This is a genomic window from Anoxybacillus sp. FSL W8-0382 (assembly GCF_038003845.1).
In the GTDB taxonomy this organism is placed as follows: domain Bacteria; phylum Bacillota; class Bacilli; order Bacillales; family Anoxybacillaceae; genus Anoxybacillus; species Anoxybacillus flavithermus_G.
The window spans coordinates 1,025,922-1,083,592 of the sequence record NZ_JBBOPX010000001.1 but is presented as its reverse complement, the minus strand read 5'-3'; the positions used below and the strand labels follow the sequence as shown (position 1 = coordinate 1,083,592).

At 42.4% G+C, this 57,671-nt stretch carries 56 protein-coding genes and 5 pseudogenes (2 of these 61 cut by a window edge); 9 read left to right on the top strand and 52 right to left on the bottom strand.

Going from position 1 to position 57,671, the window contains the following annotated elements; all coding sequences use genetic code 11:
• The 17 genes and pseudogenes from NSS60_RS05715 to NSS60_RS05635 form a co-directional block, all read right to left on the bottom strand.
• Positions 1-1,144 (bottom strand): annotated as a pseudogene (locus tag NSS60_RS05715) (nitrate reductase subunit alpha) (its annotated part extends 1,143 nt beyond the left edge of the window); the annotation flags it as partial.
• A gap of 140 nt (positions 1,145-1,284) precedes the next feature.
• A complete protein-coding gene (locus NSS60_RS05710) occupies positions 1,285-1,812 on the bottom strand; it encodes a hemerythrin domain-containing protein (RefSeq protein ID WP_035018566.1) in 528 nt (175 codons plus the stop codon).
• Positions 1,813-1,927: 115 nt separating this feature from the next.
• Entirely contained in the window at positions 1,928-2,617 is a 690-nt protein-coding gene (locus NSS60_RS05705; RefSeq protein ID WP_340720711.1) for a Crp/Fnr family transcriptional regulator, read from the bottom strand.
• Between the two features lie 16 nt (positions 2,618-2,633).
• Positions 2,634-3,644 (bottom strand): ThiF family adenylyltransferase, encoded by a 1,011-nt coding sequence (locus NSS60_RS05700; RefSeq protein WP_004889675.1) that lies wholly within the window; start codon positions 3,642-3,644, stop codon positions 2,634-2,636.
• A 3-nt stretch (positions 3,645-3,647) separates the two neighbouring features.
• Positions 3,648-4,133 (bottom strand): cyclic pyranopterin monophosphate synthase MoaC, encoded by a 486-nt coding sequence (gene moaC, locus NSS60_RS05695; protein ID WP_035018562.1) that lies wholly within the window; start codon positions 4,131-4,133, stop codon positions 3,648-3,650.
• 3 nt (positions 4,134-4,136) lie between these two features.
• A complete protein-coding gene (gene moaD, locus NSS60_RS05690) occupies positions 4,137-4,370 on the bottom strand; it encodes a molybdopterin converting factor subunit 1 (protein WP_004889671.1) in 234 nt (77 codons plus the stop codon).
• Positions 4,367-4,822, bottom strand: a complete 456-nt coding sequence (locus tag NSS60_RS05685; protein ID WP_064221207.1) for a molybdenum cofactor biosynthesis protein MoaE — start codon at positions 4,820-4,822, stop codon at positions 4,367-4,369. The genes moaD and NSS60_RS05685 overlap by 4 nt, the downstream gene beginning before the upstream one ends.
• Complete coding sequence (gene mobB / locus NSS60_RS05680; RefSeq protein WP_035018559.1) at positions 4,794-5,318, bottom strand: molybdopterin-guanine dinucleotide biosynthesis protein B; 525 nt, start codon at positions 5,316-5,318, stop codon at positions 4,794-4,796. The genes NSS60_RS05685 and mobB overlap by 29 nt, the downstream gene beginning before the upstream one ends.
• Complete coding sequence (locus NSS60_RS05675; RefSeq protein ID WP_340720710.1) at positions 5,309-6,565, bottom strand: molybdopterin molybdotransferase MoeA; 1,257 nt, start codon at positions 6,563-6,565, stop codon at positions 5,309-5,311. Before NSS60_RS05675 ends, mobB begins: the two co-directional genes overlap by 10 nt.
• A 167-nt stretch (positions 6,566-6,732) precedes the next feature.
• A complete protein-coding gene (mobA, locus tag NSS60_RS05670) occupies positions 6,733-7,308 on the bottom strand; it encodes a molybdenum cofactor guanylyltransferase (RefSeq protein WP_035018557.1) in 576 nt (191 codons plus the stop codon).
• The gene (locus NSS60_RS05665) at positions 7,305-7,805 is read right to left on the bottom strand and encodes a MogA/MoaB family molybdenum cofactor biosynthesis protein (RefSeq protein WP_035018556.1); all 501 of its coding nucleotides are present in this window, start codon (positions 7,803-7,805) and stop codon (positions 7,305-7,307) included. The genes mobA and NSS60_RS05665 overlap by 4 nt, the downstream gene beginning before the upstream one ends.
• Before the next feature lie 11 nt (positions 7,806-7,816).
• Positions 7,817-8,818: a GTP 3',8-cyclase MoaA gene (gene moaA / locus NSS60_RS05660; RefSeq protein WP_004889661.1), complete on the bottom strand. Its 1,002-nt coding sequence runs from the start codon at positions 8,816-8,818 to the stop codon at positions 7,817-7,819.
• A 103-nt stretch (positions 8,819-8,921) separates the two neighbouring features.
• On the bottom strand, positions 8,922-9,962 hold the full coding sequence (locus NSS60_RS05655; RefSeq protein ID WP_035018554.1) for a sulfate/molybdate ABC transporter ATP-binding protein: 1,041 nt from the start codon (positions 9,960-9,962) through the stop codon (positions 8,922-8,924).
• A complete protein-coding gene (gene modB / locus NSS60_RS05650; protein WP_035019174.1) occupies positions 9,943-10,644 on the bottom strand; it encodes a molybdate ABC transporter permease subunit in 702 nt (233 codons plus the stop codon). Before modB ends, NSS60_RS05655 begins: the two co-directional genes overlap by 20 nt.
• A 3-nt stretch (positions 10,645-10,647) precedes the next feature.
• A complete protein-coding gene (gene modA / locus NSS60_RS05645) occupies positions 10,648-11,409 on the bottom strand; it encodes a molybdate ABC transporter substrate-binding protein (RefSeq protein WP_004889656.1) in 762 nt (253 codons plus the stop codon).
• Positions 11,410-11,470: 61 nt separating this feature from the next.
• On the bottom strand, positions 11,471-12,802 hold the full coding sequence (locus NSS60_RS05640) for a NarK family nitrate/nitrite MFS transporter (protein ID WP_004889655.1): 1,332 nt from the start codon (positions 12,800-12,802) through the stop codon (positions 11,471-11,473).
• A 385-nt stretch (positions 12,803-13,187) separates the two neighbouring features.
• A complete protein-coding gene (locus NSS60_RS05635; RefSeq protein ID WP_088223214.1) occupies positions 13,188-14,354 on the bottom strand; it encodes an IS256 family transposase in 1,167 nt (388 codons plus the stop codon).
• Between the two features lie 91 nt (positions 14,355-14,445).
• Here NSS60_RS05635 and NSS60_RS05630 point away from each other — a divergent pair, with 91 nt between their 5' ends.
• Complete coding sequence (locus NSS60_RS05630; protein ID WP_329403897.1) at positions 14,446-14,646, top strand: DUF6803 family protein; 201 nt, start codon at positions 14,446-14,448, stop codon at positions 14,644-14,646.
• 11 nt (positions 14,647-14,657) lie between these two features.
• Here the strand turns inward: NSS60_RS05630 and NSS60_RS05625 are convergent, their stop codons facing one another.
• Positions 14,658-15,773: a TIGR04053 family radical SAM/SPASM domain-containing protein gene (locus NSS60_RS05625; RefSeq protein ID WP_004889653.1), complete on the bottom strand. Its 1,116-nt coding sequence runs from the start codon at positions 15,771-15,773 to the stop codon at positions 14,658-14,660.
• Between the two features lie 186 nt (positions 15,774-15,959).
• Between NSS60_RS05625 and NSS60_RS05620 the strand changes: the two genes are divergently transcribed.
• Positions 15,960-16,166 carry a CDGSH iron-sulfur domain-containing protein gene (locus NSS60_RS05620; RefSeq protein WP_192953594.1) on the top strand — a complete coding sequence of 69 codons (207 nt, stop codon included), beginning with the start codon at positions 15,960-15,962 and terminating at the stop codon, positions 16,164-16,166.
• A 31-nt stretch (positions 16,167-16,197) separates the two neighbouring features.
• Here the strand turns inward: NSS60_RS05620 and NSS60_RS05615 are convergent, their stop codons facing one another.
• The 3 genes and pseudogenes from NSS60_RS05615 to NSS60_RS05605 form a co-directional block, all read right to left on the bottom strand.
• A complete protein-coding gene (locus NSS60_RS05615) occupies positions 16,198-16,515 on the bottom strand; it encodes an iron-sulfur cluster biosynthesis family protein (RefSeq protein WP_004889650.1) in 318 nt (105 codons plus the stop codon).
• Between the two features lie 11 nt (positions 16,516-16,526).
• Positions 16,527-17,312, bottom strand: coding sequence for an SDR family NAD(P)-dependent oxidoreductase (locus tag NSS60_RS05610; RefSeq protein ID WP_004889649.1), 786 nt, complete (start codon positions 17,310-17,312; stop codon positions 16,527-16,529).
• Positions 17,309-18,255: pseudogene (locus tag NSS60_RS05605) on the bottom strand (MBL fold metallo-hydrolase). Before NSS60_RS05605 ends, NSS60_RS05610 begins: the two are co-directional and overlap by 4 nt.
• Positions 18,256-18,691: 436 nt before the next feature.
• Here NSS60_RS05605 and proI point away from each other — a divergent pair.
• Together proI and NSS60_RS05595 are read left to right on the top strand one after the other, a co-directional pair.
• Positions 18,692-19,513, top strand: coding sequence for a pyrroline-5-carboxylate reductase ProI (gene proI, locus NSS60_RS05600; protein WP_004889647.1), 822 nt, complete (start codon positions 18,692-18,694; stop codon positions 19,511-19,513).
• A 71-nt stretch (positions 19,514-19,584) separates the two neighbouring features.
• Positions 19,585-20,186, top strand: a pseudogene (locus tag NSS60_RS05595) (oxidoreductase).
• A 36-nt stretch (positions 20,187-20,222) separates the two neighbouring features.
• On the opposite strand, the gene NSS60_RS05590 reads toward NSS60_RS05595, so the two are convergent.
• The 3 genes from NSS60_RS05590 to rnz all read right to left on the bottom strand — a co-directional run bounded on the left by NSS60_RS05590 (position 20,223) and on the right by rnz (position 23,048).
• Positions 20,223-20,495, bottom strand: coding sequence for a CHY zinc finger protein (locus NSS60_RS05590; protein WP_064220480.1), 273 nt, complete (start codon positions 20,493-20,495; stop codon positions 20,223-20,225).
• 38 nt (positions 20,496-20,533) lie between these two features.
• Complete coding sequence (iscB, locus tag NSS60_RS05585) at positions 20,534-21,814, bottom strand: RNA-guided endonuclease IscB (RefSeq protein ID WP_340720709.1); 1,281 nt, start codon at positions 21,812-21,814, stop codon at positions 20,534-20,536.
• Between the two features lie 295 nt (positions 21,815-22,109).
• Complete coding sequence (gene rnz, locus NSS60_RS05580) at positions 22,110-23,048, bottom strand: ribonuclease Z (RefSeq protein ID WP_004889645.1); 939 nt, start codon at positions 23,046-23,048, stop codon at positions 22,110-22,112.
• 119 nt (positions 23,049-23,167) lie between these two features.
• Between rnz and zwf the strand changes: the two genes are divergently transcribed.
• Together zwf and NSS60_RS05570 are read left to right on the top strand one after the other, a co-directional pair.
• Complete coding sequence (zwf, locus tag NSS60_RS05575) at positions 23,168-24,655, top strand: glucose-6-phosphate dehydrogenase (RefSeq protein ID WP_340720708.1); 1,488 nt, start codon at positions 23,168-23,170, stop codon at positions 24,653-24,655.
• Positions 24,656-24,668: 13 nt separating this feature from the next.
• Positions 24,669-25,280: a cyclase family protein gene (locus tag NSS60_RS05570; protein ID WP_340720707.1), complete on the top strand. Its 612-nt coding sequence runs from the start codon at positions 24,669-24,671 to the stop codon at positions 25,278-25,280.
• A 37-nt stretch (positions 25,281-25,317) separates the two neighbouring features.
• Here the strand turns inward: NSS60_RS05570 and gndA are convergent, their stop codons facing one another.
• The 5 genes from gndA to mce all read right to left on the bottom strand — a co-directional run bounded on the left by gndA (position 25,318) and on the right by mce (position 30,466).
• Complete coding sequence (gene gndA / locus NSS60_RS05565) at positions 25,318-26,727, bottom strand: NADP-dependent phosphogluconate dehydrogenase (protein ID WP_340720706.1); 1,410 nt, start codon at positions 26,725-26,727, stop codon at positions 25,318-25,320.
• A gap of 64 nt (positions 26,728-26,791) precedes the next feature.
• Positions 26,792-27,259 carry a chemotaxis protein CheW gene (locus NSS60_RS05560; RefSeq protein WP_340720705.1) on the bottom strand — a complete coding sequence of 156 codons (468 nt, stop codon included), beginning with the start codon at positions 27,257-27,259 and terminating at the stop codon, positions 26,792-26,794.
• Positions 27,260-27,263: 4 nt separating this feature from the next.
• A complete protein-coding gene (locus NSS60_RS05555; RefSeq protein ID WP_340720704.1) occupies positions 27,264-28,388 on the bottom strand; it encodes a M20/M25/M40 family metallo-hydrolase in 1,125 nt (374 codons plus the stop codon).
• Positions 28,389-28,505: 117 nt separating this feature from the next.
• Positions 28,506-30,056, bottom strand: coding sequence for an acyl-CoA carboxylase subunit beta (locus NSS60_RS05550; RefSeq protein ID WP_340720950.1), 1,551 nt, complete (start codon positions 30,054-30,056; stop codon positions 28,506-28,508).
• Complete coding sequence (gene mce / locus NSS60_RS05545) at positions 30,053-30,466, bottom strand: methylmalonyl-CoA epimerase (protein WP_339173619.1); 414 nt, start codon at positions 30,464-30,466, stop codon at positions 30,053-30,055. The genes NSS60_RS05550 and mce overlap by 4 nt, the downstream gene beginning before the upstream one ends.
• A 142-nt stretch (positions 30,467-30,608) precedes the next feature.
• Here mce and prli42 point away from each other — a divergent pair, with 142 nt between their 5' ends.
• A complete protein-coding gene (gene prli42, locus NSS60_RS05540; RefSeq protein ID WP_009373849.1) occupies positions 30,609-30,704 on the top strand; it encodes a stressosome-associated protein Prli42 in 96 nt (31 codons plus the stop codon).
• Positions 30,705-30,734: 30 nt separating this feature from the next.
• On the opposite strand, the pseudogene NSS60_RS05535 reads toward prli42, so the two are convergent.
• The 13 genes and pseudogenes from NSS60_RS05535 to NSS60_RS05475 all read right to left on the bottom strand — a co-directional run bounded on the left by NSS60_RS05535 (position 30,735) and on the right by NSS60_RS05475 (position 48,290).
• Positions 30,735-31,237: pseudogene (locus tag NSS60_RS05535) on the bottom strand (L,D-transpeptidase).
• A gap of 451 nt (positions 31,238-31,688) precedes the next feature.
• On the bottom strand, positions 31,689-32,627 hold the full coding sequence (locus tag NSS60_RS05530; protein WP_004889630.1) for an aromatic acid exporter family protein: 939 nt from the start codon (positions 32,625-32,627) through the stop codon (positions 31,689-31,691).
• A 64-nt stretch (positions 32,628-32,691) separates the two neighbouring features.
• Positions 32,692-33,792, bottom strand: coding sequence for a methylmalonyl Co-A mutase-associated GTPase MeaB (meaB, locus tag NSS60_RS05525; RefSeq protein WP_340720703.1), 1,101 nt, complete (start codon positions 33,790-33,792; stop codon positions 32,692-32,694).
• The gene (gene scpA / locus NSS60_RS05520; protein WP_004889627.1) at positions 33,789-35,984 is read right to left on the bottom strand and encodes a methylmalonyl-CoA mutase; all 2,196 of its coding nucleotides are present in this window, start codon (positions 35,982-35,984) and stop codon (positions 33,789-33,791) included. The genes meaB and scpA overlap by 4 nt, the downstream gene beginning before the upstream one ends.
• Positions 35,968-37,998 carry a methylmalonyl-CoA mutase family protein gene (locus NSS60_RS05515; protein ID WP_004889626.1) on the bottom strand — a complete coding sequence of 677 codons (2,031 nt, stop codon included), beginning with the start codon at positions 37,996-37,998 and terminating at the stop codon, positions 35,968-35,970. Before NSS60_RS05515 ends, scpA begins: the two co-directional genes overlap by 17 nt.
• 163 nt (positions 37,999-38,161) lie before the next feature.
• Complete coding sequence (locus NSS60_RS05510) at positions 38,162-39,460, bottom strand: dihydrolipoamide acetyltransferase family protein (protein ID WP_340720702.1); 1,299 nt, start codon at positions 39,458-39,460, stop codon at positions 38,162-38,164.
• 12 nt (positions 39,461-39,472) lie between these two features.
• Positions 39,473-40,456: an alpha-ketoacid dehydrogenase subunit beta gene (locus NSS60_RS05505; RefSeq protein WP_003394199.1), complete on the bottom strand. Its 984-nt coding sequence runs from the start codon at positions 40,454-40,456 to the stop codon at positions 39,473-39,475.
• Between the two features lie 2 nt (positions 40,457-40,458).
• Positions 40,459-41,457, bottom strand: a complete 999-nt coding sequence (locus tag NSS60_RS05500; protein ID WP_004889623.1) for a thiamine pyrophosphate-dependent dehydrogenase E1 component subunit alpha — start codon at positions 41,455-41,457, stop codon at positions 40,459-40,461.
• Between the two features lie 14 nt (positions 41,458-41,471).
• Positions 41,472-42,893: a dihydrolipoyl dehydrogenase gene (gene lpdA, locus NSS60_RS05495; RefSeq protein ID WP_004889622.1), complete on the bottom strand. Its 1,422-nt coding sequence runs from the start codon at positions 42,891-42,893 to the stop codon at positions 41,472-41,474.
• Positions 42,894-42,905: 12 nt separating this feature from the next.
• Positions 42,906-44,006: a butyrate kinase gene (gene buk, locus NSS60_RS05490; protein ID WP_340720701.1), complete on the bottom strand. Its 1,101-nt coding sequence runs from the start codon at positions 44,004-44,006 to the stop codon at positions 42,906-42,908.
• Positions 44,007-44,071: 65 nt separating this feature from the next.
• Complete coding sequence (gene bcd, locus NSS60_RS05485) at positions 44,072-45,175, bottom strand: branched-chain amino acid dehydrogenase (protein WP_340720700.1); 1,104 nt, start codon at positions 45,173-45,175, stop codon at positions 44,072-44,074.
• Between the two features lie 17 nt (positions 45,176-45,192).
• Positions 45,193-46,095: a phosphate butyryltransferase gene (yqiS, locus tag NSS60_RS05480; RefSeq protein WP_004889618.1), complete on the bottom strand. Its 903-nt coding sequence runs from the start codon at positions 46,093-46,095 to the stop codon at positions 45,193-45,195.
• A 128-nt stretch (positions 46,096-46,223) separates the two neighbouring features.
• Positions 46,224-48,290 carry a sigma 54-interacting transcriptional regulator gene (locus NSS60_RS05475; RefSeq protein WP_064220649.1) on the bottom strand — a complete coding sequence of 689 codons (2,067 nt, stop codon included), beginning with the start codon at positions 48,288-48,290 and terminating at the stop codon, positions 46,224-46,226.
• A gap of 123 nt (positions 48,291-48,413) precedes the next feature.
• Between NSS60_RS05475 and NSS60_RS05470 the strand changes: the two genes are divergently transcribed.
• Positions 48,414-48,668 (top strand): DUF2627 domain-containing protein, encoded by a 255-nt coding sequence (locus NSS60_RS05470; RefSeq protein ID WP_004889615.1) that lies wholly within the window; start codon positions 48,414-48,416, stop codon positions 48,666-48,668.
• Here NSS60_RS05470 and NSS60_RS05465 read toward each other — a convergent pair.
• Complete coding sequence (locus tag NSS60_RS05465) at positions 48,660-49,394, bottom strand: glycerophosphodiester phosphodiesterase (protein WP_064214094.1); 735 nt, start codon at positions 49,392-49,394, stop codon at positions 48,660-48,662. The genes NSS60_RS05470 and NSS60_RS05465 overlap by 9 nt on opposite strands.
• 55 nt (positions 49,395-49,449) lie before the next feature.
• On the opposite strand from NSS60_RS05465, the gene NSS60_RS05460 reads away from it, so the two are divergent.
• Positions 49,450-49,596, top strand: coding sequence for a YycC family protein (locus tag NSS60_RS05460; protein ID WP_064498956.1), 147 nt, complete (start codon positions 49,450-49,452; stop codon positions 49,594-49,596).
• A 22-nt stretch (positions 49,597-49,618) separates the two neighbouring features.
• Here the strand turns inward: NSS60_RS05460 and NSS60_RS05455 are convergent.
• From NSS60_RS05455 to recN, 9 genes and pseudogenes are all read right to left on the bottom strand, one after another.
• Positions 49,619-49,711 (bottom strand): annotated as a pseudogene (locus NSS60_RS05455) (sporulation transcription factor Spo0A); the annotation flags it as partial.
• A 438-nt stretch (positions 49,712-50,149) separates the two neighbouring features.
• Entirely contained in the window at positions 50,150-50,704 is a 555-nt protein-coding gene (locus NSS60_RS05450; protein WP_340720699.1) for a recombinase family protein, read from the bottom strand.
• Between the two features lie 841 nt (positions 50,705-51,545).
• A complete protein-coding gene (locus tag NSS60_RS05445; protein ID WP_192950895.1) occupies positions 51,546-52,235 on the bottom strand; it encodes a hypothetical protein in 690 nt (229 codons plus the stop codon).
• A gap of 309 nt (positions 52,236-52,544) precedes the next feature.
• The gene (locus tag NSS60_RS05440) at positions 52,545-53,429 is read right to left on the bottom strand and encodes a hypothetical protein (protein ID WP_340720698.1); all 885 of its coding nucleotides are present in this window, start codon (positions 53,427-53,429) and stop codon (positions 52,545-52,547) included.
• Between the two features lie 363 nt (positions 53,430-53,792).
• Entirely contained in the window at positions 53,793-53,990 is a 198-nt protein-coding gene (locus tag NSS60_RS05435) for a hypothetical protein (protein WP_129000519.1), read from the bottom strand.
• A 12-nt stretch (positions 53,991-54,002) separates the two neighbouring features.
• Positions 54,003-54,941: a tyrosine-type recombinase/integrase gene (locus NSS60_RS05430; RefSeq protein ID WP_340720949.1), complete on the bottom strand. Its 939-nt coding sequence runs from the start codon at positions 54,939-54,941 to the stop codon at positions 54,003-54,005.
• A 220-nt stretch (positions 54,942-55,161) separates the two neighbouring features.
• Positions 55,162-55,941 carry a sporulation transcription factor Spo0A gene (spo0A, locus tag NSS60_RS05425; RefSeq protein ID WP_064214093.1) on the bottom strand — a complete coding sequence of 260 codons (780 nt, stop codon included), beginning with the start codon at positions 55,939-55,941 and terminating at the stop codon, positions 55,162-55,164.
• Positions 55,942-56,158: 217 nt separating this feature from the next.
• Positions 56,159-57,436, bottom strand: a complete 1,278-nt coding sequence (gene spoIVB / locus NSS60_RS05420; RefSeq protein WP_004889610.1) for a SpoIVB peptidase — start codon at positions 57,434-57,436, stop codon at positions 56,159-56,161.
• 114 nt (positions 57,437-57,550) lie between these two features.
• Positions 57,551-57,671, bottom strand: partial view of a DNA repair protein RecN gene (recN, locus tag NSS60_RS05415; RefSeq protein WP_004889609.1) — the final stretch only. Its footprint extends 1,610 nt past the window's final position; 121 of the gene's 1,731 nt are visible here — the last part of the coding sequence; its start codon lies beyond the right edge, outside the window; it ends in the stop codon at positions 57,551-57,553.

Genomic DNA, 57,671 nt, shown 5'->3' with positions numbered 1-57,671 from the left:
TTCGTTCATTCCAAAGCGCTGGTTTCCATTCCCCATTTGTCGTGTTCCGTCCAATATCAGACGCGTGTAGGAAACGATCAGCAACAAATTGCCCATCTTCTTTCTTTTTCAACGTAACTAAAAATGGAAAATCGGTGTATGTTTTCGCGTAGTTTGTAAAGTATTGTACTTGTCTATCTACATAAAACTCTTTTAAAATAACGTGCCCCATCGCCATCGCTAAAGCGCCGTCTGTCCCTTGTTTAACGCTCAACCATTCATCCGCGAACTTCGTCGATTCAGCAAAGTCTGGACTAATCGAGACGACTTTTGTTCCTTTGTATCGAACTTCTGCTAAAAAGTGAGCGTCTGGAGTACGCGTCATTGGAACGTTTGATCCCCATGTCATAATGTAACCAGCGTTATACCAGTCGCTACTTTCTGGAACGTCCGTTTGATCTCCCCAAATTTGTGGTGAAGCTGGTGGCAAGTCAGCGTACCAATCATAAAAGCTTAAAATCGGGCCACCCATTAATGACATAAAGCGTGCACCTGCTGCATGGCTAACCATCGACATTGCGGGAATTGGAGAAAAACCAACGTTTCGATCTGGACCATATTTCATGACTGTATAAAGTAAAGAGGTGGCAACAAGTTTTAATACTTCATCCCACTCCGCACGAACAAATCCACCTTTTCCACGCGCCTGCTTATAACGCTTTGCTTTCTCCGGGTTTTCAACGATGCTTTTCCAAGCATCAATCGGATTTTTATGTTGCTGCAATGCTTCACGCCACATATTTAACAACACGCCACGAACGTACGGGTACTTCACGCGAAGCGGGCTATAAATATACCAAGAAAAACTTGCCCCACGCGGACAGCCCCGCGGTTCAAAATCGGGCATATCCGGTCCTGTTGTTGGATAGTCGAGTTTTTGACCTTCCCATGTGACGATACCGTCTTTCACATAAATATCCCAACTACATGAACCTGTACAGTTTACGCCATGTGTTGAGCGTACGACCTTGTCATGTTGCCATCTTCTACGATATATTTGCTCCCAATCGCGATCTTGATATGTGACTTCACTATGCGCATCTGCATGACGTTCAATCGGTTTCACGTAGTTCAATCGTTTGAACAACGGTGACTTCTTTTTCACATCGCTCACTCCTCTTCGTATGAAATCCTTCTATCTCCACTATAAACGGGAACATCACAAATAAATGTGAGGTACCTCACATGTTTTTTAATTGTCACAAATATGTCGAAATATATAAAAAAGGCCGACTAAATCATTAGTCAGCCTTCTATTTCGTTTATTTTTTTCGCAAGTTCTTCTTTTTCTTCAGATGATAATAGCTTTTCTGCCATCGGGAAAAGAACGCATTCTTCTTTCGTAAAATGATCGGTTAAAATCATATAAGCGTTCATCACATAGGAAGCGAGTTCTCTCGCCTCATGGATGTCAATCGTTTCCGTTTTCTTTAAGAACGTCGAGATGTTTTCTTTCGCTTCATGATGTTCATATTCCATCACCGCAATCGGTCCAGATTCTCTGCCGATGTATCGAACCATCATAGGGAAAAGAACATCTTCTTCGCGACGAGAATGAGGATCGAGCTCTTGTAAAAATTGCTGCACATTTTCGCGTAAACGAACGAGCGCTTCGAGCACATTTTCTTCTTCCCCGTTATAAATTTTTTGTGCGGCAACAAATAGCGCGTATTTTTTTTCATTTAACGGCCCGTGTTCTTCTTTTAACCGTTGTAAAGGCGGACATAATTCAACTTCTCCGTCTCCAATGATGCTGCATGGTGAAAATTCCATCGTTTCTCCCTCTTTCCTTTTACTATTTACATGTTTATTGTACAAGAGAATGCGCGCGGGCTTGTGTGATGCGCATCACATCATTCAATCAAAAAATGAATATCGATTGACATTTTCACTCGATGTTACAGTATGACGAAGGACAGTTTTCACAATTAATTTGCCGCTTTAAATAATCTAAACTATGAATAATAATTTTCCGCCCTTTAAAGGAAACGATCCCTTTACTTTTCAATGCGTTCAATTCACGATTCACACTTTCACGCGATGTCGAACTGAAATGCGCTAAATCTTGGTGAGTAATCGGAACATCTAACAAAATACCATCGCTCGTTTGCACGCCATAACTATTGGCCATGCGGATAAGAGTAGAGTAAAGCGCCCCTTTTTTTCCATACAGTACGAGATCGCGAAATTTCGTATGTTGTTTTCGAAAATGATCGGTCATCATTTTTAAAAATTCCACCGCAAATTCCGGATTCGCGAGCAGCTCTTTTTCAATCGACTCGTTTTTAATGATGGGCACTTCGCTATCTTCCAATGCTCGAGCGTTAAATAAATATCGTCCGTTATCGGAGAAAATCATCAATTCCCCAATGACCGCATTCGGTCCGCACAACCGTAAACAAAGCTCTTTTCCGTCACCGGAAAATTTGCTGATTTGAAATTTTCCAGACAGCACAACAAAAAAGTTCTCGCCCACTTGCCCTTCTTGAAATAAAAACATTCCTTTTTTTACTTTGGCAGTCTTATACGCTAAGTTTTTTAATTGTTCGAAGTGTTTTTTGCTTAATATATTCGACATCATGCTGCCTCCTTCCTTAAGCAAAATATTTTTGATACAAGGAGCGTGCATCCATTAAATCTTTTGTGCCATGAATGAGCATTCTTCCGTCCGCAAACAAAACCGTGCGATGCCCTTCTAATTCGGTGATCATTAAATAATCATTGTATTGTACTTTTTGTCCGCTTGCTTTGATTTGTTGCGCCATTTCCTTTAAATCAAACGAATGAGGATGGCGAATTTGCACCGTTTCTCTTCCACATAAAACGGCCATTTTTGCTTTTGGTTCTTGAAGCGATGGATACGATCGATGCTCTCCGCAAGAAGGGCATTGCTTATTTTTTAATTTGTTCACTTTCAGAAAACGATGTTCATTTTTCCATAAATCAAACACAACGAGAGAATCCCGAATCGCTCGTTCATCTTCAACTAAAATTTTGAGCGCTTCTGCTGTTTGATAAGAAGCGACCATCTGAACCGTCGGTGCAATAATGCCAATGTTGTCACATGTCATATGATAAGAAGGCAAATGATGAACCAAGCAGCGAAAACAAGGCGTTTTTCCAGGGATCATCGCAAACGATAAGCCGTAACTTCCGACGCAAGCTCCATAAATCCAAGGAACGTTATATTTTTGAGCTAAATCATTGATTAGAAACCGCGTTTCAAAGTTATCGGTTCCATCGATCACGACATCGACACCTTGTTCAAAGATCGAAACGAATGGTTCATCATCGGCATCCATGACAAACGCACGTATTTCCACATCATGATTGATCGCTTCTAATCGCTGTTTTGCTGCAATCGCTTTTGGCAATCCGCTTTCGGCATCTTGTTCGCAGTATAGCGTTTGTCTTTGCAAATTTGTCCAATCCACATAGTCGCGATCAACAATCGTTAATTTTCCGACCCCTGCCCGCGTCAACAATTCGGCAGTTGCAGACCCAAGCGCGCCAACTCCGACAATGAGCACATGTTTGCTGCGAATTTTTTTCTGTCCTTCTTCGCCAATCGGCGAAAAAAGAATTTGTCGTGAATATCGCTCCATTGGTTACACCTCTTGGCGCTTAAAATTCCCGCTTTTTCCGCCTGTTTTTTCTACTAAATACGTTGGTCCGATGATAATCCCTTTATCAATCGCTTTGCACATATCGTAAATCGTTAACGCACAAATCGAAGCGGCGGTTAGCGCTTCCATCTCCACTCCTGTGCTCCCTTTCGTTTTTACAAACGTATCGATCATTAATTCATAGCGCTCTTCCTGACATCGCCATTGAAATTGAATATCTACACCTGTTAAAGAAATGGGATGGCACATCGGAATCAAATCGGCGGTTCGTTTCGCCGCCATAATGCCAGCCACTTGTGCAACCGCTAAAACATCGCCTTTTTCGATTTGCGCGTTTGTTATTTTTTCATACACTTCTTTAGAAACAATGACGCTTGAGACCGCATGTGCGGTACGAACCGTTTCGCTTTTATCGGAAATATCGACCATCTTCGCTCGTCCTTGCTCGTTTAAATGGGTTAATTTCATTTTTCATCCTCCACTCACCGGGGGGATCAGAGCGACGACATCCCCTTCCCGAATGATTTCTTCATCAGTTGCAAATTCTTCGTTCACCGCAATCATGATCGAAGAAACGGATGAGAGCGAATAGTTTTTTTCCAGTTCTTCGCGCAGTTGACGAACGGTTATTTCTTGGTGAGGAAAAATGAGTTCCTGACGATTGAATTGTTCTTTTAAATGGGCAAATAGTAAAACACGAATCATTCCTCTCTCTCCTTCGGGAAACCGTTTTCGTATTTGATCGTTCCTTGTTGATTGCCGATCCACATTTCGCCATCTTCCCAATGTTCTTTTTTCCAAATTGGCACCATTTCTTTAATGCGCTCAATCGCATACCGATTCGCTTCATACGCATCGGCGCGATGAGGGGTCGAGACAGCGATCGCAACCGCTACATCCATAATTTCTAGACGGCCAATGCGATGGACAATCGCCACCTTCGCTTCCGGGAAGCGCTCCATAATTTCCGCACCGATTTGTTCAAGCTTTTTTTTGGCCATCGATTCATATGCTTCATATTCTAAATACAGCGTTTTTTTTCCGTTCGTTAATTCTCTTACCGTACCGATGAACGTGACAATCGCCCCCGCATTTCGATCCACAACCGCTTGAATGACACGCGAAACGTCAATCGGTTCTTTCACAATCGCAAACATGCTTTTCCCCCTTAACATAGTTCATGATCCATTGCATATACTTGTTTTCTTCTTGAATGAAAAACGAATTTCCTTGTTTTAACGGCATCCAGCTAATCGAAGCAACCACATTGGGCAGTTGTAATAAATATACATCGCTTTCATCGCGAAGACAAACGATTTTTGGATAAGGAGAATGTTTAAATCCTTCGATGAGCAATAGATCGATTGCAAAATGGCGGTATAATTCGATTAGCTCCGAGAGATTCCAACCGTTTTTAGCTGTTGCCGTCAAAAGCAGCGTGCCGTCTCCTTCAACAGCGGAAACAACCGCTCCCGCTTCCCAATGACGCGTCGAATCTTTTTCCTTTGGAAGCGCCGGCTTCCCACCATGTCCATGGTGTTTTAATGTCCCCACTTTATATCCTTGTTTCGTTAACTCTTTTACACACTTTTCAATCAGCGTCGTTTTTCCGCTATTTTGATATCCTACAACTTGTAAAATGATCATGACCATTTCGGCGCTCCTTCTTCATCTTCAAGCAGCAGAACATCGACTTTCGTTCCCGCTTTAAAACCTCGCGATCCACCTGGTAAAACAAGCAAACTATTGGCTTGTACTAACGAAGAAACGATATTTGATTTATCTTTTCCAGCTGGTTCCACGTGTAACATTCCATCATTGTATGAAAGTTTGGCACGCACGAACCGAGTAAACGGATTCGTCTTTAAAAAATCCTCTTTTAAGATCGCTTGAACTTTCTTTAAATAGCAATTTTTTTGTCCGAGCATCGCTTTCAAAAACGGACGAACAAAAAGCTCAAAACCAACATAACATGCCGAAGGGTTTCCCGATAGTCCAAACAATACTTTTTTGTCGGCAACCGCAGCGGAGGTGACGCTTCCTGGACGCATGCCTACTTTATTGAACAATAATTGCGCTCCCAGTTTCTCGTACACGTTCGGAATATAGTCGAAATCACCAACCGATACGCCGCCCGTTGTCACGACGATATCCGCTTCTTGCATCGCTTTGGTTACCGCTTCGAATGTAGCCTCAAATGTATCTTTCACCTTTCCGTACACAATCGGTTCGCCGCCTGCTCGCCGTACTTGTGCTTTTAGCATATAGGCATTGCTGTTGCGAATTTTCCCTTTTTCAAGCGGTTCGTAAACTTCAAGCAATTCACTTCCTGTCGCAATGATCGCGACTTTTGGTCTTTTCATCACCGGTACGCGATAATAACCAAACGTGGCAAGAACCGCCACGACTCCCGGATTGATCACGGTTCCTTTTTCAACGAGTAAACAGCCTTCTTGCATATCTTCGCCGATTCGCGAAATATTTTCTCCTTCTGCAACTCTTCGTTTGATTTGCACAAACGTCTTCCCGTCTTTGATCACTTCTTGCGTTAATTCCACCATAATGACGGCATTTGCACCATCTGGAATCGCGGCACCCGTCATGATTTTAACGGCTTGATGCGGTTCGATGGGCCCTTCCCAAACCGTTCCGGCACCAACTGTACCAACGACTTCTAATAATACAGGTGTAGAAGCAGACGCGTTTTCCGTCGCAGCTGCACAAATGGCATATCCATCATACGGTGAACGGTCAAACCAAGGAACGTCCGTCGTCGCTTTTATATCTTCCGCCAACGCTCGACCAAAGCTTTCTTCAATCGACACATACTCTTTTTCGCCTTCATAACTCCACTTCATTACCCGTTCAATCGCTTCTTCCACTTTTATCGGTTTTCGCACGTTTCCCCATCCCTTTCCCCAACTGCTTCTATCTATGTTCACTATACTATACAGCTTTCTCAAATAGTGTGATGCACGTCACAAAACAAGTACGTAACGTGATCATTTTCACACTTTCTTCATTTTTTGCTAAATAAATAAAGAGGCTTTTTTGAAAGGGCCTCTTTTCACCCAATAAATCGTTCATATTCCTCTTTTGTGTTAATATTAACAAACGCCCGTTCATCCATTAAATCAACATAGTTTACATGACAAACGGAAAGAAAGCGATGCATGCTCAGTTCGTTTTTCTCCAACATGGATTGTATTTTTCCCTTCACGCGATCATGGTACATGGCGATCAGAGGCTGAATCTGTCCATTCACTCGCGGAACAATCGCTTCCCACCGTTCATTTTGATGCGATTGCAACGCCTTGATCATCCTTGCATTCATAAAAGGCGTATCGCACGGCAAAACGATGTACCACTTCGCCTCGCATTGAGACATCGCCGAAAACAGTCCAGCAAGAGGTCCTTTTCCTTTGTATTTTTTTAAATCTTCAATGAATGAAACATGTTCCATAACCGGTAAATGTTCCATGAACTCTGGTCGGGTTACAACCACAATTTCTTCAACCACATGCTGCAATGCTTCAACGCTATATAAAATAAATTCCTTTCCATCCCTTTTCGCGAACGCTTTCGGTTCGCCAAATCGTCTCGACTGTCCGCCCGCTAAAACGATGCCGACAATCTCTTTCATTGGCGCTGAAGCTCCCATACAAGATGACGAAGTTCCGGCAAAATCAATTTCTCCATCGCAAGACGCACCGCATTCGTTGAGCCGGGCATGCAAAAAACAATCTTTCTTTCGATCGTTCCGGCGATCGCTCGGCTTAGCATCGAAGCGCTGCCGATTTCTTCATAACTTAAGAAACGAAACAACTCACCGAAGCCTACCATTTCTTTTTCAAGCAGCTCTTGCACGGCTTCCACAGTCACATCTCGCTTCGTAAATCCCGTTCCGCCGTTCATTAAAATCACATCCACTTCCGCACCGGCTGATTGAATGGCCGCTTGAATCGCCTCGCGATCATCTTTCACAATTTCATAATCTACGACATTCATTTGTTCGCGCTTTAATAAATCGATGATGAGCGCGCCGCTTTGATCTGTTTCTTTCGTTCGAGTATCGGAAACGGTCACTACTTTGCAGCGAACCGGACAGGTTGCTTTGCTTTTATGATCGATGACACCCATCTGTTTTCACCTCATCCACCAATATAAGACATTTCAATGCGTTTTCCTTTCAATGTGGTGTTTTTTCCTCTCTCTTCGGAATAGCGATCATGGCGAGTTTCCCAAATGCGTCGAATCTGCGCGATGATTTCTTCATCGGTTGCTCCATTGCGCATGTTTTTTAATAAATCTGCGCCATCGGTTGAAAATAAACACGTGTACAACTTCCCCTCGGCCGATATGCGACATCGCGTGCAATCTGAACAAAATGCTGCAGACACCGAAGAAATAAATCCAACCTCGATATTGGTGCCGACGTAACGATATCGCTTCGCTACTTCGCCAACATAATTCGCTTCAAGCGGCTCCAACGGCATTTCTTTCGTGATCATCTCATAAATTTCTTTGCTCGTGACTACTTCATCTAGCTTCCACCCGTTTAATGAACCGACATCCATAAATTCAATAAAGCGAAGCGTTACACCTTTTTCTTTAAAAAAACGCGCCATCGGCAAAATTTCCGAATCATTCATTCCTTTTTTGACAACCATGTTTATCTTTACGGCTAGACCTTGTACAAGCGCTTCATTGATTCCTTCTAAAATAACATCCGATTTAACCCCTCTTCCATTCATCACAGCAAAAATATCGTTATTTAACGCATCTAGACTGACGTTGACTCGCTTCATTCCTGCCTCTTTTAACCGCCGCGCATATTGCTTCAACAAAAATCCGTTGGTCGTCAACGAAATGTCTTGAATTCCTTCGATTTCTTTTAACATCGAAATTAAAACATCGATATCTTTACGCAACAACGGTTCTCCGCCCGTCAAGCGAATTTTTCGTACCCCAAGGCGCGCAAAAATGTTCGCTAACCGAACAATTTCTTCAAACGTCATTAAATGCTCCCGCTTCATAAAGCAATACTGTTGTCCTTCCGTTTCAGGCATGCAGTAAATACAACGAAAATTACAACGATCCGTCACGGAAATACGCAAATCTAAAAGCGGTCGTTTATAGGCATCATATAACATTCATAATCCCTCATTTCGCTTCACAGGTTTATCCATATGTTATAAAAAAGAAAGAAAAACAAATGTGAGGCGCGTCACACTTATTGGAATGTTCATAAAATATTCAAGACAAAAGAAAAAGACGATCCGGAGGAAGATACAATTTTCTTTCATGTGACAACACGGCATGCAGCTCATTCGTTGGAACGGTGACATGCAATGTAAAATGTTTCGTTTGAACAGTCAAATCATGCGCATACATGTTCGGAACACACTCTACAATTTCATAGTCAAAGGTGTTATAAGATTGTTCCTCAACAAAACGAATATGATGTGAATGAATGCCAAGAAACCGCGGATGAGCTCGTTCTTTTTTCCGCGGAACCATAATTTTCGCCCCGTTTACATAACAGCTGATTTCCTCATCGATCGCTACTGAATCAAGCGGCCAAACGTTTTTACAGCCAACAATTTTTGCTGCCTTCGCATTGGACGGTTCGTTCAACACTTGTTGTTTATCGCCCACTTGCACGACTTTGCCTTCATCGTACAGAATAAGCTGATCGCATAAACGATACGCTTCTTCCATATTGTGCGTGACTAGTAGGACAACACCTGCAAAATTTTCTTTAATAAATAAAAGAAATTCTTTTTCAAGCAGCTGTTTGGTATGATGATCCAAAGCCGAAAACGGTTCGTCCAACAATAAAACATCGGGTTCTGTCACAAGGGTTCTGGCAAGAGCGACACGCTGTTGCTGCCCGCCGGACAGCTGAGAAGGATAATAATGTTCGTAACCGTTTAGCTTTATTTTTTCGATCATCGTTGCTACTTTTTGTTCTACTTCTTCCCTCGGTTTTCCTTTCAGGCCAAACGCAATATTTTGACTTACGGTTAAATGGGGAAAAAGCGCGTAATTTTGAAACATATACCCGATCTTTCGATATCGCGTTTTCATATTGATCTTTTGGCTCGAATCAAAAAACACGCGTTCATTTAACCTGATCAAACCTTCATCAGGTGATTGAAGTCCCGCGATACATTGCAGCGTTAAGCTTTTTCCACAGCCCGATGAACCTAAAATACCAGCAATTCCTTTTTCAATTGTAAATGCCACATCAAGGGTAAAATGCGGGAAAGATTTTTTAATCGCTACGTGAAGCATGGAATGATCGTTCACCTCGAATGATTCGTTTCTCTAATCGTTTGATGACATATAACAACGTCACAGACACAATGGTCATGATCATCACTAACAAATTAGCTAACTTTTGATTCCCTGCTAGCAACGCATCGTAAATCGCGATCGGCATCGTCATCGTCTCGTTTGGAATGCTTCCCGCCACCATTAACGTTGCCCCGAAATCGCCTAGCGATCGCGCAAAAACGAGCGTAATCCCTGAAACAATTCCGCGCCAAGACAGCGGAATAATGACCGTAAAAAAAATATTCCATTCGGAACGGCCTAACACTCGGGCGGCATTCAGCAAATTCGGTTCAATACTTGCAAATGCCGTTCGTGCTGATTTTATAAAAAAAGGAATCGAAACGACGAAAGCAGCGATGACCGCTCCAGTCGGTGTAAATACGATGAGAAGTCCTAATTTCTCCTCTAAGAACTTCCCCAATGCGCTTTGTCGTCCGAATAAAACAAGTAAATAATAACCAAGAACGGTCGGAGGCAACACAACTGGCAATGTGATAAGCGCATCGACCATATCCGCGATTTTTCCGTTTGAACGGCTTAAATAATAAGAAATCGGTAAACCGATGATCACGGCCAGCACGGTGGCGATCGTTGATACTTTTAACGACAAAAATAAAGGAAATAAGTTGACGTTTTCCACCATTTATTTCCCCTCTGGAATGACAAATCCGTATTTTTTCATTATTTGTTGACCTGCTGAACGATTCAAAAATTGAATAAATTCTTGTGCTTGTTTTTCGTGCTTTGTTTTTTTAATAACGGCAATCGCTTGTTGAATCGGCTCGTGCATCGCATCATCAATGAGCTGAAAACGCACCTCGCCTTTTTTTACAAGGGAAAGCGCAATGATTCCCGCTTCGGCGTTTCCGGATTCAATATAAGCAAATGTATCTGAAATATTTTTGCCGTAAACCAATTTGTTCTTCACTTTTTCCCAGATTCCTGCTTTTTCTAATGCTTGTTTCGCGGCCAATCCGTAAGGAGCATGGTTCGGGTTGGCAATGGCGATTTTTTTCACTTCGGGCTTTAATAAATCCTCAAGCGTTTGTACGACAAGAGGATTATCGGCTTTCGTCGCAATTCCAATTCTTCCAAGCGCATAAATTTGTCGGGTATCCGGAACGATCAGGCCTTTGTCGTTCAATTCATCAACATACTGAACGTTTGCGGCAGCAAACACGTCAAAAGGAGCTCCATTTTTAATTTGTTCAGCCAGCTGACCGGTAGAACCAAATATGAACGTCACCTTCGTTCCGGTTTGTTTCTCAAATTGTTGGCCAATTTCATGAAAGGCGAGCGTTAAATCCGACGCAGCGGCAATTTTTAATTCCTGTGACGGCTCTTGTTCAACACGACTGCATGCGGTGATCAACACACATATGACGGTAAGCAATAACGTTCTCATAAACTTTTCTCCTCATCTATAACTCATTTTAAAAAAGGGAATATCCTTTTCAGATATTCCCTTAACATTTTACTTCTGCGTTTTTTCTAACGTAATAGTACCAGTTTAACACAATTGATACAACATAAAATGCGATAAAGAAATAAAATGCCGTAATTGGTGTCCCTGTGTTTTGAGATGCCCAACCGAATAGCTTTGGAATAAAGAATGAACCGTACGACGCAAACGCTGCCGTAAAACCGAGAACAGGTGCTGCTTCTTTTGGTGGGAAGATGATCGGGATCATTTGGAATGTTGACCCTGATCCCATTCCAGCAGCAATAAATAAGATCATGAAAGATACAATAAATCCGATAAAATGTTTTTCAGTTGTAAAATACATAACAGCAGCAGCGCCAAGCCCCATAACAATTAAAACGTAGTTTGTTACGCGCGCCCCTCCTAGCTTATCAGACAACCAACCACCGACTGGACGGAATGCAGCTGCTAAAAATGCTCCTAAAAAGGCAAGCGAGACGTGTTCTGGAAATTGTGATTTTAATAAAAGCGGAAACGCTGCCGCATATCCAATAAACGAACCGAACGTTGCGATATACAACCATGTCATAATCCACGTATGTTTTCTTTTTACGATGACAAACTGCTCTGATACAGATTGTTTTGCATTTGGTAAGTTATCCATACCGAAATATGCTAAAATCGTAAAAAACACAATCGGAATGACCCAAATAAACGCAGCGTTTTGTAACCAAACTTTTGTTCCATCAGCGAGAACTTGTCCTTCTCCCCCAATTGCTCCGAATACACCCGTTGTAATAATGAGCGGTGTGACAAACTGAACGACGGATACGCCCATATTTCCTAAACCGCCGTTAATACCGAGCGCCGTTCCTTTTTCTTTCTTCGGGAAAAAGAAGCTAATATTCGCTAATGCAGATGAAAAGTTTCCTCCACCGAGTCCGCAGAGGGCAGCTAGCAACAACATAACCCAATAAGGAGTATCAGGATTTTGAACCGCTATTCCAATCCCTAGCGCAGGAAGCAACAAAATCCCCGTTGAAAAAACAGTCCAGTTTCGACCGCCAAATTTTCCAACCGCAAATGTGTAAATGAAGCGTAGCGTCGCACCGACAAGTCCAGGGACAGCAGCTAACGTAAACAATTGGCTTTGCGTGAATTGGAATCCAATATCATTTAATCTGACAGCGACAACAGACCAAATTTGCCAAACAATAAATGCAAGCATTAACGTTGGAACAGAAATCCAAAGGTTTCTTCGAGCATGTTTTTTCCCTTCTTTTTCCCAAAATTCAGGGTCTTCTGGATTCCAGTATGAACCGATGCGACTTTTTCGTTCAGCATAATCTGAAGCCGTTTTCAATGGTTGACTCATAACGATCGCCTCTCCTTTTTTAACAGTATATAATTATAAAAATCATTGCTGTACTTTCATCATATAGAAAGTGTATAAACAATAATGTGATGTGCATCACATATCATGAAATGTTCATACAATGTTAAAAAATGATATTTAAGCGATCGTTTTGTGCAGTCGTCTCATAATGAGCATCGCAACGAGCATCGTCGCTGCAATCCACCAAAATCCGTACGAATATGAAGGTACCGTCAAGAATTTTGTGTAATGTAAATGGGGTAGGGTTTCTCTGAAATGGATTTGAATTGATAGGGGACTGATTTTCTCCACACAGGAGACTGAATATTCAGTCTCCTGTGTGGAAAGGGAGAATCCCCCTATTTTGTTTATTTACAGTATTTGGTTAATGATAACGTTCTTCAAACATTCGCTCGAGGGCTTCATGCGCTTCGGCAAATCCTCTTAACTTTCGCCCTGCCCATTTCTCATTAAAATCTTGAATGGTCAAATACACGATTTTTTCAGTGGCTTCTAAACTATTCAAACTGTTCATCGGTTTTAGGCGTTTCCGAATTTCCTTGATCGTTCGTTCAATGGCATTCGTCGTATAAATCACACTTCGAATACTGCTTGGATAATCCATAAATGTAAGGAGGACATCCAACTCATTGGCCCAAGATTGAACTTCTCTCGGATACTTGCTGGACCATTTCGACTCAAACTGTTGAAACATTTGTAACGCCATCTCCTTATTCGGCGCGCGATAAATCAGTTTGAGATCCTCTGCCACTTCAAATTGATCTTTTTTCCGAACACGGCTGAGGGTGTTACGGACTTTGTGAACGACACAACGCTGCACATCGGCTTTCGGATAAACCGCCTTAAAGGCTTCCTCCAACCCCGGTAGTCCATCGAATACGCCCAGAAGCACTTCCTTGACGCCTCTTTGATAGAGGTGTTGAAGGATTTCCTGCCATACATAGGCGCTTTCTTGTCCTCCCACAAAGAAATCAAGAATTTCGCGATATCCTTCTTCGTTCACCCCTAACACCACATAAATGACTTCTTTCTCCACGGTTTCGCGACGAAGTTTTACGTATAAACCATCCAAATATAAAACCGAATAACGCTGATGTAGAGGACGATTGTGCCATTTCTCGATGTCTTCCTTCACTACATCGGTAATACGACTGATTGTCGTTGGAGAATAGGCATTTCCTAAAATTCGTTCGATAAACTTGCCAATTTCCCTCGTACTCATGCCACTTTGATACATTTTGATGACGGCTTCCTCGAGCCAACCAGTATGACGTTGGTAAGGGGCAAACAGCTGCGTTTGAAATTCCCCATTTCGATCCCTTGGGACCAAAAGGCCTTCAATTCGGCCATATTGCGTATCTAGATTTCGTTGATAGTAGCCGTTTCTCATATTCGATGTTCCGGCCTGTTCGATTTCGAGGAAATGTTTGATTTCTTCCCGCATGATCAGTTCTAATTTTTCCTTTACAAACTGACGAATGACACTTTCCAGTTGATTTGCCCAGTCGACATTCGGTATACTTTTGGACATAGGTAGGGTTCTCCTTTCTCTGGAATATTTGGGTTCAATCAGAGAATACCCTACCTTTTTTCTTTTGGTCTAGCAAAATGCTTTACACAAAATTTTATACATCATCATTCCACTCTTTGGATTAAGTTTATTAGATTTACATGTTATTGGACGAAATTGGAACGAAGAAAAAAGGTTAAAAGTGCACGCTATATTCGTCGGCATTTTTTTAATTGTTGCTCATATTGCAATGATTTTTGGTATGTTGGACCCATCCTTAGGAACCGGACAAACACATCACATGAATATGTAGGAAAAGGTCAGCTATTCGCCGACCTTTTCTTTTTGACGCCACGCTTTCGGAATGTAAATACAATATGGCTCACTCGCTAAGTAATCGCCTGTCACCGCATACGCTCTCGAACGCGATCCACCACAAACATAGCGAAATTCACATACACCACATTTTCCTTTATATCCATCTGGATTTCTTAACTGCTTGAAAATTGGCGAGTGGCGATAAATGTGCGATAGTGGTTGTTCGCGTACATTTCCTGCTTTTACAGGCAACAATCCGCTCGGATATACGTCACCGATATGGGAAATAAATACAAAGCCATTACCATCGTTTACTCCTTTTGGGGCGCGCCCTAAACCATCTACTTGCCCAATCATCCCTTTCATTAGCACGTCTTCATAGCGAATAGCTTGATCAATTTGTTGCTCTCGCATTTTTTGTTGCAATACAACGCGTCGATAATGTTGTCCTGCAGTCGTTTTAATATCAAACGGTACACGTTTACTCGTTTCATAAAGCCAACGAAACACTTTTTCATGCTCAACGGGTGAAATCATATCCGTCTCTTTCCCCCTGCCTGTCGGTACGAGAAAAAATACGCTCCAAAGCACACATCCAAGCTTTTCAACAAGTTGCACCATTTCATCAAGAACATGAACATTATATCGAGAAATGACCGTATTAATTTGCACCGGTATTTCCAACTCATGTAAATATTCGATCGCCTTCATCGTTAAATCAAAAGAGCCGGACATGCCCCGAAAATGGTCATGAATTTCCGCGTTTGGGCCATCTAAACTAAATGCCCATCGCGCTAAGCCGACTTCTTTTGCTTTTCGGATCGCTTCCTTCGTTACGTTTGGTGTTGCACTTGGCGTCATCGATACACGAAGTCCTTTATCAATCGCATATTTAGCAATGTCGTACACATCTGGACGCATCAGTGGATCGCCACCTGTGAACACGAGAAGAGGCTGATCCATTTCATAAATGTCATCAATAAGTTGTTTTCCCTCTTCAAACGTTAATTCACGTGGGTCACGATGATATTGCGCTTCGGCCCGACAATGAAGACAGTTGAGTTGACACGCTCGCGTTAACTCCCATATAACGATAAATGGATTTTGATGAAAATCACGCATTTTGATCCCTCCGATTCGCTCACTACTTCCCATTGTACAAGAAGGAATATTTATATCATGTGACATTGATCACAAAAAATCACATCCATTTATCTTGTCACTGTTCTGACAAATATGCACGTCCTTGCATTTCTAATATAAAATAGATAGTATATACGATATAAGGTATACAAGGAGGTGGAATATATGGCAAAAGTACGAATTAAAGTGATGGATAATGGTTCATTTCGTGTAACCGGCGATGTCGAATTAATTGACATGGAAGGAAACAAGTTTGAAACAAAAGAAACGTTTTCTCTCTGTCGTTGCGGGCTCTCACAAAACATGCCGTTTTGTGATGCAGCCCATAAAGGAAAATTTCAATCGGTCGTTCGCGCCCCGAAAAACGAATAAGCCCGGCTTTTATTCCGGGCTTTTTTATTTTTTAGCGCTCAACCAGTGACATGCGCGGATTCAATATTTGATTTGGACTTTTTAATTGAAAACACCCTGCTCCATCGACAACGTCAAGCGTCATTTGATCATCGAAAAAAATGAGCTGATGTTTTTCCATCCAAATGGGCATATCGTTTGTTTCGATCGCTACATCATGCTCATCTAGTTCATCGATGAGCAACAAAACAGGCACTCCATTTACGGCACATCCGCAACCATCTGTATCGTATATGAGTTTCACATGTTTATTTCCTTGAACACGACGAAGTTGTTCGATCGCTCGTTCCGTGATCGTGATTTTCACCATTTACACCTCGCTTACTTTTTTAAAAATGCTTGTTTGCCGATTTTTTCAATGAGCGATGGAAATAGTTGATATATACGACTTCCCATATGCATCCAAAACGGCAAGTTCACTTCGCGCGTAGGGGTAAGCATCACATCAACGATGCGCTTTGCGACAAATTCCGGGCGAAGCATCCATCGTTTCACGTTTTTCACATATTCTCCGGACGTATCAGCAACGGTAAAAAAGTTCGTTTCGATTGGTCCAGGGTTTACAGCTGTCACATAAATGCCATACATGGACGCTTCCATTCGTAAACTATTTGTAAATCCGAGCACAGCATGTTTTGTCGCCGCATATACGCTCGATTTCGGCGTGGCAATTTTTCCTGCTTGCGATGCGATATTAATAATATGACCCGATCGTTTTTCCATCATATGCGCATACACTTTTTTTGTACACGCGATCAATCCGAGCACATTGACATCAAACATTTGCTTCGCTTCCGAAAGATCAATCTGTTCAACATATCGAAATACGCCGAAACCAGCATTATTGACAAGAATATGGACATCGATCGAGGTGAGCAAGCGATCAAATACATCGTCTACTTCTTTTACGTTACTAACATCTAATTGCTCATATAGGCAAGAAATACTGTACGTTTGTTCAATCTGTTGCGCAATTTGCGCTAATTTTTCTTTTGACCGAGCAAGCAATATCGGTGTTCCACCGCACTTAGCTACTTCGTATGCAATTTGTTCACCAATGCCACTCGATGCTCCTGTAATAACAACGTATTTCCCTTTCAGTTTCATGATCTCACCGCTTCGTACATATATATTTGATCAACTTTTTCTTTTTTCACTGCACCTATCGCCTCTAAATAGTCCAGTTGGCCAATCGTTTCAGACATCGTCAACAAAAACTCTCGCTCATATACAGTCGGGAAAAGTGATCGACATACGTCAAATACCGTCATCGGCTTTTCATTCAACAGTTGCCACACGTACTGTGCACGTTCTTTTTGTTTTTCAAGCCGATTGTCAATAAGCGGTGCGACATCCGTCACATCTTCCCCATGTCCCGTAACAATTGTTGTAATGTCGTAATTTAACAACTTTTTCAATGAATCGTTATATTGCAAAAGTGGTTTTGGGCGCTCTTGTTCACCGATCGCAGGCGGCTCTAACAGCGGATTGGATGAAATCGCTGCTAGCAAATGGTCGCCTCCGATCATCAGACCGTCCGCTTCACGATACAACACGATGTGACTTTGCGCATGACCTGGCGTTTCGATAACTATCCAGCCTTCGATCACATCCCCTTCTTTTACTTCTTGTGTGAGCGAGCGCTCGCACGAAAAGCGAAGAGAACGTCGAAAGTTTCCTAGTTTCGTCACACCCTCTTCACCAACGCCACACTCGATTAAAAATTGTTCGAAATATTGTTGGTGCCACGAAAAAAAAGCAGCATCTTTCGCAATCCAAGGGGCGGCTTTCCGATGACCAATGACGGGAATGGTCGAAGGTAAATAATCAAGTAATCCAACATGATCCGGATGGTGATGTGTAATGATCACTTGTTCAATATCTGTCGGTTGGTAGCCGATGTTCTGCAATTCACGAACGAACACATGCCATGCTTCTTCCGTTTTTACACCCGCATCGATGAGCGTTAAACGACCCCTTCGATAATATACATGTTCACATCCCCAACGGCAAATGGCGTTGGGACGACAATACGATGCAACTGTTCCATTTTTCTGACTCCTTCATTATATCATCATAACTTTTCGTTTCGTCTGTTTATCAGTTTACACTTATTTTCTTTGTTTGTCATTTATTTTTATTTATTTATTAAAAAATTCAGAAAATAAAATCGTGAAACCTATTGACAACACGCTTGTTTTTCATGCATAATTGCAAACAAATCATATATGTACGAAGCGATGACTAGGGCCAGTACATGATAAACGGTAAAAGAGAGTGAAACCCGTTGGCTGAAAGGTTTCATTACCCTCTTTATCATGGAACCTACCCTATGAGCTGTTAGGCAAACCTAACCGTCTTGCCGACGATACCGGCATAAGAGGTGGGCACATTGTGCCAACAAAGGTGGTACCGCGGAAATGAAGACCTTTCCGTCCTTTATCGGACGAAAGGTCTTTTTATTTTGGAGACGAGGAGGAGAAAGTATGACAATCACGTTTCTCGGTGCAGGATCGATGGCAGAAGCACTTATTTCTGGGGTGACACAAACGTTATATAAGCCAGAGCAAATGATCGTAACGAATCGCTCTCGAATGGAACGACTGACATATATGCAACAAACATACGGGGTGCGAATCGACACAGATAAAGCAAAAGCAGTAAAAGAAGCTCATATCGTGATTTTAGCGATGAAGCCAAAAGACGTTGCGGATAGCTTGACGTCGATCAAACATGCATTTAACGAACAGCAACTTATTATTTCATTGCTTGCAGGAGTAACGACCGATACAATTGCATCGCTCATTGGAAAACAAATGCCTGTCATTCGCGCCATGCCAAACACATCAGCGGCGATCGGGCAATCCGCCACAGCGTTAGCAAAAGGTACCTATGCAACAGCTGAACATCTACACATGGCAAAAGAGCTATTTGAAACAGTCGGAATCGTTACGATTGTTGATGAGCAGCATTTACACGCAGTGACAGGGTTATCCGGCAGCGGACCAGCGTACGTTTACTATTTAGTTGAAGCGATGGAAAAAGCAGCGGATGAAATCGGGCTTGAACGCGATATTGCCAAAGAGCTTATTTTACAAACGATTATCGGCGCGGCCCATATGTTAAAAGCAACAAACAAACATCCATCTGTTTTGCGCAAAGAAGTCACAAGCCCAGGCGGAACGACAGAAGCAGGCATTGGCGTACTTGAACGTTATCGCTATCAAGAAGCGATGATTGCCTGTATTAAACGAGCGACTGAACGTTCAAAAGAACTCGGTGAGGCACTGTTTTCCTCCGTTCAATAAGGCAAATTGTTTTTCTTTTCCAAACGGACGTGGTATCATTCGTAATGAAAGATACGACGGGAGGGATTCATATGCTCTTTTCACCATATACGATTCGAGACGTCACATTAAAAAACCGCATCGTGATGTCGCCGATGTGTATGTATGCGTGCGATCGCGAAGACGGAACGGTGCACAATTGGCATCTCATTCATTATGCAACGCGCGCTGTCGGGCAAGTCGGACTTATTATTGTCGAAGCGACAGCCGTGAAGTGATTGAAGCGGTAAAAGAAGTATGGAGCGGACCGTTGTTTGTTCGTATTTCTGCTTCTGACTATCACCCAGACGGTTTAACGGTGAACGACTACGTCGAATATGCCAAACGTATGAAAGCGCAAGGTGTTGATCTTATTGATGTGAGCTCTGGCGCTGTCGTTCCAGCGAAAATTGACGTATATCCAGGTTATCAAGTGCCGTTTGCCGAAACGATTCGCCGTGAAGCAAATGTGCCGACAGGAGCCGTTGGGCTCATTACGTCAGGGTTACAGGCAGAAGAAATATTACGGAACGGGCGCGCTGATCTTGTTTTTATCGGGCGCGAACTTCTTCGCAACCCATATTGGCCAAAAACAGCCGCAAACGAACTTGGCATTCAGCTTGAAGCACCGAAACCATATGTCAGAGGATGGTAAAACACGAAAAAGGATGTCACATTGTGGACATCCTTTTTATACTTCAAAATAATAATGTGCGTGAAGTTGACATCCCGGATTAAACGCCGCGTTGCAATGTGGGCAATGGTAATCGCCCGTCATATATTGTTCAATCGTCAGCTCCGTTTGACAAACACCACATAAAACCGCTCTTTCATAAAAACGCTCTTTCGGCCATACCGCATGCTTGCCACAACCATGTTCTTCATGACAGTACACGCACGGGAAATACGTTTGACAACAATAAAACTTAATCGCAATGACATCACGTTCACGAAACTTACGCAAGGAAGCTCCCGCCTTTAGGCACGGGGAGGAATTGCACCTTACGCAAGTTCCGCCACCCCCTTTCCATAAGCATATCCGTCAAATCGCTGAATGACTTGGACATATCTATAATTTATTCCTTGTGCGATACGCTTTCCGTCCTTGCCTTTAATATCGAAACTTCCAGTCTTTCTACATGCGACTTCGCCAAACCAAACGCCTTGATATTTCCCTCTTGGGACAACAGCCTTAACCATGTCCCCTGTTTGAAAACCAAAGAAGAATTTTTGTCTTGCAAGATAACCTCTTGGGAAGCCATATCTATCTAGGTTTGTACGAGAGCGACTACCACGCCCTTTTGCCTTGATAAATAACACTTCTTTTGTTTTGAAATATAAGTGATTTGTTGTGCTTTCGCCTACACAACAAGCGTCAAAATAATGTGTTTTCGGCAAGTCTAAACGAATACGATTCATTTTTGTTCGTGCACCTGTTCCACACTCGACATCTAATCCTGTCTGCTTTAACACTTCATACGCTTTCCATCTTGTCGAGTTGATAGCACTTGTATCCTTTAATGTTTCTTTGACTTGCTTTTGAATGTGCGGATACCCGAATTCTTCTGCTGTCTTACTTCCTTTGCGCTGATTACAGTCATGACAGGCAAGACATAGGTTATCCACTCGGTCTGTTCCACCTCTCGATTTTGGAATGATATGCTCCACTTCAAGTGGAACATTTTCTTTTCCGCAATAACAACACTTCCGCCCAAACTTTTCAAGCAAATACTCCCGTACTTCATATCCTTGTAGCGTGCCTTGTTGATACTCTACACCATTGATTTCAGGATTTCGCATGAGTTGCGTGTCGAATTTGGCATTTTCGTATGATATATACCCAATGGGGCATAACTTCTTTAGGCGGTTAACCCATGTTTGGATATTTTGCACACGACTCTCTAGTGATGACGGCAACCACCCGTCTTTTCTCCTACGATTAAGAAAACGTGGTTTTCTGTATCTTGTTTTTCGATTTCGTCTTGCTCGACGAAAAGCACGCCTTTTATCTATTCTTTCCTTGATGTCTGTGCGATGGTCAAGTTGTGCAAGCCACAACACTTCTTCTCCTCGCACAATCGCAAGTCCTGTGTGTTTACTTCCGTAATCGATTTTGAGCCGATACGGTGTTTTCGGTCGAAAATTATCGACAATTTCTTTTAAAATAATCGTAAATGGATAGCGTTTGTAGATCGCTGCTTTTCCTTGCTTTAATAACTTTCTTGCGACCGCCTCATGACAAGGGGCGAGTGGACGCTTATTTGTATCTAATACAAAAACCATAGGGTTCTCCCCTTTCCTCTGCATAAAGCAGGTCATATTCTCCTCGACCATGTTATAGATGCTTGTTATGTGCAAGACACTAGCGCCACCCACCACGCTTGTTTAATCTTGCACGACAGAGGAACGGGCTGGAGAAGCACCCGAACGTGTCATGACATCTATAACGTAGGCTCTGTTTCAAGCCTTGGTCTGGTCAACATGGGGCTTACAAGCCCATGACTTTAGTCATTGGGTTGTTGACTATGGTAATGTACGCATCTCGTCTGTTTGTCGGTGACGCTTCCTTTTACTTCGATCATCTCTCATCATTCCCTTTTCTTATAATCGGAAACGAGGCAAAATCAGACGCCATCGCTACATTCGGAAAAATTGTCTTTGTCTCTTCCAGAAGTTGGTTGCACATTTCCCCTTGATAACGCGAGCTAATATGTGTCAAAATAAGCTGCTTCGCCCCAGCCCGCTTCGCCACCTCAGCCGCTTGCACCGTTGTGGAATGATAGTAATCTCGCGCTAAATGGGCTTCGTTTGCACTAAACGTTGCTTCATGTACGAGCACGTCCACTCCTTCGGCAAGTTCCACACTTGCCTCACAATAACGCGTATCTCCCATAATCGCAATCATACGTCCTTTTTTTGGCGGGGCAACAAATTTTCGTCCATCAATCACCGTTCCATCGTCTAACGTAACAAGCTCTCCACGTTTAATTTGTTGATAAATGGGACCTGGCTTCACCCCGAGGGCACGCAACTCGTCAACGAGCAACGTACCCGGTAAATCTTTTTCAACAATTCGGAAACCGTATGAAGGTAAACCATGGTCAAGCAATTTTGCTGTAACAACAAACTGTTCGTCTTCAAATATGACTCCTTCTGTAAACTCTTCAATATACAACTCATATTTCAGTCGCGTGCCGCTGACCGTTAATGCAGTTTCAATAAACGAACGAATACCTGCTGGACCGTAAACAAAAAGAGGTGTTTCTCCACCTTGAAACGAACGGCTACCAAGCAATCCAGGTAAACCAAAAATGTGATCGCCGTGTAAGTGAGTAATAAAAATACGTTCAATGCGTCTTGGACGAATAGACGTATGTAAAATTTGATGTTGCGTTGCTTCTCCGCAATCGAATAGCCATGTTGCTCCTCTTTCTTCTAACAACTGAAGGGCAATCGCGGATACGTTTCTACCTTTTGATGGGACGCCAGAGCCTGTCCCTAAAAACAATAATTCCACGCTACGATCTCCTCTCTTTTCTTTAATCGGATAAAACATTTGCGTTTACCACAGTAAACCTCTAAAATTACATTATCATGAACCTTTCAAAAAATGAATAAAAGCGAGGTATATGGTCCGTGAATGACGTACAACCAAAAGCGACAATTGTAATTTTTGGCGCGACTGGCGACTTAGCAAAGCGTAAACTATTCCCATCTATTTATAAACTTTATCAAAAAGGAAAGCTTGCTGAACAGTTTGCGGTTGTTGGTGTTGCCCGTCGTCCACATACAGACGAATCGTTTCGCCACTACGTAAAAGAAACGATTGAAGAAGCGACGAAACAAGAATTAATAGATGAAAAGTTTATTTCTCATTTTTACTATCATTCACTAGATGCGACAAATACGCAATCATATGAACAATTAAATGAATTATTAACTCGTGTGGAAGAACAATTTCATATTCCAGGCAACCGCATTTTTTACTTGGCGATGGCACCGGAATTTTTCGGAACGATTACATCGCACTTGAAATCCGAGGGGCTGACGGCCACAAACGGCTGGACGCGATTAGTCATTGAAAAACCGTTCGGTCACGATTTACAAAGTGCACAAAGATTAAATGAAGAAATTCGCCAATCGTTTTCGGAGGAGCAAATTTTCCGGATTGACCATTATCTCGGCAAAGAAATGGTGCAAAACATCGAAGTCATTCGCTTTGCGAACGCCATTTTCGAGCCGCTTTGGAACAACCGCTTTATTGCTAATATTCAAATTACATCAAGCGAAACGCTCGGTGTAGAAGATCGCGGCCGCTATTATGACCATTCCGGCGCGCTTCGCGATATGGTACAAAACCATATGTTGCAAATGGTTGCCCTTTTGGCGATGGAGCCTCCGATTAAGCTGACAACTGATGATATTCGTAGCGAAAAAGTAAAAGTGCTTCGTGCGCTTCGCCCGATGACGCACGATGACGTAGAAACATATTTCGTGCGTGGGCAATACGGACGTGGTATCGTGCGCGGACAACAAGTCGTCGGATATCGTGAAGAACATAGTGTCGATCCAAACTCCAATACGGAAACATTTGTTGCAGGGAAACTAATGATCGACAACTTCCGCTGGGCAGGTGTGCCGTTTTACATACGAACAGGAAAACGAATGACAGAAAAATCAACAAAAATTGTTGTGCAATTTAAAGATGTGCCGATGAATTTATATTATCGCACAAGCGAGCACGTTCATCCGAACTTGCTCGTCATCCACATTCAGCCCGATGAAGGCATTACCCTTCATTTAAACGCGAAAAAAAGCGGCGAAAGCATGAAAACGACACCAATTAAGCTAGATTACTGCAACAACTGCATCGACGGCATTAACACGCCGGAAGCGTATGAGAAATTGTTATACGACTGCATGCGCGGCGATGCGACAAACTTTACACACTGGGACGAAGTCGCTGCTTCTTGGAGCTTTGTCGACCCAATTTCTGAAGTATGGGCAAATACGAAAGCGGTGGACTTCCCGAACTACGAAGCTGGATCGATGGGGCCGAAAAAAGCGGATGAACTATTGCAAAAAGACGGCTTCCACTGGTGGTCGCTAAACGGAACAATGTAAGGAGGAACGAAACATGAAAATGTACGATGTCACCGCTCCAATTTTTGAAGGCATGCCTGTGTATAAAAACAAACCGGAAAAACAACCGAAACTAACGACCGTCACGAACGATTACGTCACTGAATCGCGCATCGACATGGATGTGCATACAGGCACGCACATTGATGCGCCGCTCCATATGGTAAAAAACGGAGAAACGTTTGAAACGATTCCGCTTGAAAAACTCGTCGGCTACTGCAAAGTATTAGACGTGACAAACGTCGATGATCGCATTACAAAAGAAGATCTCATTCATTTTGATATTCAAGAAAACGATTTTCTCTTATTCAAAACAAAAAACTCGTTTGACGACGCTTTTAACTTTGAATTTATTTACGTTGCTGAAGATGCGGCAACATATTTAGCCGAAAAACGTATTCGAGGTGTTGGTATCGACGCGCTTGGCGTCGAGCGCAATCAAGCGGGACACCCGACGCATAAAACGCTGTTTAGCCATGGCATTATCATTATCGAAGGGCTTCGGCTAAAAGACGTCCCAGCAGGCGAATATTGGATGGTTGCCGCTCCGCTTAAACTCGTCGGCACCGACGCCGCCCCAGCGCGTGTATTGTTGTTTGAACAATAAACGAACCCCCTAGAGCCATTTGCCCTAGGGGGTTCGTTTATTTCAACCATTCCGTATGGAAGATGCCTTCTTTGTCGACGCGCTCGTATGTGTGCGCACCGAAGTAGTCGCGCTGTGCTTGAATAAGGTTTGCTGGCAATGTTTCCATCCGGTAGCTGTCGTAATATGCTAAAGCGCTGGCAAATGCCGGAACCGGGATACCGCGCATCGCTGCCGTTGCAACGATTTCGCGAAGCGATTGTTGATAGTTTTCGACGATTTCTTTAAAGTATGGGTCAAGCAATAAGTTTGGCAGCGCTGGATCGCGGTCGTACGCTTCTTTAATTTTTTGTAAAAATTGCGCGCGAATAATGCAGCCGCCGCGGAAAATCATCGCGATGTTGCCGTATTGTAAATTCCAATTGTATTCTTCTGACGCAGCTTTCATTTGCGCAAAGCCTTGGGCGTACGAGCAAATTTTGCTCATGTAAAGCGCACGGCGAACAGCTTCGATGAAATGCGCACGGTCGCCTTCGTACGGTTTCACAGCTGGTCCAGCTAATAGCTTGCTTGCTTTCACGCGCTCTTCTTTCATCGCCGAAATAAAGCGAGCAAATACCGATTCCGTAATAATTGGAAGCGGAACGCCTAAATCGAGCGCGTTTTGGCTCGTCCATTTTCCTGTCCCTTTTTGCCCTGCTTTGTCTAAAATGACATCGACAAGCGGCTTTCCTGTTTCTTCATCAATTTTTGTAAAAATGTCTGCCGTAATTTCGATTAAATAGCTATCTAACTCCCCTTTATTCCACTCGGCAAATACTTCATGAAGCTCTTGGGCGTTTAATCCAAGCACATGTTTTAATAAAAAGTACGCTTCGGCAATTAACTGCATATCGCCGTATTCGATGCCATTATGCACCATTTTTACGTAATGGCCTGCACCGTCTGGACCGATATATGTCGTGCACGGTTCGCCATCGACTTTTGCCGCGATCGCTTCAAAAATCGGACGGACGAGTTCGTGCGCTTCTTTTTGTCCGCCCGGCATGATGGAAGGACCTTTCAACGCCCCTTCTTCTCCGCCGGAAACGCCTGTACCGATAAAATGAATGCCGAGTTCCGCAAGTTCTTTATTGCGACGTTGTGTATCTTTAAAATACGTATTGCCGCCGTCGATGACGATATCGCCTTTTTCTAAATACGGCTTTAATTGCTCAATTGTTGCGTCTGTTGCCGCGCCTGCCTTCACCATTAATAAAATTTTGCGCGGCTTCTCAAGCGCGTTAACAAACTCTTCGATGCTGTATGTACCGACGATGTTTTTCCCTTCCGCTTCTCGTAAAAACTCGTCTGTTTTTTCACGCGAACGGTTATATACTGCTACCGAATACCCGCGACTTTCAATGTTGAGCGCCAAGTTTTTTCCCATGACCGCTAAACCGATCACACCAATTTGTTGTTTCGCCATAGTAAACGTTCCTTTCTATTTTTGATTGTTCAAAAAAGAACATACCATAATCTTCTTTTCTCGTTCAAGTGTTCTGTTTCTCATTCCTCATATGTTCTTTAATTGAGCTTGCTCCTTCTAAATTGTCAAACAATATCGTCGGATCGATAACAGTAATGAGCCGATCAGGCAAGTTGGCAATCCCGATGAAATATGGCGTCTGTTGATAAGCAAGCATATTCACTTGCTTCATCATATGTGGTGGAATATCAATAATCTCTTTTGCATCGTCTACGATGAACGCGACATGTAAATCGCCCGTATGTACGACGACAAGCCGCGTTTTTTCTGTTTCTGCATACGGACGGCGATATAAAATTTGCGACGTATCAAGCACGGGAACAAGTTCACCGCGAATGCGCACAACGCCAATCATATACGAAGGCATGCTCGGAATGAGCGTCGGCTGGCTCATTTTTTCGATGGAAACAACATGTTCGACCGGAATGGCGTATTGTTCGTTAGACAATTGGAAAACGACGACTTTATTCATCGTTTCACCCCCTCGCAGCCACTTCCTCAATAATAGCGATGACCATTTCCGTTGTTTTAACAAGTTCTTCAATTGGCATTCGTTCATTTGTTGTGTGAATATCTTCATAACCGATCGCTAAATTGACCGTTGGAATGCCGAATCCTGCAATGACGTTCGCATCGCTACCGCCGCCGCTGCGCAACAACTCATGTGGACGACCAATTTTTTCAGCCGCTCGTTTTGCCACTTCAACAACATGATCTCCGTCACCAAATTTAAATCCTGGATACATCACTTCCACATGAACATCTGCACGACCGCCCATTTCTTCCGCTACGCGCTCAAACGCTTCTTTCATTTTTGCGACTTGTGCTTCCATTTTTTCTGGCACAAGGGAACGTGCCTCAGCTAAAATATCGACACGATCGCAAACGATGTTCGTTTGTGTTCCCCCTTCAAAACGGCCGATGTTTGCGGTTGTTTCTTCGTCAATGCGCCCAAGCGGCATTTGCGCAATTGCTTTTGCGGCGATCGTAATGGCTGATACACCACGCTCTGGGGCAACACCCGCATGAGCTGTCTTTCCGTGAACAGTCACTTTCAACTTTGCTTGCGTCGGAGCAGCAACGATAATTTGTCCGACTTTTCCATCACTATCTAACGCATATCCAAATTTCGCTTGAATGAGCGATGGATCGAGCGCCTTCGCTCCAACGAGCCCCGATTCTTCACCGACAGTAATAATAAATTGAATCGTCCCATGCGCGATTTGTTTTTCTTTTAACATGCGGATCGCTTCAAACATGGCGGCAATCCCTGCTTTATCGTCCGCTCCTAAAATCGTCGTACCATCTGTGACAATGTAACCGTCTTGAATGGACGGTTTTACCCCTTTGCCTGGCACAACGGTATCCATATGAGATGTAAAGTAAATTGGATCGACTCCTTCTTTTGTCGCTGGCAATGTGCAAATTAAATTTCCCGCCCCATGCCCTGTTTGCGCTGTCGTATCATCTTCAATGACGTGCAAACCGAGCGCTTCAAACTTTCCTTTCAACACATCCGCAATCTCGCGCTCATATTTCGTTTCCGAATCAATTTGCACAAGCTCTAAAAATTCTTCAACTAGACGCTGCTTATTGACCATCATACTTCCTCCTATGTATGTACTCATCTTTAAGTATAACGGATTTTTACATCGTTTGCGAAATCGTACGATTATTTTTCGAAAAACATATACCGCCAAACAACTGGCGGTATATACTTACAACGGAATATTCCCATGTTTTTTTTTCGGGCGTTCTTCCTGCTTATGACGAAGCATGTCGAGTGCTTGAATAAGCTTGATTCTCGTGTCACGTGGGTCGATAACATCATCAACCATGCCGTATTTCGCTGCAACATAAGGATTGGCGAATTTATCGCGATATTCTTCAATTTTTTGCGCTCTTGTTTCTTCTGGATTCGGGCTGTTTTCAATTTCGCCTGCAAAAATAATGTTCGCCGCCCCTTGTGGCCCCATAACGGCAATTTCTGCATTTGGCCATGCGTACACAACATCCGCCCCGATCGATTTACTGTTTAATGCAACGTATGCTCCACCGTATGCTTTCCGTAAAATAACCGTAATTTTCGGCACGGTCGCTTCCGAATACGCATATAAAATTTTCGCCCCATGGCGAATGATGCCGCCATGTTCTTGTTTGACTCCCGGGAAAAAGCCTGTCACGTCTTCAAATGTAATAATCGGAATGTTAAATGAATCGCAAAAGCGAATAAAGCGGGCTGCTTTATCCGATGAGTCAATATCTAGTCCTCCCGCCATAAACTTCGGCTGGTTGCATACGAGTCCGACAACTTCTCCCTTCATGCGCGCAAAGCCAATGACAATGTTTTTCGCAAAATCTTTTTGCACTTCCATAAACGATCCTTCATCAACGACTTGTAGCACAACGTTGCGCACATCGTACGGTCTGACCGCGTCAATTGGAATCGCATCCGCTAAATCAGGACGGTAGTCATCTTCATTGGCAACAGGCTTGATCAGTGGTTTTTCTTGGCAGTTTGCTGGCAAATAGCTTAACAGCCGTCGTACTTGGGCAAGCACGTCTTCTTCTGTCGCTCCTGAAAAATGAGCGTTTCCGCTAATTGTATTATGAACGCGGGCACCACCTAAATCTTCCGCACTAATTTTTTCTCCTGTCACCGTTTCAATCACTTTCGGTCCAGTAATAAACATTTGGCTCGTTTTTTCGACCATAAAAACAAAATCGGTAATGGCAGGTGAATAGACAGCACCACCCGCACATGGACCCATAATGACTGAAATTTGCGGAATGACGCCAGAATAGATGGAATTACGGTAAAAAATATGGCCGTAGCCATCGAGGGACAATACTCCTTCTTGAATGCGGGCACCACCGGAATCATTTAAACCAACGATTGGTACACCTGTTTTTGCTGCTAAGTCCATAATATTCGCAATTTTTTTCGCGTGCATTTCCCCAAGCGCGCCACCGAATACAGTAAAATCTTGTGAAAATACAAACACTGTTCGACCATCGATTTTCCCGTATCCTGTGACAACTCCGTCACCCGGACCTTTTTTTCCTGCTAATCCAAAATCGGTGCAACGATGTTCAATAAACGGGTTTAACTCGACGAACGTCCCTTCATCCAACAAAAGATCAATGCGCTCCCTTGCCGTTAATTTCCCTTTCGCGTGCTGCTTGGCGATTTTATCGTCGCCGCCACCGAGTTCAATTTCACGCCGGCGGTCATATAGCTCATTAATTTTATCATACATATCCATTATTGCCCGCCCTCTCTTTCACAAAGCTCGTACAATACTCCGTGAGCGGACTTTGGATGCATGAAGGCGATAAGCGCCCCTCCCGCTCCGCGTTTTGGTTGCTCATGAATCATGCGAATGCCATTATTTTTTAACTCCTGAATGCGCAGTTCAATATCATCGACGCCAAGCGCGACATGATGAATCCCTTCGCCTCTTTTTTCAATAAAAGAAGCAATTGGGCTATGTTCAGAAAGCGGCTCAAGCAATTCAATTTTTACATCGCCGACTTTTAAAAATGCTACCCTCACCTGCTCTGATTCGACCGTTTCAATGCCAACGCACGATAAACCGAGCGTATCCGTATAAAACGGAAGCGCCTCATCTAATGATTTCACAGCAATACCAATATGATCGACTTTTTTTACTTCCATTACCCCAGCCCCTTTGTTGTTCTCGGCTGCAAACCGTGTATGTATTTCGACACCTTTTTTCTTTTTTCCTTCTTTTTTTGCATGTTTTCATACTTGTTTGCCGAACAGCATGTTTGTACAATAGGAAGAAGAGGTGAAGATGATGCATTCAAAAAAAGTGCAAAAAATTGTTGTTTATTTAATGCTCGGTTCGATGCTGTTAACATCTTTGCTTGCTGGATTAAGCATGTGGATATAGAACAAGCTGACCGTATTCGGCCAGCTTGTTCTATTTAAGCGCCCCGTACTTTTTCCCGAGCTGATGAAATGATTCGTTCGTTTTTACGATCGCTACTTTCGTTCCTAATGGCACGTTCGGATATAGCGCTTCGACATCGCGATTATGCATGCGTACGCATCCTTCCGTTATATAACGTCCAATCGATTCGGGTCGATTCGTTCCATGAATGCCGTACGTTCGACCGTCCGTTCCACGTGCATCAAATCCGATCCATCTCGTACCAAGCGGGTTGTTCGGTGCTCCTCCTGGAATGTTTTTTTCCGATAATAAGGATTTACTGCCTTAACAGTTACCGTAAATATCCCTTCTGGCGTGAGTGCATTCGTTTTTCCTGTCGCCACTCGATATATGCGTTCAATTTTCCCATGGCGAATAAAAGCAAGTTGGTTCGTTTGCTTATTGACAATAATCATCGGATCACCCACGCGCGGATTATCTCCAAGCGACCAAAGCGGTGAAAGAAAAAGAAAGAAAGCAAACAAAAACGGCATGATCTCACCCTTTTTTCATCCTATTTCGCGCAGGAGACTCCCACTTCAACGAACAAAGGAGTAAGTGGGAGAGGAATGCGCGTTCCCTCTTTCTTTTGTGTATGATATAATAGAGGCGTGGAGAAAACCGTTTAATAAAGGCACTCCAGTAACTGCTACTCGATGTATGGAGTTGGTTACAGGAAACGTTGTAACCGTAAAACATCGAGCGTGGGTCCGTCTGTTGTGTGTGGAAGCCAAGTACTGCCAACAGACATGCCGAGAGAATCGGTAACGATGCGGGCATGACCTGCATCGTTGGGTAGTCGTCAACCTGCCCCTGATGCAACCCCAAGTCAAGGAAGGAGGACAAAGTCCGTTTGCACTTCTGGGGAGTTGCAAGCCCCCACTTCAAGCGTTAGCTAAGTGGGGGTAGTTGACTATTGTGCATCAAAAAAGAGCGATCATACCGTTATAACTGACTTTTAATGATTAAATATTGCTCCATCTCTTTTACAAAATGCAAAAGAGCAGCTCGCTCTTCAAATTCCTCGCGCGTTTTTGGCAAAGGCATTTGTTGGAACTGCTTTTTCATCTCCTCAAGTTGTCGAATAAAACGGTCTGCTGTATTTCCCGGGTGAATCGCATCGCTTAATTCATCAATAAAATCGGCAATCATATTTCGTTGCTCAACTGTGTACGTCATCGAGCTGATGAGCGGCAGCATGCGTTCAATAATTTCAAATTGTCGTTCACGCATACGAAAATATCGATAATAATAATCTTCATTGCGTAAAAAATGGTTTTCAATGTTTTGTAACGCAAGCGCTTTTGCTCGCTTTAACGTATCGCTTGCTAGCGCAATTTCTTTCCCATCCCACAAGCTTTCGTTCGTCCGTAAATAATGAACAATTTCTTTAAAAATGATGCGAAATAAATCTTCTACAATCCGTTGATATTCTTTTAAATCTTTTTCCACGCTTGGCATGTACATATTGACAAGTAAAGCGATACCGATCCCGATGATCATTAACATCACTTCGTTATATACGAGAGACCACGTCATCGCTTTCGCCATGTATACGTGTAAAATAATAACCGCACTTGTCGCAATCCCTTCGGTCACTTTCAAGGCAACAGTCGTTGGAATGAAAAACAGCAGCAATAAACCGATCGAAAGCGGATGATAGCGAAGTCCTTCAAAAAAGAGAAATGAAAACAATAAGCCAACTAAACCGGCAACAAAGCGAGCACGTGCCGTCTGCAACGACTTTTTTTTCGTCACTTGAATACAAAGTATTGTAATAATGCCGGCAGAAGCAAAATTTTCAAGGTGCAACCATTGGGCAAGCGCAATGGCACTCGCTGTTCCAATCGCTGTCTTCACTGTTCGATAACCAATTTTTAACATGACTATCACACTCCGCCCTCATTATAACATATTCAACAATAAAAGGTGCCCATAACGGACACCTTTACGTTTGCTCGTATAAACGAATTAATTGCTGTGCGGCCATTGTGACCGGCTGTTTTCCTTCCATCACCTGTTGTTCAATGTTCGGCAATTGTTGCTGTACAGCCGGATGATGAAAAAAGCGGATATGCAAATAATCTTTAATCATCGCATGCAGCCAATCTTTCATCTGTTCCTTTCTTCTTTCCTCAAACACGCCGGATTGTTTTGTCGTTTGCACAAACCGTTCGATTACTTCCCAAATTTGTTCAATTCCTTCTCCGTGAAGAGAAGAGCATGTGTATGCTTTCGTCTCCCATCCTTTCGTGGCATGGCGTAAATAATGTAAAATTTGATTATATTCTTCTTTCGCCAACTCTGCTTTCTGTTTATTATCACCATCTGCTTTATTAATAACGATCGCATCGACGAGTTCCATCATCCCTTTTTTCATTCCTTGCAGTTCATCACCAGCGCCTGTTAGCGCAAGCAATAGAAAAAAATCAACCATGCCGCGTACTGCCACTTCACTTTGACCAACACCGACCGTTTCCACGAGAATAATATCATATCCTGCTGCTTCACAAAGCAACATCGTCTCACGTGTTTTCCGATGCACTCCCCCGAGCGTACCACCCGATGGAGAAGGACGAATAAACGCACGCGGATGGCGAGCTAAATATTCCATGCGCGTTTTATCGCCAAGAATGCTTCCGCCTGTAAGCGAGCTGCTCGGATCGATCGCTAATACCGCAACCCGATGACCTTTATCGCATAAAAATTGTCCGAATGCTTCAATGAATGTGCTTTTGCCTGCACCCGGAACACCAGTAATGCCAATGCGAACCGAACGCCCTACATAAGGAAGGATCTCATGCAATATGCGCTGAGCCTTTTCTGTATGTTTTGCCGCATTGCTTTCAATGAGTGTGATCGCTTGCGCTAAAATGGTTCTATTATTATTTAATACACCTGCGACATATTCTTCAATCGAAAGCTCTTTTCGTTTTACCCATCGTCTTTCTTTTGTCGGCTGAACACGATCGTTTCCTTTCACGTACGACGTTGTAAACATATTGTGGTCATCCGCCCATTCTGGTCGAGATGTTCGCTCCTCGCTCATTCGCTCACTTCCTCGTAACCGAGTCGTCGATAAATTTCGTGCAACACTTTTTGAGCTGCGACCGGGATGATCGTACCTGGTCCAAAAATAGCCGCTGCACCATGTTCATATAAAAATTCGTAATCTTGTGGTGGGATGACGCCACCAACGACAACAATAATATCTTCTCGCCCTAGTTTGCGTAACTCTTCCACAAGCTGTGGCAGTAACGTTTTATGTCCAGCAGCGAGCGAGCTCATCCCAACGACGTGAACATCGTTTTCAACCGCTTGTCGCGCCGTTTCTTCCGGCGTTTGGAAAAGCGGACCAATATCGACGTCAAACCCTAAATCTGCAAATGCGGTCGCGATCACTTTTGCCCCACGGTCATGTCCATCTTGACCCATTTTGGCGATTAAAATGCGCGGCCGTCTTCCTTCTAACTCATAAAATTCATCCGTCATTTTTTTGACGCGTGCAATTTCTTCTTCGTTCGTAAACTCTGCGCTATATACCCCGCTAACGGAACGAATGACTGCTTTATGTCGGCCTGCTACTTTTTCAATTGCATACGAAATTTCGCCTAACGTCGCGCGCGCACGAGCGGCTTCTACCGCCAATTCTAATAAGTTTCCTTCGCCTGTTTCCGTCGCTTTCGTAATCGCTTGCAGCGTTTGTTGCACACGCGCTTCATCCCGAGACGCACGCAACTGTTTTAATTTTTCGATTTGTCGCATGCGAACAGCCGTATTATCGACTTCTAAAATATCGATCGGCTCTTCTTTTTCTGGACGATATTTATTCACACCGATAATCGTCTCCGCACCAGAATCAATTTTGGCTTGCCGTCTTGCTGCTGCTTCTTCAATGCGCATTTTTGGCAATCCTGTTTCAATCGCTTTCGCCATACCACCGAGATTTTCGATTTCTTCAATATGTTTCCACGCTCGCTTCATTAGTTCGTTCGTCAACGTTTCGACGTAATACGAGCCTGCCCACGGGTCAATGACGCGACAAATGCCCGTTTCTTCTTGCAAATAAAGCTGCGTATTGCGAGCGATGCGCGCAGAAAAGTCGGTCGGTAACGCAATTGCTTCATCAAGTGCGTTCGTATGAAGCGACTGCGTATGCCCCATCGCCGCTGCATGCGCTTCAATGAGTGTACGGACAACGTTGTTGAACGGGTCTTGTTCGGTTAAACTCCAGCCTGATGTTTGCGAATGCGTTCGCAACGCTAACGACTTCGGATTTTTCGGGTTAAATGTTTTCATCATTTTCGCCCAAATCACGCGCGCCGCACGCATTTTTGCCACTTCCATAAAATAGTTCATGCCGATTGCCCAGAAAAACGATAAACGAGGGGCGAACGAGTCGATGTCAATGCCTGCTTTTAAGCCTGTACGCACATACTCAAGCCCATCGGCAAGCGTATAGGCAAGCTCAATATCCGCCGGCGCACCAGCTTCCTGCATGTGATAGCCGGAAATGCTAATGCTATTGAATTTTGGCATATATTTTGCAGTATAGGCGAAAATGTCGGCGATAATGCGCATCGACGTTTCTGGCGGATAAATATACGTATTGCGCACCATATATTCTTTTAAAATGTCGTTTTGGATTGTGCCGGACAGTTTGTCTTGCGTCACTCCCTGCTCTTCGGCGGTAACGATGTAAAACGCCATGATTGGGAGCACAGCCCCGTTCATCGTCATCGATACGGACATTTGATCAAGCGGAATGCCATCAAATAACGTCTTCATATCGAGGACGGAATCGATAGCGACCCCTGCTTTGCCGACATCGCCAACAACGCGCGGATGGTCTGAATCGTAACCACGGTGGGTAGCAAGGTCAAACGCAACAGACAAGCCCTTTTGTCCCATCGCTAAATTGCGGCGATAAAACGCATTGCTTTCCTCTGCAGTAGAAAAACCAGCGTATTGACGGATCGTCCATGGACGATTGACGTACATGGATGGGTACGGTCCGCGTAAATATGGTGGAATACCCGGCATATAGTCAAGAAAGTCAAAACCTTCAATATCTTTTTTTGTATATAGTGGTTTAAGCGTAATTTGTTCGTTTGTTTGGAAAAAAAGGTCGTCAATCGATGTTTGCAGCTTTTCTTCGATTGTCTGCTTCCATTGTTGTTCGCTTACAAGATCTTTCGGACATTGCAAGGAAACGTTCGTAAAATCAACCTTTCTGCCCATCGAGAGCCACCCCCATCTCCTTCATAAACGCTACAAGCGTTTCATAGCAGTTCGAACCGATGTGAATAAACCCGTCAATCCCTGCTTGAACGAATGTATTTTCGATGTCAGGCGCTTGTTTTCCAGCGACGTACAGTTTCAGCTGTGGATTCGCTTTTTTCAATTCCGACGCAAGCGCTGGAACGGTATTGATATAGCTTTCATCGGTGCCGCAAACAATATAATGAGTTCCGCCCGCAGCAAGCGCTCCTTTTACTGCTTCCTCATTCGACATATAGCCGTCATTTTTAACGACGGCAAAACCGCCCGCTTCAAAAAAGCCGGTGATAAAATCGGCTCTCGCTTTATGGTTCGGAATCGCACCGAGGTTGATCAGATGCACCGTCGGACGTTTCCCGCTCTTTTCCGAGTGATGCTCCGCCGCTTTCCGCAGCTGCTCAAACGGCTCTGCCAAGCGCCATTGCCGAATCGGCTGAATCGCAATGGAAGGGCCGGCCGTTGCTAACGCGGCGTTTATGTCTTGAGCGGTCGCTCGACGTTGAGCGAAAGAAACAGCTGTTTGCATCCATGATGTTCCGCTAAATGTAACGTTTACTTCGTTGCCATGCACCTCATCGAGCGACTGCTCAGAAGCGCTGCGTTGTTGCACCGGCGGTTCTGCTAAATTAGCGTAAAAGTTTGTGCCGACAATTTTTTCTTTGCGCATTTTCACATTTTGTTCGCGCAACTTAGCGACTTTTTCGACCTCCGCCTGCACAAATCCTTCTTCAAGCACTTTTGTCATGCCGCCTTTTGCTTCGATTTGTTGGAACAGTTTCCATGCTTCTTCGGCGACTTGTACCGTCAATGTTTCCACATAATATGAGCCGCCAGCCGGGTCGATGACTTTCCCGATGTGCGCTTCTTCTAGTAAAATCAATTGTGTATTACGGGCAATTCTTCGGGAAAACTCATCCGCTGGTCGAATCGCTTCGTCAAACGGGGAAACGTGTAAACTATTCGCCCCACCGACAATCGCAGCAAACGCTTCTGCTGATGCCCGAAGCATGTTTACATACGGGTCATAAACGGTTTTCGTGAAATACGACGTTCGCGCATGAAGCGACATTTTTTGCGCTCGTTCGCTGCCGCCAAACGCTTGAATAATATTCGACCACATCGCACGAGCCGCGCGCAGTTTCGCGATTTCCATAAAAAAGTCAGCACCGATCGCGAACGAAAAACTCATTCGTTCGGCCACCTCATCGACCGTCAACCCGCGCTTTAAACATTCGTTGATATATTCGACGGCAGTCGCAAACGAAAACGCTAACTCTTGCACCGCATTGGCCCCACCGTGATGATACGGTTCTCCGTGAACGATGATCGTTTTTATCAAAGGCAGCTGTTCTTTCGCCCATCTCGTCACATCCGCCATCACGTCATACAGCGTCGAAAGCGACGTAGGAAGTTCTCCTTTTATCGCTAATGCCGAAAGCGGATCCATGCCGATTGTTCCGCGCAATGAATCGAGCGGAAGTTGTTGCTTATGAAAATAAGCGATAAACAGCGCCAAAACTGACAACGAACATGCCCCTGCATCGAGACGAATCGAATAGTCGGAAAGCGAAATGCCAGAAAACATCGTTTCGACATCCTCTAGCGACGTGATAGAAAATCCGAGCTCGTCTAAAATAAGATGAATTTCCGTCTGTCCTCTTGCGATATCGTATGTTGCGATTTCGTTCCATTCCTTAGGACTTTTGGCAGAAATGGCTTGACTGACTGCCCATGGCTTTTTCATATACCCATCCGGCTCCGTCCCGCGCACATAGCTAGGAAACCCCGGATATTGCTCAGGAGTTGTCTCTATGTCGCTTCGTATATAGATCGGTTTTATTTGTAGTTGCTCATACGTTGTTGTCACTAACTTTTCAAGCGGTTTTCCTTTAAGCGATTTTTCTGCTTCTTGTTCCCATTCGTCATATTTCGGAATAGGAAACGAGGCGTTTTTCATCGTTAACAAATCCGCCATTAACAACCCCTCCCCTTTGAAGACATTTAAAGCGCTTTCTTTTCAATTTTTGAAACATTCATTACATATTTATTGTAGTATATATAGACTGCTTGGGCAACGAACAAGTGTAAAATGGATAATATGATGAAAGAGGGGTCCTAAGTGGACACCCTCTTTTCGTTTAATAAATTGGCGTATTGTCTTTCGATATGTTTTCTAAAATGTCTTTCACGCGCGCTAAGAAGCGGCCGCAAATTAAGCCATCGAGCACGCGATGATCCAGCGATAAGCAAAGGTTAACCATATCACGAACAGCAATCATGCCGTCTTTTACAACAGGTCGTTTCACGATCGATTCCACTTGTAAAATCGCCGCTTGTGGATAGTTGATGATTCCCATGGATTGAACGGAGCCAAACGAACCTGTATTGTTAACCGTAAACGTACCACCTTGCATATCTTCCGGACGGAGCTTGCCTGCGCGCACTTTTGCGGCTAATTCCGCAATCTCACGTGCAATCCCTTTAATCGATTTTTCATCCGCATGTTTAATAACTGGGACAAAAAGTGCGTCATCTGTCGCTACGGCAATTGAAATGTTAATATCTTTCTTTTGAACAATTTTGTCTCCTGCCCACATCGAGTTCATTTGTGGGAATTCTTTTAACGCTTGAGCCACCGCTTTTACAAAAAACGCAAAATACGTTAAGTTAAACCCTTCGCGCTTTTTAAATTCGTCTTTAATCGAATCGCGATAAGCGACTAAGTTCGTCACATCGACTTCAACCATCGTCCATGCGTGCGGTGCTTCATGTTTACTGCGAAGCATGTTTGTCGCAATGGCTTTACGCACTGGTGTGACAGGAATTTCGATGTCGCCCGCTTGCACAGAAACGCTCGGTGCTTGCTGTTTTGGTAATTCCACTTTTGGTGCGACTTCCTGTTTCGATACTTCTACTTGTTGGATCGGCTCGGCGACTTGCTTTGGCGCATCCGCTTTCGGTACGTTACCAGACTCAATGAATTTGAGTAAATCTTTGCGCGTAATGCGACCGCCCATACCTGTTCCTGTCACTTGTGTTAAATCGATGTTATGTTCTTGCGCGAGACGAAGAACAGCTGGCGAATAGCGTCCGCGCTCACCGCCTTGCTTTTTCATCGGTTGTTTATTCGCTTGTTCATTCGTCGGCGGCAATTCGTTTTCCACGCTCGTTTGCTTTTCTTCTACTTGTCCTTCTCCTTCGACTTCAATCGTACAAATGACGGCACCAACAGGCAATGTTTCCCCTTCTTTTGCGATAATTTCTTTAATAACACCAGCAAATGAAGATGGAATTTCTGCATTGACTTTATCGGTCATTACTTCAGCAAGTGGATCGTATTTATTGACGCGATCGCCAACCGATACGAGCCATTGGCTAATCGTTCCTTCCGTTACGCTTTCACCAAGCTGTGGCATCGTAATTTTCTCAATCGCCATCGTCACTCCTCCTTAAAACTGCGCCAATTCGCGCATTGCCTTTTCGACTTTATCTGGGTTGACCATAAAGAATTTTTCCATCGTTGGCGCATATGGCATCGCTGGAACGTCTGGACCAGCAAGTCGCATAATTGGAGCATCTAAATCAAATAAACAATGTTCTGCAATAATGGCAGCGACTTCGCTCATGACGCTTCCCTCTTTATTGTCTTCTGTCACAAGCAACACTTTTCCTGTTTTGCTTGCTGCTTCAATGATCGCTTCTTTATCAAGCGGATATACAGTACGCAAATCTAAAATGTGAGCAGAAATGCCTTCTTGCGCTAATTTTTCAGCAGCTTGTAATGCGAAATGAACACATAAACCGTACGTAATAACTGTAATATCTTCTCCTTCGCGTTTTACATCCGCTTTACCAATCGGTAATACATAATCATCCGTTGGTACTTCCCCTTTAATGAGACGATACGCTCGTTTATGTTCAAAGAACAGCACAGGGTCTTCGTCACGGATGGCCGCTTTTAATAATCCTTTTACGTCGTATGGTGTAGATGGCATAACAATTTTTAACCCCGGCTGGTTTGCAAAAATCGCTTCGACCGATTGTGAATGGTATAATGCTCCATGAACTCCACCGCCATATGGGGCACGAATGACAATCGGACAGTTCCAATCGTTATTGGAGCGATAACGAATGCGCGCTGCTTCAGAAATAATTTGGTTTACAGCGGGCATAATAAAGTCCGCAAATTGAATTTCTGCAATTGGACGCAATCCGTACATCGCGGCGCCAATGCCGACGCCAACAATTGCAGATTCCGCTAGCGGCGTATCAATGACGCGTTCTTCACCAAATTGATCGTAAAGCCCTTGCGTTGCTTTAAATACCCCCCCCTTTTTCCCAACGTCTTCCCCGAGTACGAATACGCGTGGGTCACGTTCCATTTCTTCGCGAATCGCCATCGTAACGGCATCGATATATGAAATGACAGGCATATTTATTCCTCCTCTGCGTATACGTATTTCAACGCATGTTCTGGTTGTGCATATGGTGCTTTTTCTGCGTAGTCTGTTGCTTCGTTCACTTGTTTCATGACGCGATCGAGAATTTCTTTTTCCAACTCATCTGTTAATACGCCTACTTCTTTTAAGTAGTTTGCAAATAAATAAATTGGATCTTTTGACTTTGCCTCTGCAATTTCTTCTGGCGTACGATATGCACGATCGTCATCATCCGACGAATGCGCTGTTAAGCGATAAGCAACCGTTTCAATTAATGTTGGTCCTTCACCACGGCGCGCACGATCGGCTGCTTCTTTGACAACGCGATATACTTCAAGCGGATCTGTACCATCCACTGTATACCCTGGCATGCCATAGCCGATGGCACGATCTGACACCTTTTCGCATGCTAATTGTTTTTCAATTGGAACAGAGATCGCATATTTATTGTTTTCGCACATAAAAATGACCGGCAGCTTATGAACTCCTGCAAAGTTAGCCCCTTCATGGAAGTCACCTTGGTTCGAAGACCCTTCCCCAAATGTAACGAACGATACGAAATCTTTTTTCTCCATTTTCGCTGCTAAAGCGATCCCAACAGCATGTGGTACTTGTGTTGTAACTGGAGAAGAACCTGTGACGATGCGGTTTTTCTTTTTCCCGAAATGCCCTGGCATTTGGCGACCGCCAGAGTTTGGATCTTCCGCTTTTGCAAATGCGGAAAGCATCAATTCTGTCGGCGTCATCCCAAACGTTAATACGACGCCCATATCGCGATAATATGGCAACACATAATCTTTCGTACGATCCAAAGCGAATGCCGCTCCTACTTGCGCCGCTTCTTGCCCTTGACAAGAGATCACGAACGGAATTTTACCTGCGCGGTTTAATAACCACATCCGTTCGTCAATTTTACGTGCTAACACCATCGTTTCATACATTTGTAAAACGGTTTCATCGCTTAAACCGAGTTGTTTATGACGATTTTCCGCCATCATTCATTCCTCCTTTAAAAATGAATCGCTTTTCCATCAACAGCAAGCGCTGCTTCCATCATCGCCTCTGACAGCGTCGGATGCGGATGAATGGTGTGAGCAATTTCCCACGGTGTCGCATCAAGCACACGTGCTAATCCAGCTTCGGAAATCATATCTGTGACGTGCGGACCAACCATATGCACGCCGAGCAAATCGTCTGTTTTTGCATCAGCAACAATTTTTACAAACCCTTCAGCTTCTCCGTATACAAGCGCTTTTCCAATCGCTTTGAAAGGGAATTTGCCGACTTTCACGTCATATCCTTTTGCCTTCGCCTCTTCTTCTGTCAAACCTACACTTGCTGCCTCCGGACGACTATAAATACATTTTGGCACCATCGCATAATCAAGCGGATGAACTTCTTTTCCAGCAAGATGCTCAATCGCAATAATCCCTTCATGTGAAGCGACATGAGCAAGCTGTAAGCCACCGATCACATCCCCAATGGCGTAAATATGTTTTTCTTTCGTTTGATAATATTCGTTCGTTTGAATAAAGCCTTTTTCAATGACAATGTCAGTATTTTCTAATCCAATACCTTCAATATTTGCTTGACGTCCAACGGAAACGAGCATTTTGTCTGCTGTAAACGTTTCATTTTGTCCGTTGATTTCTGCTTGAATGCGGACACCATTTTCAACAACGAGTGTGTCAGGCAATACTTTTGCTTTTGTAACGATGCGTACACCACGTTGTTTTAATATTTTTTCAATTTCTTTGGAGACATCGCGATCTTCTGTTGGCAAAATACGATCTGCATATTCAATGACTGTAACATCCACGCCAAAGTCATTCAACATCGATGCCCATTCGATGCCAATGACGCCACCACCGACAATAATGATCGAAGATGGCAACGTCCCCATGCGCAACGCTTCATCTGAAGTCATGACAAATTGACCGTCAATTGTTAACCCCGGTAGTGTGCGCGGACGAGATCCTGTTGCGATAACAACGTATTTTGGTACAAGCATTTCATTTTCTGTTCCGTCATTCATCTCGACCGAAATCGTACCTGGCATCGGTGAAAAAATCGAAGGTCCTAAAATGCGTCCCGTTCCTTCATATACATCGATTTTCCCTTTTTTCATTAACATGTGGATGCCTTTATGCAGTTGATCAATAATCGCTTGCTTACGCGCTTGCACTTTCGCAAAATCTAATCGTACCTCGCTAGCTACTACACCAAACGTTTCACTTTCTTTCGTTTGTGCATACACTTCCGCGCTCCGTAATAATGCTTTGCTTGGAATACATCCCGCATGCAAACACGTTCCTCCAAGTTTTCCTTTTTCGACAACCGCTGTTTTTAAACCGAGCTGAGCAGCACGAATCGCAGCGACGTATCCGCCTGTTCCGCCTCCAAGTATGACTACATCGTATTCTTTTGCCATCATTTCATCCCCTTAAACCGTTGTTTTGACCGCTTGTGGATATTGTTTCGCTTCTTCTTCTCCACGCAATACGCGAAGCGCTCCTTCAGCGAGTGCCTGCAGTTCATTCTCTCCTGGCTGCACGATGACATCGGCAATCCATTGTACGCGATCAGCAATTTCTTTTACAAACTGTTTTCCGTATGCTAAACCGCCCGTTAAAATAATGGCATCAACTTTTCCTGATAATACTGCGCTTGCTGCTCCAATTTCTTTCGCTACTTGATACGCCATCGCACTATAAATGAGCTTCGCCTTTTCGTCGCCATTTTCAATCATTTTTTCGACTTTCACTGCATCATTCGTCCCTAAGTAACCAACGAGACCTCCGCCTCCAACGAGCATGCGCATAATTTCTTCTCGATAATATTCACCAGAGAAACAGAGAGAAACGAGATCACCCGCTGGCACAGTACCGGCACGTTCAGGGCTAAACGGACCTTCTCCGTCCAATCCGTTGTTGACATCAATAACGCGTCCGCGTTGATGTGCACCAACTGTAATACCTCCGCCCATATGCGCGACGATGAAATTGACCTCCTCATATGTTTTTCCCATTTGCTTGGCGACGCGGCGAGCGACTGCTTTTTGATTTAACGCGTGGAAAATGCTGCGACGCTCAATTAATGAAAAGCCAGAAACGCGAGCAATCGGGTCAAGTTCATCTACAACGACTGGATCGACGATAAACGCTGGAATGTTTAATGCTGAAGCAATTTCGTGCGCTAAAATTCCACCGAGATTCGAAGCGTGCGGGCCTGAGTATCCGCGTCTTAAATCTTGCAACATTGCTTCGTTCACGGCATACGTACCGCCTTCAATCGGACGAAGTAAGCCACCGCGTCCGCATACTGCGTCGAGCTTAGAAATGTTAATTCCTTCATGATCGAGCGTTTCTAAAATCGTTTGTTTGCGAAATTCGTATTGGTCAATAATTTTTTTATACGCTCGTAACGCTTCTGTATCATGACGAATCGTTTTTTCTAAAATGGAGCACTCGTTATCAAAGACGCCAATTTTCGTTGACGTCGATCCCGGATTAATGACTAAGATGCGAAATGAATGTTCCTGCAATGTTTGACCCTCCATATTTATCATCGACGAAGCGAGAACATACGTCCTCGCTTCATTGCATATTTTTAGCGCGTACGGCGACGACTTAAAATGTGTTGGCCGTTTTGTAAAAATTGGCTACGTGATTGACGCATTTTCGCAATGCGTTCTTCAGCTAAACGGTCTGCTGCTTGGTATGTTGGAATGCCGTCACGCTTGGCAATTTCGATGACTTTTTCAATATTGTTATAAATTTGTTCAACTTTTTTCAGCGCACGTTCACGGTTGTAGCCATATAGCTCATCTGCTACGTTAATAACGCCGCCTGCATTAATAACATAGTCTGGCGCATAAACGATTCCCATTTCATGAATGATGTCTCCATGTCTTGGTTCACGCAATTGGTTGTTCGCAGCACCCGCGATGACTTTTGCTTTTAATTGTGGAATCGTTTGGTCATTAATAATGCCTCCAAGCGCACACGGAGCGAAAATATCGCATTGTACACCATAAATGTCGTTCGGATCTACCGCTTGCGCCCCAAATTCTTCAACAACGCGTTGCACCGCCTCTTTATTAATGTCTGTAACGATCAGCCTCGCTCCTTCTTCATGAAGATGACGGCATAAATTGTAAGCAACATTACCAACACCTTGTACCGCGATCACTTTTCCTTCAAGCGAATCGCTACCAAATGCTTCTTTTGCCGCTGCTTTCATACCGCGATACACGCCGTATGCAGTAACCGGAGAAGGATTTCCAGATGAACCGAACGCTGGCGAAATACCTGTCACATAATCTGTTTCTTCGTAAATAATGTCCATATCAGCAACCGTTGTACCAACGTCTTCCGCTGTAATATAACGGCCATTTAACCCTTGAATGAAGCGACCGAACGCACGGAACATCGCTTCGTTTTTATCTTTACGCGGATCCCCAATGATAACCGCTTTTCCACCGCCAAGATTTAATCCAGCTGCTGCGTTTTTGTATGTCATCCCACGCGCTAAACGAAGCGCATCTTCAATGGCTGCATCTTCTGATTCATACATCCACATGCGCGTACCGCCTAACGCTGGTCCAAGCGTTGTATCGTGAATCGCAATGATCGCTTTTAATCCTGATTCTTTATCTTGGCAAAATACTAATTGCTCATAGTCGTATTGTTCCATATATTTAAAAATCTCCATCTTTCGTTCCCCCCTTGTTATTTGTCCGTTGCACAAATAGCTAGTGCTAGCGAGTATAATTTACTTTCTGCTGAATCCGCGCGAGATGTTAATACAATGGGTGCTTTTGCACCAGCAATGATCCCTCCAACTTGTGCGCGGGCAAAGTACACGAGCGATTTATATAGCACATTTCCCGTTTCAATGTTCGGCACAACTAAAATATCCGCATGTCCTGCTACCGAACTTTGAATGCCTTTATGTTGCGCTGATTCAACGGAAATGGCGTTATCTAAAGCGAGCGGTCCATCGACGATGCAATCTTTCAACTGTCCTCGTTGATTCATAAGGGACAATGCGGCTGCATCAATCGTTGCCGGCATCGCTGGATTGACAACTTCAACAGCGGCGAGTGGTGCAACTTTCGGCGTATGGATGCCAATTGCTTTTGCCACTTGTACTGCGTTCATAATAATTTCTGCTTTTTGTTGTAAATCAGGTGCGATATTCATCGCTGCGTCAGTAACAAGAATAGGACGTTCATAATTCGGCACATCAAATACAGCAACATGCGATAAAACACGGCCTGTACGAAGTCCATATTCTTTATTTAGCACCGCCTTTAAAATCGTTGCTGTCGGTACGTTCCCTTTCATCAAGACACTTGCTTCCTTTTCATGCACCGCTTTCACAGCCATATGGGCTGCTTCTTCGTTTGTCGAAGCGTGAACGATGCGGATAGCGTCGTGACCGACATCTTGGACGTGTTCAGCAACGAGGCGTGATAAAACGGATTCATCGCCATATAAGATAAATCGCCCGAATCCTGCTTGTAGCGTTTGTGCGACCGCTTTTAACACTTCTTCGTCTTCTGCTGCCGCAACAGCTACCGTTGCTTTAGGAAATTGGGTTGCTTTGGTGACCAACGATTGTAGCTTCATCTCATCTGCTCAACCCCTTTGTTTTTTCGTCGCTTTATATTCTTGCAAAGGGCGTGCCAACTTCTTTTTTATTGAAAACGCTTTACTTTTATTTATTTTTTATTGCAGATTTTTGCATACTATGAACATTATTGCATGCTCTTTTTATCAAGTCCATACTTTTCAAGTTTGTAATATAAATTTCGTATCGAAATACCGAGTTGCTTGGCGGCTGCGGTTTTATTTCCTTGGCATGCATGTAACACGCTTTCAATCACTTTCGCTTCATACTGCTCGACTAGCTTTGCTAACGGCTTATGGTCATTGGACCATTCGGGAGAAGAAAGATGTTCTTGCTCCTTCGGCTTATGCAACAATGAAATATGTTTACGCTCAATGATGACTTCGTTATATTTCATAAAAATCATGGCGCGCCCTAATACGTTTTCTAACTCACGCACATTGCCTGGCCAATCGTAAGAGAGTAAATAAGCGAGCGCATCATCTGTAATCCCTTCCACATTACGTCCATAGTCTTGATTTAGTTTTTGTATGAGTCGTTCACATAAAGCTGGAATATCTTGCTTTCGAGCACGTAGCGGCGGGATGTAAATCGGCATGCGATTTAACCGATAGTATAAGTCTTCACGAAAAGTCCCATCGGCAATCGCTTTTTCGAGGTGAACATTTGTTGCCGCAATGACACGTACATTAATCGGAATCGGCTTTGTGCCACCTACGCGCACAATTTCTTTTTCTTGCAGCACCCGTAATAGTTTGGCTTGCATATTAGCTGATAACTCGCCAATCTCATCTAAAAAAATGCTTCCGTTGTTTGCCTCTTCAAATAGTCCCTTTTTTCCTCCGCGTCTTGCACCAGAAAACGCTCCTTCCTCATAACCAAACAATTCGCTTTCAAGTAGTGATTCAGAAATGGCAGCGCAATTGACACGAACGAATTTGTGATATTTTCGATCACTCGCATTATGAATAGCATGTGCAAACAATTCTTTTCCTGTCCCGGATTCACCACGAAGCAAAATGGTTGCTGGTGTTTTCGCTGCCAATTTCGCCTGTTCAATCGCTAACATCATTTCCTCAGACGTGCCGACGATATCATCAAATGAATATTTCGCTTCTAACGTACGAATAATTTGACGAGCGCGTTGTAACTCAGAGGTCAACTGTTCAATTTCAGATACATCGTGGATGACACCGACGCTCCCTTTTAATACCCCATCAACGATAATCGGGGCTACATTCACGACGACATCTCGCTTTTTCGGTCCGACTTTCATGCGCACACCTCTTACTGGCCGCCGTGTTTTTAACACTTTCATATGCATGCTTTCCCCTTCTGAAATATCTGCTGTCGCTGGTTTTCCGATCACTTCTTCTTCTGATAAGCCCGTTAACTTTGTGTACGCCGGATTAATTAAAATACCTTTTCCGTATTCATCAACAACAGAAATGGCTTCTTCTGAGGAATGAATAATGGCTTCTAACATCGTGCGAATTTCTTTTAAATTTGTTACTTCTTCCGCTAAATGAACAACTTCTGTAATATCTTTAAATACCGCAAAAGCGCCGAATAATTCGCCGTTTTCGTCGATTAACGGAATACGTGTCGTAATCATTTTTTTTCCGTTTTCTAATAACAATTCTTGATTCAACTCGACTTCTCTCGTCTGTAATACACGTGGTAGTCCGCTAGCTGGAATGACATGCAAAATATGTGATCCTATAACTTCCTTTTTCTTTTTTCCAATCATCTTCTCTGCACTTGGATTCATATGCGTTACAAAACCACGTTCATCAATAACAATCATTCCATCATGTGTAGAGTTAAAAATTAAATCATGCTTCGTTGTTGCTGTTTTTAACGTAGCAATAAGTTGTTCTTTTTCTTCGACAAGTTGTGCAATAATATAGGCAATATCACCCGGAATGACGACCGTATGCGCAGCGCTTGCTTTACGCAACGTAGTAAACACTTCGTCGTCTCCTGTGACTTCAACAATGATGTCGATGTCGTCCGTTAACACATCACGCCAATGGTTGCTCGTTTGAATACCCATGTCACGCGCAGCCTTTATCCCTGGCGCATCGTCGTTTCGATCGACAATCGCCACAACATCCATCAGTTTTGTTTCATGAAACATTTTTAATAGCGCACTCCCACCTTTGCCTGCTCCGACAATTAATACTTTTTTCATTCCCATCACCTATTCGTTTGCAATTTTTTGCAGACGCTTTCATCATACATTGTTTTTCTCTTCTTGACAAACCATCAAAAACATTTATGATGAAAACAGAACAAACGGAAAGGGTTTTGTTTTATGCAACGAATGATCGCCCTACTTATTTTACTTATTCCCGGATTTATAGCAGCATTGGGAATTAAATGGATGCGTGATACAATATTCTATATTTTACACGCACCTATTCCTTCACTTATTGTCCAGTTTTTGCTTGGCTTATTTTGTTTTCTTGTCGGTCTTGGCTTTATTGCAGGATTTATTTTGCATCGCGATCGAAAACGAAATAAAGTGCAACCACGCTTCCAAAAAAAGAAACGCTTCGATTCAGAGTGATCGAAGCGTTTTTTCGCGTACGTTTTGCGCTTTTTCTGGAAAATCGGTAAATATACCATCTACTCCATATTGAAACATCGTTTTCATCAACGCTTCTTTATTGATCGTAAAAGGACGGACGAGCAAATCGTTAGCGTGAGCGAGTTCAACAAAAGCCCGATCTACAGTTGGGTGATACGGATGAAGCGCTAGCGCCTGTAACGTATGAGCGTAGCTCCACGGCCGATGCAACTTTTCCATATATAGTAGCGCTGTTTCAATATGGGGAGCCAATTGGTGACATGTTGCCATACTTTCGTGGTTGAACGAGGAAAAAATGACACGCGATGCTAAATCGTATCGTTCAACGAGTTCAATCACTTTTTCTTCTAACCGTTCATAAGGGATCAGGTTGTTTTTTAGTTCAATATTGATGAGTAACGACGTGTTTTTCGCCCACTCAAACACTTCTTGTAACGATGGAATGGGACAAAAGCCGTATTTTTTAAATTTATAATTAGCATTTAATTTCCGTAATTGCCGATACGTCATTTGTCCTACCCATCCTGTTCCGTCTGTCGTTCGATTCACTGTTTCATCATGAATGACGACAACCACACCGTCTCTCGAGAGTTGTACATCAAGTTCAATTCCGTCCGCTTCCACACGTGCCGCTTCCATAAACGAAATCATCGTATTTTCTGGATGCGTTCCTGCTGATCCACGATGAGCAAAAATATGTGTCATCCTTTTCCCACCTTAAAAAATGTTTTATACTTAACGTATGAAAGGAGTGAAATGTATGCGACCGTTACAAATTTCGTTAGAAACCGCCCAAAAGCTAGCAAAAGCATTAAATGTCCCACTAGAACAAATTATGCACATGCCTCAGCACATATTAATCCAAAAGTTACTTGAAATCGAAAAAAAGGAACAACAAAAAAGGTAGCCGTTCGACTACCTTATTTTTATTAGCTCGCTTTATGTTCAAGTCTTAGCCGATCAGCAACCATCGCAATAAATTCGGAATTTGTCGGTTTCGCTTTCGACATGCTGACCGTATGGAATCCTTATGTATCAATGGTTGGGAAATTTTCAAACAATTCAATATCAATGAAATTTATTGGCTTCACTTTCAGTTATTTGTTGGTCAATAGTGTATATTTTAATGTAATTATATCGCTTTAGAATGATTTATACAACCCTTTTCATGCTATCGGCTCGCAAAAATCATGTGTCTGTTTACGGAATAGTTCGCCTCGTATAGACAGGCGAAAAATTTCTGAAAGATATAAATAGCCCCCCCACACTATTCAAATAAAATCGTTGTTTTATATTGTCGCTTATATCGTCAATTTTTAGGTTAATTTTTTATTGTGTAGAATGAAAAACTCAAAGAGATAGTGTTCATCGTATTATTACATTAGCAACCGCTGTTTCATTGAAAAAAATCAATATAAATATTGAGAAAATCAGCAAAAAATAAAAAGGATAGCGGTTTGCTATCTTTTTAACGATCTTTTTGCTCGAATCAATGTACTTTTTGATATGCCTGTCATCTCTTCTACTTGCTTATATGAATGTGTTTGAAGTAGCTTTAGCGCATGTTCAATCTGCTTATTTGTGTATTTCTTTGGTCTGCCTTCTCTAAAATCGTCACGTTGTTTTGCTATCTCTTTGCCTTCTTTTGTTCGTTCTACAATCATATCCCTTTCAAATTCTGCGAATCCACTCATAATAGTTAAAATCAACCTTCCTGTTGGTGTATTCTCTACTAATCCCATATTGAGTACATGAACTTTGATCCCCCTGTCAAATAATCCCCTAATAATTTCTATTGCGTCTACCGCTGAACGTGCAAAACGGTCTAGTTTCGTGACTACTAGCGTATCACCTTCATTTAGCTCTGATAGAAGTTTTTGGAATTTCGGTCTGTCTTTTTTTGTGCCGGTGAATTTTTCCGAATATATTTTCTCGCATCCTTCCGCTCGTAACATCTGAATTTGCGCCTCTAAATCCTGCCCTACCGTTGACACTCTCGCATACCCATATTTCATATCATTTTCACCTCTATTTATGAATATAAGTTTTGACACCGTTTGATATATTGATACTATCACACCTGCTAAATGGTGTCAATAGTTTTAAGTTATGACACTTTTTGAGATAAAATAGATGACATTACAATTTATTACATGTTAAAATATAGATGTTCGTCAATATTAAGACAAATTCCATATTAGCGGCTGGATATATTCCAACCGCTTTTTTTCATACACAAAACAAAATAGAGTGCCGAATATTCAACACCCTTTTTAAAGTTTATATGAGCCCATACAAGCCACCTTTCTATTTGTCCGATTCAAGCTCTCATATATAAGCCGTTTTTTGCGTCTAAATGCAATCGTAGCCGCTATCGTAAAACATTGATATTTCTATGTTTTTCTTTCAAAACATTTTATTTCAATCGCTATCGCAAACATAACATGCCCGCTCGTTTGTATCACTTTATTTTATTAAAGAGTTAAAGTATTATTATAATTATACATTTTTATGTATATTTATTTAATAAAAATACCCCTGCTATTCATCCATTTTACACTTTTAAAAGTCCTTATTTATCAAACACTTCACCTAACCTCAAATTATATACCCATCTACCTCAATTTATTTAAGATACTACCTCAAATTATTTAAGATGATACTTCAAATTATTTAAGGTGTAACCTCAATTTATTGAAGATGAATTGAAGTGTAGTAATATTATTATTAGATTATATAGATATTATATAGAATATAAAGAAGTATAAAGAATAAGTATTACAAAGCGAATGCAATACAAGGCATCGCATTCGCTTTGTTAAATTTTTTTTATTCATTTTTTATGTATCATATGTATTATTTTAATTTTTCATATAGTGTATGTATATTTTCTAGTTCAACATAATAATGATTGTTATATTTCGTAAAATATGCTTTATCTAGTTCATCATATCCAGCAAGTTCTAATTTATGTTTTTTGATTGTAATTAATTTGCTCTTTTTTAATATGTCAATATATTTCAAAATTGTATTTTCCGATAACCCTATTTCTTTATGAATCAATCGCAAAGAAGTAAAACAAAATTGATGATGATACGGTTTCGTTCTATTGATATACGATTCAAAATAATATAACAATCTGATGCCCGTATGTCCTATTTTTTCGATCATAGAGCGCTCTAACAATATGTACGGCATTTGCGTATATGTGAAACGATCTTCCTTTGTTTTACCGGTTTTTCTCAAGTCAAAGAATGAATTTATTTCAATTTGTAGCGGCTGGTTTTTCGGTAGTATATCTATCTTTGTGCGAATCAATTTCGCATCATATAGTGTATTTATTGCTGTTTTTAGCTTTTGATTACTTTTGATATTAAGAAAATATTTAAGTGCCGCATGATCTATTTCTATTGTATCTGATTGACTCCCACGCAAATGATATAATTGTATCAATTTTGCATACAAAACAAACGTTACACAATCAATCTGCGGGCTTCTGATGATTTTATCGGCTATTTGAATTTGAAACATTTTTTTCTTTGTCATCGTATATCCATCCTTTCACATTTGATTAAAAAATTGAATAATAAAATATAATTCAATTTGTAGCGGCTTCAATCTCTCTATATTCGTCAATCGCTTGCTGAAGTTCATCTGTTACAGGAAAAAGATAGAATTTTTTTAGTGTTTTGTCTGCATATGCTTTTGTAATGTACGTGATATTTTTTTATAGCGCAAAAAATCAGCAAGCCGCTGGTCATAGCAAAAGAAATAATTTTTCATATCATCACCCTTTCAATGAATAAATTTTTCGGGAAGCGGTTTATTCAACCGCTCCCGCTATTGATAGATACGTTAAACTGAAATTTTGAAATAATTTTCAATACTTCCGTGAACGATAGTAAGCCGTTTTGTTGCTCGTACTAGTCGATGTTTTTTTCGTTGAATCATTGACATTTTTATGATGAATTGCAATTTTTTTGACTCTATATTTCGGATCATCTCAACAAATTTTCTCGCTATATCTTGATATTCTTTCGGGAATTTGATCTGATTCATTTTTTTCTCACGTACTTTTTCTACATTTTTTTCTCGTACAATCTCAAAGCGTCCGCTTTCTGTGCCAATCGTTTCGCCGCTATCTATGTATTTTCTGATGCTGTTTTCACTCACACCGTATGTACTTTTTGCGTACTCAATAGCCGCTGTGATCGTTTCAAATTTTTTCCCTTTCGCCATTTTTTTGATATCTTTCATCGTGAGCAATCTAGCTTTTTTCGGCTTTTCGGTCATGAAGCGCATTTCATTTCGTACGATAACCGACACATATGTATCTATTTTCATATGCTCTTGTGCTGTGATAATGTCAATATCTTTCCAGTCGTAATGCTGTTTCAATCTATGTATAGTCGGCGCAAGCATAGGATTCATTTTATTTTTGATATATGCACGTATGATATGTAAATATTTTCTATGTAAATCTGGTCTGTATTTTTTCAAGTTTTCTAACGCATCTCGATATGCTCCAAGCCGATACTCCACTTCAGCATATTCCGAACGGTTTTGCGTACGATGATACGCATTTAGTAGCATATAGTATAGCTTATATCGCGCTATTTCTAGTATTGTTTCGTTATCAATATCATCTATCGTAATCTCGTTATTTTTGATTTTGTCTCGAATCGTGAAATACTCTTTTTTCGGCATGTGAGCCCGCTTTTTCTCTTGCTTTTGCTCCATAGTTTCAAATCATCTCCCTTTTTTTGATTAATTGATTATCACCTAAAAACACCAACAAATTTACACATTCTACCCCCTATCTCATTTCATCACCCCCTTTAATATAGTAAATATTAACTTCGAATTGCCTTCATAATGCACGTTATATAGGCAATTCGTTGTTGACATGGATATTGCATTGTGTTATTATTGTGTTAGAATAGGTTTAGTATAATTATTTTTATTGTTTCAAATTTTAGTATAATACATTTTTTCTATCCATTTCAATTACATTTTTGTTACATTTGTGTTACAATTATGTTACAAATGTTACAGTTTTGTTACAAAAATAAACCGCTCGATCATGAGCGGCTTTTTTATTCCTCATATATCCATTCTACTTCTTGCAAACGATAATGCTTCGAACGCTTGTTGATATTCTGTTTTGATCTCGACTAGCGGCTCAATATTTTTTCCGTCTTTTTTTGCTCGTCTGATTTCTTTTTCAATGTTCTGTATTTGCATGTGCAAAGCCGCTTTCGTTGTCGCTAGTTCGGTTTCAGTCAGTTTTACAGTTTTCATATTGATTCCCCCTTAAATGTCTAAATGTGATAGCGGCGAATGCTTTTGATACTTCCGCCCTATCTCTTCGTCCGTGAAATCGAGATATGCCTTTTGTGTGACTTCTGCGCTAGAATGTCCGAGAATATGCGAAAGTGAAGCCCAGTCACCGCCATTTAACAGGTAATATTTAGCAAAATTATTCCGTAATTTGTGCGGGTGAATATCTACACCTACCTTTTTCCCAGCTTCACGGATCGCACGTTCAAAATTTCTAACGTCTAGTTGAGTTCCCCGTATCGTTGGAAAAAGATATGGGCTATCTGAAAAGCGATCTCTATACTTCATCCAGCGTTTTAAATCGGTTGCCATTTTGTGTGAAAAATACACGTATCGTTGTTGCTTGTTTTTTGAATTTTCGATTAGTATTGATTTTGTGTCAAAATTCACGTGTTCTGGACACAATGAACAACACTCACTAGCTCTGATCCCCGTGTCGAGAATGAGCCGTGTCTGCACCCATGTTCGATAGCCATGAAAAGTTGTTGTATCTATTGCATCCAATACTTTTTTTATTTCATCTCTTGATAGCAACGGCTTTTTCTTCCGCTGTGGCTTGATATTCTCGATGTTTTCACACGGATTCGTTTTTATTTCGCGCTCTTGATACATAAAGTTTAAAAACACTTTAATGTTTCTCAAATAATTCGCGATAGTTGTATCACTAATTTTTTTTCCTGCATCGTTTCGCCTATCTGGATAGTTGATCTCTTTGCTTTTTTCATTTGCGACTACTGTATATTTTCCGCGTTCACGTAGATATTTCACATATTGCCGAATATGAAGCGGTTTAATTTGTTTGACGTATACAACGCTACATTCGCGCTCAAGAAAAATCAAAAATAACTGTAATGTTTGCTGATAGCTCGCTAACGTCTTTCGAGAAAGATTTTTCGAGTCACAATAAAGCATAAAATGGTCTAGTTGCTCCCATATATCACCTTTTTTCGTTTTCAAAACAAAAAACACCTCCAGTTTTTGTTATTTTGTGGATACACCCAACAAAAACTGAAAGTGTTTAATTCGTTGACATTGATATTGAAATTTATTGGCTCGTTTCGGAAATTTATTGGTCACTAGTGTTAGTGTGGTTATTTTTTACAACACCCTTCATCCATTGATACACCTTTTATTAGCTCGCTTTATGTTCAAGTCTTAGCCGATCAGCAACCATCGCAATAAATTCGGAATTTGTCGGTTTCGCTTTCGACATGCTGACCGTATGACCAAATAAAGACGAAATGGACTCTAAATTGCCACGGCTCCATGCGACTTCAATCGCATGACGAATCGCTCGCTCTACGCGACTAGCTGTCGTATTGTATTTTTTCGCAATGTCTGGGTAAAGCACTTTTGTAATTGATCCAAGCAATTCAACATCGTTGTATACCATCGCAATCGCTTCACGCAAATATAAATATCCTTTAATGTGTGCAGGAACACCGATTTCGTGAATAATGTTCGTAATGCTTGCATCTAAGTTTTTTGGCTTTCCGTCACGAATTGGCGAAAGGAGCGGTCGCTTTAATACAGCTGGCTTTTTGCCGCATACATGACGAATTTGATTCACTAAATGTTCAATATCAAACGGCTTTAAAATAAAGTAAGAAGCTCCAAGTTCAACTGCTTTTTTCGTTACATCTTCTTGACCAAACGCTGTTAACATAATGACGTTTGGCAATGGCTGTTTGAACATGCGCAACTTTTCTAATACAGCCAAGCCGTCTAAATGAGGCATAATAATATCGAGAACAAGAACATCAGGATCGCGCTCACGCAACAGTTGCAAACAATCTTGTCCATTATATGCAACGCCAATGACTTCCATATCCCCTTGGCTTGTAATGTATTCTTCAAGCAAATGCACTAACTCACGATTATCATCTACAATGCACACTTTGATTGTACTCACGAAACCCTTCCTCCCTAAAGCAATGATCTTTTATCACACACGTGCTTAATTCGACACAATGGATGAAAATCCTTTTTCTTTTGCGAAATTAGTCAAATAATTTATATTTTTCATAAAGCATTCGCGCATGCTGTTTCTTTTATTTTATACTACATGTTTACGTCGTGTCATGATAAAACATGACAAATTGCGTGGAAAAACAAAAAGCAAGCTAATATCAGCTCGCTTTTTGTTCGTTTCGATCATAAATGTTAATTCCAGCTTCATGCAACATCCATTCAATGTGCACGCCGTAGCCGGATGTCGGATCGTTAACAAATACATGTGTCACAGCCCCAACAAGTTTTCCATCTTGAATAATCGGACTTCCACTCATTCCTTGAACGATTCCACCTGTTTTTTCTAATAGTCGTGGATCGGTTACTTTGATGACCATTCCTTTTGTAGCTGGGAATTTTTGCGGTGTCACACTAACGATTTCAACATCAAACGCTTCCACCCGATCTTGCTCGACGACGGTTAATATTTTTGCTGGACCTTTTTTTACGTCTGTCGACAGAGCAATGGGCATCGGTTTGTCAAAAATACCATTTTGAATCGGTTTTGAGAGTTTACCAAAAATACCGAACGGGCTGTTCGTTTTAATGTCGCCAATCACTTGTTTATCGGCCGAAAATCTCGCCAGTTTTTCACCAGGACTTCCGTTTCTTCCTTTATCGATCGCCGTCACTGTCGACTTAACAATCGTTCCATCCCGAACGATAATTGGCTTCTTCGTATCCATGTCGGAGATGACATGTCCGAGTGCTCCATATATGTTTGATTTCGGATCGAAAAACGTCATTGTTCCAATTCCTGCTGCTGAGTCGCGAATGTATAATCCGATACGATACGCCTGATCGTGCTTATCTTTCAACGGAGTCAGTATTGTTTCAAACGTATGGTGATCACGAGCAACGGTTAATCGTAAAGATTTACCCGTTCTTCCCGCCTCTTCAATGAATGGAGAAACATCCGTCATTTTTTCGATTTTTTGTCCGTTAATGTGGGTAATCGCGTCCCCTACTTGAATGCCAGCCTTCTCCCCGGGAGATTGTTTTCCTTGTTCCGTCTCCACTAAATGGTGACCGACGACAAGAACACCAACCGTATTTAATTTCACACCGATCGATTGGCCACCTGGAACGATTTTGAAATCTGGCAATACTTTTACATTTACTTGTTTAATTGGAAATCCTGCCATTTGTAAAACGACATCGCTTTCCCCGACATGTTCTCCACTAATCGCTAATTTTTCTTTTTGTCGAACAGAAACAGCGTTTGTTGTTACAGCTTGGACAGAGCCAGATGCAGGCACATGAGCCGTTTGTCCTTGAAATAATACAATTTGTTTTGGAATATTTACATACTTTTGAAATGGTGTTGCCATAGTTAGAACGATAAAAGAAACAAGGAGAAATGCACCTATTCCTTTTCTTAATTTGTCAAAATTCAAATGTCTTCACTCTCCTCGTTCCTACGTACACACCGAATCCTACACTATTTAATGTTGCCTGAAACAATCGAAATATAACCGGACGAAACGAAAAAACAATGCCAATGTTGGCATTTAAGCTGTTTCGTTTTTCGTTTTTGCCGCCAATTGCAATAACTCACGCGCATGTTGTTTCGTCAATTCTGTAATTTCCACTCCAGAGATCATCCGGCTAATTTCGTTAATTTTTTCTTGT

Bases quoted from the DNA above. Each gene is read 5' to 3' on its own strand.
- moaC (WP_035018562.1), bottom strand. From the start codon at position 4,133: ATGAAATTAACCCATTTAAACGAGCAAGGACGAGCGAAGATGGTCGAT.
- NSS60_RS05555 (WP_340720704.1), bottom strand. From the start codon at position 28,388: ATGGTCAATAAGCAGCGTCTAGTTGAAGAATTTTTAGAGCTTGTGCAA.
- NSS60_RS05475 (WP_064220649.1), bottom strand. From the start codon at position 48,290: ATGAAAAAAGTATTAATTGTCGGAGCAGGCAAAGGTGGGAGTGCGCTA.
- scpA (WP_004889627.1), bottom strand. From the start codon at position 35,984: ATGGGCAGAAAGGTTGATTTTACGAACGTTTCCTTGCAATGTCCGAAA.
- NSS60_RS05620 (WP_192953594.1), top strand. From the start codon at position 15,960: ATGGCAAAAGTACGAATTAAAGTGATGGATAATGGTTCATTTCGTGTA.
- mobB (WP_035018559.1), bottom strand. From the start codon at position 5,318: ATGGTCATGATCATTTTACAAGTTGTAGGATATCAAAATAGCGGAAAA.
- NSS60_RS05700 (WP_004889675.1), bottom strand. From the start codon at position 3,644: ATGGAGCGATATTCACGACAAATTCTTTTTTCGCCGATTGGCGAAGAA.
- modA (WP_004889656.1), bottom strand. From the start codon at position 11,409: ATGAGAACGTTATTGCTTACCGTCATATGTGTGTTGATCACCGCATGC.
- moaD (WP_004889671.1), bottom strand. From the start codon at position 4,370: ATGATTCGTGTTTTACTATTTGCCCATTTAAAAGAACAATTCAATCGT.
- NSS60_RS05470 (WP_004889615.1), top strand. From the start codon at position 48,414: ATGCAACGAATGATCGCCCTACTTATTTTACTTATTCCCGGATTTATA.
- NSS60_RS05450 (WP_340720699.1), bottom strand. From the start codon at position 50,704: ATGAAATATGGGTATGCGAGAGTGTCAACGGTAGGGCAGGATTTAGAG.
- lpdA (WP_004889622.1), bottom strand. From the start codon at position 42,893: ATGGCAAAAGAATACGATGTAGTCATACTTGGAGGCGGAACAGGCGGA.
- NSS60_RS05515 (WP_004889626.1), bottom strand. From the start codon at position 37,998: ATGGCGGATTTGTTAACGATGAAAAACGCCTCGTTTCCTATTCCGAAA.
- bcd (WP_340720700.1), bottom strand. From the start codon at position 45,175: ATGGAGATTTTTAAATATATGGAACAATACGACTATGAGCAATTAGTA.
- NSS60_RS05685 (WP_064221207.1), bottom strand. From the start codon at position 4,822: ATGTTTGCGATTGTGAAAGAACCGATTGACGTTTCGCGTGTCATTCAA.
- NSS60_RS05635 (WP_088223214.1), bottom strand. From the start codon at position 14,354: ATGTCCAAAAGTATACCGAATGTCGACTGGGCAAATCAACTGGAAAGT.
- NSS60_RS05710 (WP_035018566.1), bottom strand. From the start codon at position 1,812: ATGGAATTTTCACCATGCAGCATCATTGGAGACGGAGAAGTTGAATTA.
- NSS60_RS05570 (WP_340720707.1), top strand. From the start codon at position 24,669: ATGAAAATGTACGATGTCACCGCTCCAATTTTTGAAGGCATGCCTGTG.
- gndA (WP_340720706.1), bottom strand. From the start codon at position 26,727: ATGGCGAAACAACAAATTGGTGTGATCGGTTTAGCGGTCATGGGAAAA.
- NSS60_RS05440 (WP_340720698.1), bottom strand. From the start codon at position 53,429: ATGGAGCAAAAGCAAGAGAAAAAGCGGGCTCACATGCCGAAAAAAGAG.
- moaA (WP_004889661.1), bottom strand. From the start codon at position 8,818: ATGTTATATGATGCCTATAAACGACCGCTTTTAGATTTGCGTATTTCC.
- NSS60_RS05530 (WP_004889630.1), bottom strand. From the start codon at position 32,627: ATGTTAAAAATTGGTTATCGAACAGTGAAGACAGCGATTGGAACAGCG.
- NSS60_RS05510 (WP_340720702.1), bottom strand. From the start codon at position 39,460: ATGGCGATTGAGAAAATTACGATGCCACAGCTTGGTGAAAGCGTAACG.
- NSS60_RS05640 (WP_004889655.1), bottom strand. From the start codon at position 12,802: ATGAGTCAACCATTGAAAACGGCTTCAGATTATGCTGAACGAAAAAGT.
- NSS60_RS05505 (WP_003394199.1), bottom strand. From the start codon at position 40,456: ATGCCTGTCATTTCATATATCGATGCCGTTACGATGGCGATTCGCGAA.
- NSS60_RS05625 (WP_004889653.1), bottom strand. From the start codon at position 15,773: ATGCGTGATTTTCATCAAAATCCATTTATCGTTATATGGGAGTTAACG.
- NSS60_RS05705 (WP_340720711.1), bottom strand. From the start codon at position 2,617: ATGTCGAATATATTAAGCAAAAAACACTTCGAACAATTAAAAAACTTA.
- NSS60_RS05655 (WP_035018554.1), bottom strand. From the start codon at position 9,962: ATGCTTCACGTAGCGATTAAAAAATCTTTCCCGCATTTTACCCTTGAT.
- NSS60_RS05435 (WP_129000519.1), bottom strand. From the start codon at position 53,990: ATGAAAACTGTAAAACTGACTGAAACCGAACTAGCGACAACGAAAGCG.
- proI (WP_004889647.1), top strand. From the start codon at position 18,692: ATGACAATCACGTTTCTCGGTGCAGGATCGATGGCAGAAGCACTTATT.
- NSS60_RS05460 (WP_064498956.1), top strand. From the start codon at position 49,450: ATGCGACCGTTACAAATTTCGTTAGAAACCGCCCAAAAGCTAGCAAAA.
- NSS60_RS05500 (WP_004889623.1), bottom strand. From the start codon at position 41,457: ATGGCGGAAAATCGTCATAAACAACTCGGTTTAAGCGATGAAACCGTT.
- NSS60_RS05465 (WP_064214094.1), bottom strand. From the start codon at position 49,394: ATGACACATATTTTTGCTCATCGTGGATCAGCAGGAACGCATCCAGAA.
- mce (WP_339173619.1), bottom strand. From the start codon at position 30,466: ATGGAAGTAAAAAAAGTCGATCATATTGGTATTGCTGTGAAATCATTA.
- prli42 (WP_009373849.1), top strand. From the start codon at position 30,609: ATGCATTCAAAAAAAGTGCAAAAAATTGTTGTTTATTTAATGCTCGGT.
- NSS60_RS05610 (WP_004889649.1), bottom strand. From the start codon at position 17,312: ATGAAACTGAAAGGGAAATACGTTGTTATTACAGGAGCATCGAGTGGC.
- NSS60_RS05560 (WP_340720705.1), bottom strand. From the start codon at position 27,259: ATGAATAAAGTCGTCGTTTTCCAATTGTCTAACGAACAATACGCCATT.
- yqiS (WP_004889618.1), bottom strand. From the start codon at position 46,095: ATGAAGCTACAATCGTTGGTCACCAAAGCAACCCAATTTCCTAAAGCA.
- NSS60_RS05445 (WP_192950895.1), bottom strand. From the start codon at position 52,235: ATGACAAAGAAAAAAATGTTTCAAATTCAAATAGCCGATAAAATCATC.
- mobA (WP_035018557.1), bottom strand. From the start codon at position 7,308: ATGAAAGAGATTGTCGGCATCGTTTTAGCGGGCGGACAGTCGAGACGA.
- NSS60_RS05665 (WP_035018556.1), bottom strand. From the start codon at position 7,805: ATGGGTGTCATCGATCATAAAAGCAAAGCAACCTGTCCGGTTCGCTGC.
- NSS60_RS05430 (WP_340720949.1), bottom strand. From the start codon at position 54,941: ATGCTTTATTGTGACTCGAAAAATCTTTCTCGAAAGACGTTAGCGAGC.
- NSS60_RS05615 (WP_004889650.1), bottom strand. From the start codon at position 16,515: ATGGTGAAAATCACGATCACGGAACGAGCGATCGAACAACTTCGTCGT.
- meaB (WP_340720703.1), bottom strand. From the start codon at position 33,792: ATGAGCGAGGAGCGAACATCTCGACCAGAATGGGCGGATGACCACAAT.
- iscB (WP_340720709.1), bottom strand. From the start codon at position 21,814: ATGGTTTTTGTATTAGATACAAATAAGCGTCCACTCGCCCCTTGTCAT.